The organism is Maritimibacter alkaliphilus HTCC2654 (assembly GCF_000152805.1).
GTDB lineage: Bacteria > Pseudomonadota > Alphaproteobacteria > Rhodobacterales > Rhodobacteraceae > Maritimibacter > Maritimibacter alkaliphilus.
On record NZ_CH902578.1, the window covers coordinates 3,022,302 to 3,075,801 of the forward strand.

Below are 53,500 nucleotides of genomic sequence, written 5' to 3' on the forward strand. Positions count from 1 at the left end.
ACGCGACGAACACCGTGCCCGCGGAGGTGGCGGGCGGCGACCTTGGCCTGCCGCCCGAAGACATGGCACGCCATATCGCGTATGATCCCGGCGCGGCGGGGGTGAGCCTTGCGCTGGCGGAACTTCTGGACAGCCCCTGCATCTGCTCGAATTTTTCCCGCCTTGTGATCGACCCGAACCGGGGCGAGGACGACCCGACGCTTCTGATGAAGCTTTATGACGGCTCGATCATCCCGGCCAATCGTCACGCGGGGCAGGCCGAGAAAGAGCGTCGGCTCAACTTGTGCTACCGCCCGTATCATCAGGAGGTCGCGCGGCTGGCCGCGCGGCAGGACGATACGATCTATGTCGCGATCCATTCCTTCACGCGCCAGCTTCGCGGCCGCGATCCGCGCCCGTGGCACATCGGCGTGCTCTATGCCGCGGACGAACGCTTTTCGGCCCCTCTGATCGAGCGATTGCACCGGGAAACCGATCTCGTCGTCGGCGCGAACGAGCCCTATGGCGGCCATCTGGACGGTGACAGCGTGGACCGGCACGCGACCCTTCATGGCCGTGCGAATGTGCTGATCGAAGTGCGCAACGACCTGATCGGGACCGACCAGCAGCAATACGACTGGGCCGCGCGCCTTGCCCCGATCCTTGAAGAGGTGCGGGCGAAGGCCGATCTTTGAGACATGATGGAGGACCGAATGGACGACCAGACCCGTATCGAACTTGAAGCCGCCGCGTTCCGCCGCCTGCGCCAGCACCTGATGGAGGATCGGCCGGATGTGCAGAACATCGACCTGATGAACCTTGCCGGGTTCTGCCGCAACTGCCTGTCGCGCTGGTATCAGGAAGCCGCGAACGAACGCGGGATCGACATGTCGAAAGACGAGGGGCGCGAGATTTTCTACGGAATGCCCTATGACGACTGGAAGGCCGGGAACCAGACCGAGGCGGGGCCGGACAAGCAGGCCGCCTTCGAGAAGGCTTTCAAAGAGAACGTCACCGACAAGTCCTGATCCTTTTTGCACAGAAACTGTGAGAACATCACGGGTTCTGTGCGCAATCGGGTGGGCTTATCTAGGTCGAAACGATCGGAGTTATCGCCATGGCACGTATGCCCACCTATTTCATCTCACACGGCGGCGGCCCCTGGCCGTGGATCGAAGACATGCGCCGCAACTTCGCGGTGCTTGAGAAAAGCCTCGCCGCCATGCCGGACGAGCTGCCGGAAACGCCGAAAGCGGTTCTGATGATCTCGGGCCACTGGGAAGCGGGCGAAGTGCGCGTCATGCACTCTGACAAACCCGGCATGGAATACGACTATTTCGGGTTTCCGCCGCACACATATGACGTGGTCTACCCCGCGCCCGGTGCGCCGGAGATCGCAGAGAAGGTCAAGTCTCTGCTGGATGAGGCGGGGATCGACGCCGTGCTCGACGACACGCAAGGGTTCGACCACGGCACATTCGTTCCGGCCTATATCATGTATCCCGAAGCCAAGGTGCCGGTGTTTCAGGTCTCGATGCTGAAGGGATACGACCCCGAAGCGCATTTCAGGATCGGCCGGGCGCTCGCCCCGTTGCGTGACGAGGGGGTGCTGATCGTCGGATCGGGCCTGAGCTATCACAACCTGCGCCGGTTCGGCCCGCAGGCCGAGGTGCCGTCCAAGGCCTTCGACGATTGGCTGGCGGACGCGTTGGGGCAAGCGCCCGAAAAGCGGACCGAGGCGTTGATCCACTGGGAAGATGCGCCCTACGCCCGGATCTGTCATGCGCAGGAAGATCACCTTGTGCCGCTCTTCTCCGCGCTGGGTGCGGCCGAGGACGGGACGGCCACGCGCGTCTACCACGAAGACGGGATCTTTGGCGGTGTCACGGCGTCGAGTTGGCGTTTCGACTGACCGATCCTTTGATTAAGACGAAAACGCCCGGCCGATGACCGGGCGTTTTTCTTGAAGCAGGTGGGTTCAGTAGACGTCGCCGTCTTTCACCTTTTTGGAAAAAGCCGTGGCGCCACCGTCGGCCAGAACGCGAGCCTGTTCGACCCAGCCGTCGCGGGTCACGCGGCCCTTGAACCCTTCGAGGTTGTCGTCGACCCATGACACTTCCGCCGGTGTCCACGCGGCGATCTGGTCGAAATGATAAAAGCCGAGCTTGTTCACCAGCGTTTCGAGCTTCGGCCCGATGCCCTTGATCTGCTTCAGGTCGTCCGCCCCGCCTTCGCGCGGCCCGTCGATGGTCGCTGGCTTGACGGCGGCAATCGGTGCCTGCGGCTGGTCCGGTTCGCGGGTGGGCACGACGGTCGGACCGCTGGTGCCGGACTCACTCCGCTCGAGCGACGCGACCTTGTCTTGCAAGCGCGCGATCTCGGCGGCCTGATCGGTGCCCGCCTCGCGGCAGGTGGCGAGTTCGGCACGCAAAACCTCGACCTCGCCGACCGCCGCAGTCGGCGCCTTGCGGCGACCCCACACGATCCATCCGACGATCAGGCCCAGAATGGCGGCGAGCACCAAGAGCACGACCATTTCGGTGATGAGAAAACCCCAGTTCTCGAACATTCGCCCCTCCTACTTGGGCCATTCGAAGGTCGTGCGCCGATTGGCCGCGCGCCCTTCTTCCGTATCGTTGTCGGCGATCGGCTCGGTCTCGCCGAACCCCAGCGCCTGCATTCGTCCAGCGGGCACGCCACGCGCGACAAGGGCATCGCGCACGGCATTCGCCCGCGCGACCGACAGCCGGTAATTTTCGTTGTCGTCGCCCTGGCTGTCGGTGTGCCCGCCAATCGTGACCCGCATTCCGATCTTGTCGGTGCAATGCAGGAGCAGCCCCGCCATGTCGTTGATGATGCTCATGGACGCGGTGTCGAGCTCGGCCGATCCCGTGACGAACTGGATCTGACGCCCCGCCTGCACCTGCGCCGCGGCATCGTTGCAGGCCTGCTTGGAAATCTCGAAGTCGTAGACCGGAAGCCAGTATCCTGCCGAGGCCACCTGATCCGCCCCGGTCGCACGGTTGGTGCGCGTCACCCAGTCGTCCGGCGCGTCGCCGGCGGTGATCTCTATTCTGGCGTCGTCCCCAAGGGTGGCGCGAAGCTCCGACGTGACATAGCCGGGGTCAAGACCCGGCGAGGCGACGCCGGTCGCGATGATCTGGCCCCCTTCGTCGCGCAACGACAGACGTTCAAGGTCGGGCAGAAGGCCGGGAAGGTCGGACAGCCTTTCGGGAAGCGCGGCATCCATGCCGAAGGTGGTGGTGGTGTCGCCCGCGATATCGGTGAAACCGAGCGCCTCGGCCATTGCGGGCGCATCGAAGTTTTCGGGCACGGTTCCAAAGGCCGAAAGACCTTCGCCTGCGTCGTAGATCAGTTCGAACGACACGACGCCGGTGTCGAGCACGTCGACCGAGACGACCCGGTCGATCCCTTCGGGCAGGGCGTTCAACGCGGTGGTGGCGGCCTTCGCCTCGCGCGGGGTGGCGGCGGTGCCCGACAGGATCGCGGTCATGCCGGTCAGCGCGAAACTGCCCTCGTCCAGCGGCCCCAGCGCGTCGACGCCCGCGCCCACGATCTCGGTCCAGCCTTCGGGCGCTCCTGAGGCGAGGGGCAGGTCCATCGCACCTGTCGCGCCATGTCCAGCCGCGACTTCGGCCTGCGCCGCGCTGGGCGCCGAGCCGGTCAGGGAGAGCGACCCGTCGATCCCCTTGGCCAGGGCGGTTTCATAGGGGTCGGCCACGGGTAGGACATCGACATCGTCCGAGCGCACCACACGCCGCCCTTCGACCGCGTCGAGCGAGGCGACGATGTCGATCAACTCGTCCTCGGTGTCGGCCGTTCCGGTCAGCGTGATGTCGCGGCCCGACACCTCGACCCGCATCGGGTGTATCGCACCCGTGACGACACCTTTCGCGGCGACTTCGACCTCGTCTTCGATGGTCCGTGCCTGATGGCTGCTGCCCCACCATGCCAACCCGGCGATACCGGCCACGAACAGGACCAGACCCAGCAATATCCGCATTTCATTCCCCCGTTCGGGTGTTTTCCCCCGGTGTGGCACCACAAGGCCGCATGCGGCCCAATGGTTCAAGGAAAAACAGGGTCAGATCGCGGCGTTGCGGCTTTCTTCAAGGTAGATTTCGCGCAGGCGGGCGGCCACGGGGCCGGGTCTGCCGGTGCCCACGGTCGCGCCGTCCACTTCCACCACGGGCATGACGAAGGTCGAAGCCGAGGTGATGAACGCCTCGTCCGCGTTCTGCGCTTCTTCGATGGTGAAGGGCCGTTCTTCGACCTTCATCTGCGCTTCGGCGGCAAAGCGCAGCACGGCGGCGCGGGTGATCCCGTGCAGGATGTCCGTGGACAACTGCCGCGTGATGATCGTGCCGTTCTTGACGATATAGGCGTTGTTCGACGTGCCTTCGGTCACCGCGCCGTCTTCGACCATCCAGGCATCATCCACGCCCGCCTTCTTCGCCATCATCTTGCCCATCGACGGGTACAAAAGCTGCACCGTCTTGATGTCGCGGCGGCCCCAGCGGATGTCTTCGATCGAGATCACCTTGATGCCCTGTTTGGCCACCGGGCTGTCCGCCAGCCCCGGCTTGTTATGAGTGAACAGCACGACGGTCAGCGGCGTGTCTTCGGGCGGAAAGGCGAAGTCGCGGTCGCCCGGCGCGCCGCGCGTGACCTGCAAGTAGATCATCCCTTCGTCGATACCGTTCTTGGCGACCAGTTCGCGGTGAATGGCGAGCAGATCGTCGGCACTCATCGGCATGGCCATATCGAGTTCGGTCAACGACCGCTCCAGCCGCTTGGCGTGGCCGTCGAAGTCGATCAGCTTGCCGCCCAGAACGCTCGTCACCTCGTAGACGCCATCGGCCATCAGGAACCCACGGTCGAAGATCGAAACCTTGGCCTCATCTTCCGGCACGTAGTCCCCGTTCACGTAAACGATGCGGCTCATGGCTGTCTCCTAACCCCAGAGGCCGGGGGTGGGCGGGTGCACACCGGCCTCGTCGAATTTCAACGGTTCGTCGCGGTCTTGGGCGAGAAGCAGCGGGCCGTCAAGGTCCGTCACCATCGCGCCCTGCGCCACGACCGTCGCGGGGGCCATGGCGAGCGAGGTGCCGACCATGCATCCGACCATGATCCGGTAGCCATCGGCGAGAGCGGCCTCGCGCAGGCGCAGCGCCTCGGTCAGCCCGCCGGTCTTGTCGAGCTTGATGTTGATGACGTCGTATTTTCCCTTGAGCGCGGCCAGCGTCGAACTGTCGTGGCAGGACTCGTCGGCGCAGACGGGCAGGGGGCGCGCGATCTCGGCCAGCATGTCGTCCTCGCCCGCGGGGAGGGGCTGTTCCACCAGCGCGACGCCAAGGCGCACCATGTGGGGCGCAAGATCGGAATAGACCTCGGTGCTCCAGCCCTCGTTCGCATCCACGATGATCCGCGACTTGGGTGCGCCGCGCCGCACGGCTTCGAGTCGCGCCATGTCGTCGGCAGTGCCGAGCTTGATTTTCAGGAGCGGCCGATGCGCGTGCTTGCGCGCTGCCGCTTCCATCGCGTCCGGCTCGCCCAGCGACAAGGTATAGGCGGTGATCTCCGGTCCCGGCCTGGGCAGGCCCGCCAAGTCCCACACCCGCTTGCCAGCGCGCTTGGCCTCCAGATCCCACAACGCGCAGTCCACGGCGTTGCGGGCGGCCCCGGCAGGCAGAAGCGACTGCAACACTCTGCGGTCGAAATCCTCCGGCAACCCCTCGACCTCGGCGCTGACGCTCGCGATGGTCTCATTGTAGCGCGCATAGGGCACGCATTCGCCCCAGCCCTCGGCGCGGCCATCCGACACGCGCACCGTCACGACCTCGGCCGCCGTCTTGGAGCCGCGCGAGATGGTGAACACCTCGGCCAGTGGGAAACTTTCGGACGTCACCGACAGGCGCATCGCGTCCTCCTTCTCTGTTTCCGGAAACCTCGGGGGTGCGGGGGCAGCGCCCCCGCCTTGGTCCGGGGCTTCAGCCCCGGAAACTACCCCATCGCCGCCAGCGCATCCACCAGCTTGGCCGATCCGAAGCGGTAGGGGTCGGTCGCAGGCAGGCCCAGACGCTCTTCTACCTCGGCAAGGTATGCCTTGGCCTCGTCCTCGCCCATGTGCTGCGTGTTGACCGAGATGCCGACGACCTCGCAGGCCGGGTTGCCCACGCGGGCCAGCGGCAGGGCGGTGTCGCGCAGGGTTTCCAGCGACGGGGGCTGATAGCCGGGCAGGCCGCGCATGTGATCGCGCGTCGGCTCATGGCACAGGATCAGCGCATCGGGTTGTCCCCCGTGAATCAGCGCCATGGTCACGCCGGAGTAACTGACGTGGAACAACGACCCCTGACCTTCGATCAGGTCCCAGTGGTCGTCATCGTTGTCGGGCGTCAGCCATTCGATCGACCCGGCCATGAAATCCGCGATCACGGCGTCGAGCGGCACGCCGTCGCCGGTGATGAGGATGCCCGTCTGGCCCGTGGCGCGGAAGGTCGATTTCATGCCGCGCTCGCGCATCTCGGCGTCCATCGCCATGGCGGTGTACATCTTGCCGACCGAGCAATCCGTTCCGACGGCGAGGCAGCGTTTGCCACTGCGCTTCTCGCCGTTCGCGATGGGGTATTTGACCGACGGAACGCGCACGTCGTGCAGGGTCTGCCCGGTCGCCTTCGCCACGGCCACGAGGTCTTCCTCATCGCGCAGCAGGTTGTGAAGCCCGCTCGCCAGATCGAAGCCTTCTTCGAGCGCGGCGATCAGGACCTTTTTCCAAGCCTGACTGATGACGCCACCCCGGTTCGCGACGCCGATGACGAGTGTCTTGGCGCCAGCTTCCTTGGCTTCGGCAAGTGTCATGTCGGGCAGTTTCATGTCGGCCTTGCATCCGTCCATGCGGAATTGACCGACGGCGTTCTCGGGGCGCCAGTCCTTGATGCCCTGCGCCACTTTCGCGGCAAGGGGGTCGGGCGCATCGCCGAGGAATAGAAGATATGGTGTCTGGATCATGTGTCACTAACTCACGAGTGTCGCGTTTGATCCCAGATTTGCATGCTGCGTCTGCGAAATGCTCCCGATTCTTGCGTCAGTCGTCTCGTGATTGGGAGAAAACATGGATATGGCGCAAATCTTGCGCAGAATATCCCGCGGATCGCCCGATCAATCGTCAAAGGGACGCACAATGGCAATGAAACGCCCAAGTTCGATTCTGTGGTCTTTGGCACTCAATTGGTTCCCAGTTCCCGCCTGCCTCTGCCTGACCGAGCGAAAACTGCCCAAGACCGAACTTCGGATGGTTCGAAAATGCTGCGGGTGCGAAAAACATGGTTGAAGGCCGCCGCGCAATAATCTAACCGGAAAGGCGACAAAAACGAAACGACGTTGCGAGGCCTCATGTCCTTCCGTATCCAACCCGCCGCTCCCGCCCGCCCGAACCGCTGTCAGCTCTTCGGCCCCGGCTCGAACACCAAGCTGTTTGCGAAAATGGCCGCGTCGGACGCGGATGTCATCAACCTCGACCTCGAGGATTCGGTGTCGCCGTCCGACAAGGACACCGCGCGCGCCAATGTGATCGAGGCGATCAACACGGTGGACTGGGGCAAGAAAACCCTGTCGGTGCGGATCAACGGGCTCGACACCCCGTATTGGTACCGCGACGTGGTCGATGTGCTGGAACAGGCGGGCGACCGTCTTGACCAGATCATGATCCCCAAGGTGGGCTGCGCGGGCGACATCTACGCGGTCGATGCGCTCGTCACGGCAATCGAACGTGCGAAGGGTCGCGAAAAGCCCATCGACTTCGAGGTCATCATCGAAAGCGCCGCCGGCATCGCCCATGTGGAAGAAATCGCTGCGGCCTCCCCCCGCCTCGTCGCGATGTCGCTGGGGGCAGCGGATTTCGCCGCCTCGATGGGTATGGCCACGACCGGGATCGGCGGCACGCAAGAGAACTACTACATGCTGCATGAGGGCCAGAAGCACTGGTCCGATCCGTGGCATTGGGCACAGGCGGCCATTGTCGCGGCCTGCCGGACGCACGGGCTTTTGCCGGTCGATGGACCGTTCGGCGACTTCTCGGATGACGACGGTTACATCGCGCAGGCCCTGCGGTCCGCGACCCTCGGCATGGTCGGCAAATGGGCGATCCACCCCAAGCAGATCGCGTTGGCGAACAAGGTTTTCACCCCGTCCGAGGCGGCGGTGGCGGAAGCGCGCGAAATCCTCGCCGCGATGGAAGAGGCCAAGCGCACCGGCGCCGGGGCGACCGTCTACAAAGGGCGCCTTGTCGATATCGCTTCGATCAAGCAGGCCGAAGTGATCGTCAAACAGTCGGAGCTGATTGCCGGGTCGTAACATGCAGGCACCCGCGATAGGGTGCTCACATGCGGATCCTGATCCTCACTTACGGCTCGCGCGGTGACGTCCAGCCCTTTGTGGCGCTCGGGCGGGCACTCGTCGCACGCGGGCACGAGGTCACGCTTGGCACCGCGCGTAGGTTCGAGACGTTCGTGCGCGAGGCCGGACTGGGATTCGCCCCGATGTCCGACGCCATGCTGAACCTTCTGGATACCGAAGCCGGGCGCGACATGATGGAATCGACCCAAGGCGTGCTCCAGTCGCTGAAATGGACGGTGATGCTGACCCGCACGGTCGGACCGGCCCAAGCCGAACTGATCGGCGACAGCTGGGCGGCGGCCGAGGCGGTGGACCCGGACCTGATCGTTTTCCATCCCAAGACCTACGCCGGGCCTCACATCGCGGAAAAGCGCGGCATCCCAGCGGTCCTTGCGATGCTGGTGCCGATGATGGTGCCGACGGGCGAGCGGCCGAACGTCGGCTTTCCCGATACCGGCTGGCAGTGGTGGAACCGGTTCTCCTATCGCTTCGTCAACCGGACCATGGCGTTTTCCGCCGGGCGGCACGTGCGCGAGATGCGGGCCGAGCGCGGATTGCCGAAGCAGCGGCGTTTCGATCTGTTGCGCGACAGTCGGGGGCGGATGCTGCCGGTGTTGAACGCGGTCAGCCCGTCGGTTCTGCCAGCCCCGCGCGACTGGCCGGACGAGGCGGTGATGACGGGCTACTGGTTCACGGACCACGGCGACTGGACACCGCCCGACGAACTCGCCGCATTTCTGGAGGCCGGGCCGCCGCCGGTCTACGTCGGGTTCGGGTCGATGGCGGGCCGCTCGCCCGGGCGGCTGGCAAAGGCGGTGATCGAGGCGCTGACCCGGACCGGAATGCGTGGGATCATCGCGACTGGCTGGGGCGGGCTGAAACCGGCGGACCTGCCGGACACCATTCACAAGATCGAAGGTGCGCCGCACGACTGGCTGTTTCCCCGCATGGCGGCGATCGTGCACCACGGCGGCGCGGGCACGACGGCGGCAGCGATCCGGGCGGGCAAACCTCAGGTTGTCGTCCCGTTCTTCGGGGATCAGCCGTTCTGGGGCAAGATCATGGCCCAACACGGCGTCGCACCCGACCCCATCGCGCAAAAATCACTGACGGCGGACAATCTGGCCGAGGCCCTGCGCCGCGTGACAGGCGACCCTGCCATGGCGCAGGCCGCCGAGGCGCTTGGCGCGGCGGTGCGGCAGGAGGACGGTCTGAAACGTGCGGTCGAGGTGATCGAGGCCGCCTAGGCCGGTTTCACCGGCTGGCGCAGGATGGTCTTGAGCTTCTCCGGCGCGGTGCGCCCCGGGTTCGACAGGTAGACCTCGTGATGCGGCCCGGCGAAGGTGACGCCAGCTTCCGGCATCAGTTCGTCGTGCAGTTCCGCAAGCTTCGGGGCCTCGTCGGCGTAGGGGCCGATGTGGAGCATCTGAAAGCAATCGCCCTCATCGATGATCTCGAGCCGGACCTCGTTACGGCGCGGGCCGGGTTTCGCAGACTTGCGGGCGGCGTCGAGAAAGGTCGCGTCGATGAAGTCCGGCATCCGTATCATGGCCTGCCATTCCCATTCATCCCGCCGACCTTGCACGAAAGCGGTCGGGTCCGCGGCCCACCACTGGGTCGACAGCGGTGGAATGGTGAAATCGCGCCCTTCGGCCTTGGCGGCGAATTTCATGGCATAGGCCAGCGGATAGAGCGCGGACATGGCTTCGGCATAGGCCGGGCCTTCGGGCGCGCCCTTGCCGGTGATCGCGAGGTAGGGAATGGGCGGCAGGGTCAGCCTTTGCCAAACACCGGGCTTGCCGCCGTAATAGGCTTTGTCCGACTTGCGGATTTCGAGTTTCGCGGTCATGCCGCCCTCCTGTGCCATGTGAGTGCCCGCGCGATGAGCGGGGCGAGCGCGTCGTTGTCGATGTCGGCGTCCTGCGCGAACAGGACGGCCCGGTTACCCTCGGTTTCGAACCGCCCGCCGGTCATGGCGCGAAAATCCGAAATCAGCGAGGTGCGGCAATGCGCATAAAGCGCGAAGCCGCCGGTCGCGGGGGTGCCGAGCCGCAGGGTCGAGCCATGCGGGGCGAGATAGGCGGGCTGACCCCACCGCAGCGCCTCGGTCACGGGGCCGGCGCTGGTGGTTTCGGCCACCGCGAAGATCAGACCGCGCAGATGCAGAATGCCCCGCCTCGCGCCCGCCGGGGCCGCATCGAACGCGGCCCGCACGTCGTCGGGCATCGGTGTCATAGGAGCGGCACGCCGATGAGCGTCACCAGATCGTCCGGGGCCGTGTTCATGGGGGTGTTGACGTATAGCTCGAACGGAGGCGCCTCGCGCGGCATTTCACCCGCAGTCGCGAGCCACTCGCCGAACAGGTATTTATAGGCCTGCGCGAGACCCGTGTAGGGCCCGGTATGGGTCAGGATGGCGTGCTTGCCGCCCTCCAGCCGGACTTCCCTGAGCGGCGGTGTGATCTCGGCGGCCTCGTCCATCTCGAACCCGGCGGCGGATCTCAGATCTTCGGCGGCCCCGTTTTCCGGGTCGTCGAAATAGATGCCGAGCATTGCGCCAAGATGCGGGCCAAGGCCGCGCGCCATGACCGTCGATCCGGCCTTTTCGAAGGCTTCGCCGATCTGGATATAGGGGCCACGGTGGTCGATCACGCCAAGCCTGCGAGCCGGCTGATCTTCGATCTTTACGTCATACATCTGCGTCTCTCCCGATGTGCCAAGTCGCAGGGGAGGGACCGGCTGGGCATGCGCGCGAAACTCGGACGGGGTGCGCCCGAATGCGTCGCGGAAACTGCGCGAAAAGCTGCGCGCGTTGTCGTAACCCATCTTCGCCGCCACTTCCGCCACCGGGGCATCCGACGACAACAGTTCCAGCCCGGCGCGGTGCAGGCGTACACGGCGGATGAAATGGGCCACGGGTTCCCCGGTGACGGCGGTGAAGACCCGGTGGAAATGGAAACGCGACAGCGCGGCCACATCCGCGAGCGTATCGAGCGACAGGTCGCCGTCGAGATTGTCGTAGACGTAATCCAGAACCCGGAGCAGTCGTTTCTCGTAATCGTTCGCCATTCCGGTCGATCTCCCTTGCCCCGTCTTTCTGCCATCGGGCGAGGTCACAAATCTTGCCGAGTTGCAATTCGCCCCCGTGAAACCTTATATCGGCCCAAACTGTCCGGCGAGGCGCGCGTATGACCAAGAACTATCTCGACTTCGAAAAACCGCTCGCGGAAATCGAGGGGAAAGCCGAAGAGTTGCGCGCGATGGCGCGGGCCAACGAAGAGATGGATGTGAAGGGCGAGGCCGAGGCGCTCGACAAGAAGGCCGAGCAGATGCTCGTGGACCTCTACAAGAACCTCTCGCCCTGGCGGAAATGTCAGGTCGCGCGCCACCCGGAGCGGCCCCACTGCAAGGACTACATCGACGCGCTGTTCACCGAATACACGCCGCTGGCCGGCGACCGGAACTTTGCCGACGACCACGCCGTCATGGGCGGTCTGGCGCGGATGGGCGACATTCCGGTGATGGTGATCGGGCACGAAAAGGGCCACGACACCAAGTCGCGGATCGAGCGTAACTTCGGGATGGCCCGGCCCGAAGGGTACCGCAAGGCGATCCGGCTCATGGATCTTGCCGACCGTTTCGGCCTGCCGGTGGTGTCGCTCGTCGACACGCCCGGTGCCTATCCGGGCAAGGGCGCCGAAGAACGCGGGCAGTCCGAGGCGATTGCACGCTCGACCGAAAAATGCCTGTCGCTGAACGTGCCGCTGGTGTCGGTCATCATCGGCGAGGGCGGTTCCGGCGGGGCCGTGGCCTTTGCCACAGGCAACACGGTGATGATGCTGGAACACTCGGTCTATTCGGTCATTTCGCCCGAGGGCTGCGCGTCGATCCTGTGGAAAGACGCCGAGAAGATGCGCGAGGCCGCCGAGGCGCTGCGCCTGACCGCCCAGGACCTCAAGAACCTCGGTGTGATCGACCGGATCATTTCCGAGCCGGTGGGCGGTGCGCATCGCGGTGTGGGTCAGACCATCGCCGCTGTGGGCCATGCCATCGAGGCGGAGCTGAAGGCGCTGGGCAAGAAAAAGCCGGGCGAGCTCAAGACCTCGCGGCGTGAGAAGTACCTCAAGATGGGGTCGCAGGGTCTGGCGGCCTGACGCCAGGCTCATCCGAGCCGCTGGCCCGTCTTCGCCCATGCCTGCCCGCGATGAGCCGCTGTCAGGCGCGCGAAGAGCGTGTCACCACAGCGTGTCCTTCGCGCGCTCACCCCATTCAAGGTCATAGGTCGCCCCGTCGAACGCGCCGCCGGTCACGTCGCGCAGCATGTCGCCCACGCTCGGCAGGCCCTCGGCATCGTTCCGGTCCCACAGCCCCGCCCGCAGAACGGCGCGTGCGCATTGGGAATAGACCTCGCGAATCGTCACCACGATCACCGACTTGGGATTGCGCCCGTTGTGCTCGAACCGCCCGGTCAGTGCCGGGTCGTCCGTCAGCACCGCCGTGCCGTTCACGCGCATCACGTTCATCGACCCCGGCACCATGAACATGAGCGACACCCGCCCGTCGCGCACGATGTTGCGGAGCGTGTCGAGCCGGTTGTTACCCTTCCAGTCGGGGATGGCGAGCGTGCGCGCATCCAGTTCCAGCGCCACCGGCCCATCCTCGCCGCGCGGGCTGGCATCGGTGCCTTCCGGCCCGACCGTCGAGACGATGCAGAACCGCGACGCGGCAATCCATGCGCGGTAGCTGGGCGTGAGCCGGTCGGTGACCTTGATCGTCGCGGGTTCGGAGGGCTTCGCGGGATAGAGCGCCTCGAGCGCCGCGATGGTTTCAATCACCTTCATAGCTGTCCGGGTCGAACCCCGCCTCGCGCATCAGCCGGTCGGAGTTCTTTTCGACCGTCTCCTCCAGCACCGCCTGAAACGTCTCGATCGGCAGCCCCGGTTCGATCGCGGGCAGAAATTCGAGCACTGCCGTGCCCGGGTATTTGGTGATCCCGTTCTTTTTCCAGAACACGCCCACGTTCGTCGCCGCCGGAATGCAGCGTTGTCCGCTTTCGGTGTAGATAACGCCGGAGCCGATCTTGTAGGGCTTCTTCGCCCCCGCCGCGACGCGGGTGCCTTGCGGAAAGATGATGAGCTGACCGGGGCGGGACGCGCCGCTGGCGACATCGGCCATCATCTGCTTCACCGCTGCACCACGTTTGCCGCGATCCACGGGGATGCAGCCGATGGCCTTGGCGAAGTAGCCGAGCACGGGGGCGTAGACCAACTGCTTCTTCATGATGAACTTCGGGCGCGGCACGGCCGACACGATCAGGATGATGTCGAAAAAGCTTTGGTGTTTCGAGCAGATCAGAACCTCGTCCGTCGGCACCTCGCCGCGGATTTCGGATTTCAGCCCGATGACCCATCGCGCGAGGAACCGGACCACAGCGGTGTAGTGGCTTACGGCCGTATAGGCGTAGTCGCGGTCGATGAGCGTGAGGAAAAAGTAGATGACCCCCATCACCCCCATCGCGCCATACATCAGCCCGGCGAAGAGGATCGAGCGGATGAACTGGATGGCCTGCATCAGGTCAACTCCCGCAGCGTGCTGTTGGCGGCGGCGCGCGTGGCGGCAAAGGCCACGATGGCCGCGAGCAGCGGAATAGCGAAGGGCAGGGCCCAATGCCAGCCCTGGAAGCCGAGACCGGTCAGGAACTGGCCCCCGATGTCGGCGGACGGCAAGAGCAGGATGGCGATCATGCCGACGATCATGCCGACGCTCGCCCCGATCAGCGCACGCAGGGTGAACCGGCGCACGAAGGCCCCCGCGATGTAGCTGTCGCGCGCCCCGACGAGCCGAAGGACGTGGATCACCTGTGCGTTGGCCGCCAGTGCCGCGTTGGCGGCAAGCGTAATCATTGCCGCCGTCGTCAGCGTGATGAGCAGGATCGAGATCGCGCCCAGCCCGCGCAGGCGTTTGGCCGCGCGCACCAGCGGGTCGCGCCAGCGGGTGTGATCGTCGAGCACGGCCCCCGGCGCTTCACCGGCAAGGCGTTGGCGCAGCCCCTCGGCGTCGTAGCCGTCGCCTTCTTCGATCACTTCGATCAGCCGGGGGATCGGCAGCGTGTCGAGCGGAAGGTCCGGGCCGAACCACGGTTCGAGCAGCGCGCGCTGTTCCTCGTCGGTGAGAACACGCGCATCCGCGATGCCCGGTGTCGTGCGAAGCACGTCCATGACGGCGATCACCTGCTGGTCCACCTGACCCTCGGGCGCCGACACGCGGATGGTCGACGATTGGGCCAGCGCATCGCCCCATTGCTCGGCCAGACGCCCGGTGGCGAGCGACAGGGCCAGCGCGAATACGGCGAGAAAGGCCATGGCACCGGACGCGAACAGGGTCAGGCGCGCCGTGAAGCCGGTCGGCGGCACCACCCGGTCGGCCTGCGCATCGCCCGTGAGAAGCGTCAGGAAGCTGGCGAAACGCGAGATCACAGGTCCGCCCCCGCCAATTGCAGCCGCCGGTCGGAAATCCGCAGCACCCGCGCCTGAACCTGTGCTTTCGCTTGCCGGATGAGGTTCATGTCATGGGTCGCGATCATCACGGTCTTGCCCATCCGGTTCAGTTCAATGAGCAGGCGCAACAGGCGCAGCGACATCTCCCAGTCCACGTTGCCCGTGGGTTCGTCCGCCAGAATGACCTCGGGCGACATGATGACGGCGCGGGCGAGGGCCGCGCGCTGGCGTTCGCCCCCCGACAACTCGGGCGGCAGCGCCTCCATCTGATCCTGAAGCCCGACCCAGCCCATCAGGTCCGACAGGTCCTGAAGCTCGGTATCGCGACCCGACACCATCAGGGGCAGGGCCACGTTCTCGATCACCGTCATGTGGTCGAGGAACTGAACGTCCTGATGCACGACGCCGATCCTCCGCCGGGCCTCGGCCACGTCGTCGCGTGTCATCGTGCGCACGTCATGGCCGAAGAGCGCCGCGCGGCCCTGCGTCGGCACAAGCGCCCCGTAGCACAGCTTCATCAGCGTGGTTTTGCCCGCGCCCGATGGTCCGGTCAGGAAGTGGAACGACCCCGGCGCCAGCTTGAGCGACACGTCGGACAGAAGCGGCCCGCCCCCGCTGTAGCCGTAGGAGACTTCCTCGAATTCGATCACCGCCCCGCCTCTCTTTCTTCGGAACCGTTTTGCCCCACGGTGTGAATTGTTTCAATCTCGGGATTGCAAAGGTTTGATTTTCCGGGCTTTGCTTCGCATAGTGGCGCAAACGGGTGGACCGGGCGACCGGGGAATACGAAGGACAGGGCGAGGTTACAGGTCATATGCGGCTGGTATGCCCGAATTGCGGTGCGCAGTACGAGGTCGACGATCGCGTGATCCCCGAGGGTGGACGCGACGTTCAATGCTCGAATTGCGGTCACGCATGGTTCCAGCGCAGCGCGAACTGGCAGGAGCGTGCGCCGGATCACGACCCCGACGCCGCACTGGCCGCGCCCGAAAACACCCACGACAGCCAGACCGCCCCGGACGAAGACGACTGGGGTGACGAGCCGGAAACACCCGCTCCGGCCCGGCCTCGGCGCGAGCTCGACGACGGGGTCCGGGACATTCTCGCCGAAGAGGCGCAGCGCGAAATGGCCGCGCGCGCCCATGAGGGCGGGACGGTCGAGACGCAGGGCGAACTGGGTATCGAGGATTACGGCGACCCGGAAGAGGAACGTCGCCGCATCGCCCGTGAACGGATGGCCCGGATGCGCGGCATCGAAGAGGGCGAGACGCTTGAGCCCGAGGTCGCGCCACCGCCTCCCCCCGGCCCGCAGGCGCGTCGGGACATGTTCCCCGATATCGACGAGATCAACTCGACCCTCGATACACCGGACAGTGCCAAGCCGAAACCGAAGCGAACGCCGCGACCGGCTGCCGACAAGGACAAGGGCCGCGAACCGCGCGGGGGGTTCAGCCGTGGATTTTCGATTGTGGTCCTGCTGGTCGCCATCGCTTTTGGGCTTTACGTCTTCGCGCCCAGGATCGTGGAGCTTTTCCCCGGACTCACGGACACCATGGTCGCCTATGTCGATCTCGTGAACCGCCTGTTCGGCTGGATCGAAGGGCTGATGCAGGGTGTCGTCGACAAGCTCGAGGATGCGGCGGGCGAGGGCTGATCGTCACCACCTGAACAAGAAAAAGGGTGCCTTTTGGGCACCCTTCGTCGTTTCTCGGTTCGCTCATGTCAAACGGGGAGCAGGATGTCCGCGAAAAATGCCGACAATTCGTCGTAGCCATCCAGCGGCAGCACATGGGCGACATACTGGTCCGGGCGGACGACAATCATGCAGCCCTTGTCGCGGTCGATGCCACGCATCTCGTAGATGTCGCCCAACCCCTTGTGGTCGAGGCAGAAGACCTTTTCGTAATCCTGCAAGCCAAGCGGGCCCTTGATCGGTTTCAACAGCGACGGCATCTTCTCATACGCCATCTTGTCGAACGTGGTCTGAAAGATCGCGCGCAGGTCGATGACGGCGTCGATACCCTCGTCCTTGCGGGTGTGGCGCACAATTGGCGAGGCCGGGTCGCTCTCCAGCCAGTCGGCCAGCTTGTGCAGCGCCGAACCCGGCTCCGACGTGTCCTCCTTGCCGCCGAAGGCATAGATGCGCCAGCGCCCGTCCGCCTCGGCGGCATGGCCCAACTGCATCTGCATCGCATCCGACACCCGCACGACAAGGGCCGAGTGGAACCTGCGCCCGATCTCCTCCCCCGTGGCCAGCGCCTGATGGGTCGCCGCGCCCGTCACCCGCGACGGGTCGTACTTGACGGCGAGCCCCCCGGTGAACTCGAGGTTCTCGATGAAATGCTTCTGGATGCGCGGCATGTCGGTGCCGTCCAATTCGCTCTCCCCTGGAGGCGCCGACATGATGCGCGCCCATTTGTGGTCGGTCTCGACCAGCCGCTTGGCCTCGGTCAGCCGCTCGGCGCGGTAGGTGTGCAACAGGCTCGGATCGGACCGCCCCGTCAGCACATGCGCCAGCTTCCAGCCCAGATTGAACGTATCCTGCATCGACACGTTCATGCCCTGACCCGCCTTCGGGCTGTGGGTATGGCAGGCATCGCCCGCCGTGAAGACGCGCGGATTGCGCGTGGCACGGTCCTCGGGCGGCACGTCGTCGAAGGTCTCGGAAATCCGGTGCCCGATCTCGTAAACCGACCACCACACCACCTCTTTCACGTCGAGCGTGTAGGGGGTGAGGATGCGCTGGGCCGCCGCGATCATATGATCCTGCGTCAGGTTGCGCGCCGACACCCTTTCGTCGGGGTTCAGCTTGTCGAGTTCGACATACATGCGGAACAGGTAGCCGCCTTCGCGCGGCAGGATCAGGACGTTGCCTTCGGATTTCGACGCGATCAGGCACTTCTGGCGCACGTCCGGGAAATCGGTATTGGCGAGAATATCCATCACGCCCCAGGCCTGATGCGCCGCGTCCCCTTCCAGTTTGCCGCCGATGGCGGTGCGCACCGACGACCGCGCCCCGTCGCAGCCGACGACGTAGTTCGCCCGCACCACATGGGTTTCGCCCGCGTTGATCCCGGTGTTCTCAAGGATCACGGTCACCGGATGATCCTCGGTCGTGGTGTCGATGGTCAGGTCCTTCACCTGCCAGGAATAATCAGGCACGTTTCGGGCCGCCGACTTGCGCGCGACGTCGAGGAACAACTCGTGCACCCGCGCCTGATTGATGAGCGTGTGCGGCATTTCGGAGGAATCGTCGGCCACGTCCTGCACCCGCCCGATCCGCTTGATATGGCCGGGGTTCGCGGTGTCAGGCACCCAGAAATTCGTCTGGTTCACCCAATAGCTCTCGCGCTTGACCTTCTCGCCGAAGCCGAAGGCCTGAAACATCTCCATTGTCCGGGTGTTGATGCCGTCCGCCTGACCCTTCTCGATCGGGCCGGGTTTGCGCTCGACCAGCATGGTGTCGATCTCGGGAAACTGCGAAAGCTGCGCGAACAGGCAGGTGCCCGCGGGGCCGGAGCCTGCGATCAGCACGTCGACCTTGTCGGGCAGGGGGGCGAAGGGCGCGCGGTCGCGCCGTCCGGGCGCCGCCTTTTTCAGGTCCGGGTCACCGCCGCGAAAGCCGTCTTCGTAATACTGCATGGTCCATCCTCCTCTCGCGGCGCGGGTCGCACCGACCGTCTGGCAAATTAATATCTATACTTATCATTTTCCGTCAAGGAAAAATAAGTATACATATCATATCGGCCAAGCTACTGTCTTTGCGATGGTTTCGGGCGAGGAGGGCCGGGGATGGAAGCACAAGGCATGGCCGGGCACCTGATTCGACGCCTCAATCAGGTCTCGACGCAGGTCTTCACCAAGGGGATGCAAGCGGCGGGGTACGACCTCACCTCGGTGCAGTTCGCCGCGATGGACGCGATCCGCGAGGAACCGGGGATCGATCAGGCCACGGTCGCCGCGAAAATCGCCTATGACCGCGCCACCATCGGCGGCGTCATCGACCGCCTCGTCCAGAAAGGGCTGGTCGAACGCACGATCTCCAAACGCGACCGCCGCGCCCGCGAAGTGCGCCTGACGCTTGCGGGCGAAACGCTCTTCGCCGACATCCTGCCGCTCGTGCGCGCGCTTCAGGCCGACATTCTGCCGGGCCTAACCGAGGATCAGCGCGCCACCTTTCTGGCCCTGGCGCATCAGGCGGTCGCTACTGCCGAAAACGCCGCGCAATCCGGCGACTGACGCGTCCCTCTTCTCTGGTCCGAAAATACCTCGGGGGGTGCGGGGGGCTGGCCCCTCGCCTTGGTCGGGTCGCGCCAGGGCGCGATCCGAAACTCAGAACAGGTCCAGCAGTCGTTCGATGTAGTCGCGTTCGACCTGCGGGCGCTCTGTTTCACCCGACCGGCGACGCAACTCTTCCATCAGTTCCTCGGCCCGGCGATAGACGTCTTCGCCATCGGCGAGCGGGCTGTCCGACGACAGCGCCCCGCGCTCGCCCGCCTCGCGACCCAGCGGGTCACGCTCGTTGCCCTGCGGCCCACCGCGGTTCGCGCTTTGCTCGCCGCCCTGCTGGCCTTCCTGCTGTTGCTCGGCCTCGCGCCGCATCGCGTCTTCGAGGTTGCGCATCCCTTCGCGCATTTCCTCCATCGCATCCGCCTGACGGTCGAGCGCACCCGAGGTGTCGCCCCGTTCCAGCGCCTCGGCGGCTTCGTCCATCGCGCGGCCCGCGCGGTCCAGCGCGTCGCGTGCCGCTTCGCCCTCTTCCGTGCCGGCACCGGGCAGGTTGTTGCGCTGGCGTTCCAGTTCGCGCTCCAACTGCCGCTGGCGCTGCGACAGGCTGCCCTGAAGGTCGCTCTGACCTTCCTGCGTGCCCTGCTGGCCCTGTCCCGGCTGCCCCTCACCGGGCTGGTTCTGCCCCATCTGGTCGCCGTTCTGACCTTCCTGGCCCTGCTGTCCTTGCTGTTGCCCCTGCTGCTGGCCCTGTTGGCCCTGCTGTCCTTCCTGCTCCTGAAACGTCTCGTCGGACAGGTCGCGCTGGTTGCGCAGGGTCTCCTGCAAGCCGCGCATCGCCTGTTGTCCCGGCGACTGCTGGCCCTGACCCTGCTGTTGGGTCATCTGCATGTTTTCCATCATCTGCTGGAGCATCTGGAGCATCTGCGCCGCTTCCTCGGTCCGGCCCTCACGCATCAGTTCCTCGATGCGGTCCATCATCTCCTGCAAATCCTGCTGGGTCGTCTCCATCGTGTTGTCGCCCTGATCGGGCTGATCCAGCTGGTTCTCGGGCGGCTGCGCGTTCTGCGCCAACTGCTCCATGTAGTCGCGCATCGCCTCGCGCAACTCGTCCATCAGTTCCGACAACTCGTCCGGGGTCGCGCCCTGCCGCATGGCTTCCTGCAACCGTTCCTGCGCCCGGCGCAGCCGTTCGAGCGCGTCGTTCAGAGCGCCTTCCTCCAGTTCGATGGCGAGATCCCAAAGTGCCTGAGCCACCTCGTCCCGCACCGACGGGTTCAGGTCTTCTTCTTCCAACGGACCCAGCGAGGCGCGCAGCATCTCGGCCTGCTCGGCCTTGGGGAAGAAATCCTCCGGGCGGTTCGAAATCGCGCGCAGGATGCGGGCCGACGCCGCAGCGTTGTCCGTGGTCCAAAGGATGTCACGGCGCATCTCGATCACGGCCTGAGCGATGGGGTTCAGAAACCGGCGGCCCGGCAACACGATGTCGAACGGGGTGCTGGTCCCGGTCTGGCCCGCCGCGTCGGTCGCGGTGAACGTCACCGAAACCGGCAGTTCCGCCCAGGGGTGCTGCGCGAAGTTTTCGACCAGAAGCTCCTCGACTTCCGAGCGGTCGCCGCGGAAGGGCATCGGCAGATCGACCAGGATCGGCTCGCGCGGTTCGGGTTCTGCGGCTAGGCCGAAGGTGCGGTCGACGCTCGGCATGTCGATGGTGACCTGCGCCGTGCCGGTGGCCACACCGTAATCGTCGGTCGCGCGGAAGCCCTGACGCATCTCGCCCGCGAGGGTGCGGGACAACTCGCCCGACACCTCGATGGCCGGGTCCGCGTCGTCGATCGCGCTCACCTGCCATTCGTCATCGCCAATGGTGAGTGTGCCGTCGGTGTCGATGGTGAACAGGCGCGTCGGCACCGGCTCGGTCGGCGGTTCCTCCGACCATGTCTCGGTGATCTCGATTTCGTCGACCTTGCCGTAAAGGCGCAGGGTGACGCGCGAGCCTTCGGGCACTTGAAGCGTGCCGGGGGCCTGATCGCCAAGGTAAAGCGTGGGTTTCCCGGTGTAGGACGGCGGTTCGACCCAGCCCTCCCAGCTTGCCTGTGCGACCTGATCGCCACCCGCGCCGGGGATCATGGCGGTCAGCCCCGGACCCGCGGCGCGCACGCCGAAGAGCAGCGCGACCGCGAGGGCGGTGAGCGCGATGAGGCGGATGGCATAGGGATCGCGCGGGGCGAGGTCGGCCCGGGGTGCCTGACCCTTGGCGGCGTCCAGCTTGGTCGCCATGCGCGCAAGATGCGCCTCCCACACGGCGCGCGAGCCGAGGTCGGTTGCCCCGACGGCCTGTGCATCGGCCAGCGCCGCGATGGGCGCGCCGGGGAGAGAGGCGTCGAGACGCGCCATCGCGTCGATCTTGGTGGGGGCCCGGTATCGGGCGAAGCCCAGAACCAGCGTTGCGATCCCCGCGATCACCACAAGCCCCGCGACGACCTGCGTGACCAGCAGCGGCGCGATAGCGGCAAGGCCGGACAACGCCCATGCGAGGGCGAGGAACAAGACTGTGGCAAGGGGCCAGAACGCGCGTGTCAGCCGTTCGACGAACAGCCCCGCCCATGTCAGGCGGAGCGGGCGTTTCACGCGCGCGGCGGCGGCTTCGGGGAGATTGTCGTAACGCTCCATCGGGGCCTTTCGCTGTCTCGCGGCCCCGAATTTAGGTCAGAGCCACTCAGGTATCGTATCGCGGGCCAGCATCTCTTCATAGGTGGGACGCGCGCGTATGACCGCAAAGTGATCCCCGTCCACCAGCACCTCGGGGATGAGGGGGCGCGAGTTATACTCCGACGCCATCACCGCGCCGTACGCGCCCGCCGAACGGAAGGCGACCAGATCGCCCGCGCCCAAGGGCGGCAGATTGCGCTGCTTGGCGAAGGTGTCGCCCGTTTCGCAGACCGGGCCGACGATGTCGTGCGGAGCCTGTTCGACACCCGGCGCGGCCTCGATCACCGGCACGATGTCGTGGTGCGCGTCATACATCGACGGGCGCACGAGGTCGTTCATCGCACTGTCGAGAATAAGGAAATCACGGCCTTCGCCATGCTTCAGATAGATCACCGAACTGACCATGAGGCCCGCGTTGCCCGCGATCAGCCGCCCCGGTTCGATCTCGATCTCGCAGCCCAGATCGCCCACCGTCTCGCGGATCACCTGCCCGTATTCAAGCGGCAGGGGCGGGGCCTGATTGGAGGTCTCGTAGGGAATGCCGAGCCCGCCGCCGAGGTCCAGCCGAATGATCTCGTGCCCGTCCTCACGCAATCCGTGAGTGAGGTCCGCGACCTTCTCGTAGGCTGCGCGGAAAGGCGCCAGATCGGTCAGCTGTGATCCGATGTGGACGTCGATCCCCACGGCTTTCACACCGGGGAGGCCGCGAATCTCGGCATAGACCTCGCGCGCCCGCGCTATGGGAATGCCGAACTTGTTCTCGGACTTGCCGGTCGCGATCTTGGCGTGGGTCTTGGCGTCGACATCCGGGTTCACACGGATGGTCACCGGGGCCACCGTGTCCATCGACATGGCGACCTCGTTCAGCGCCAGAAGCTCCGGCTCGCTTTCCACGTTGAACTGGCGGATGCCGTTTTCCAGAGCGAGGCGCATCTCGTCGCGCGTCTTGCCGACGCCGGAAAACACGATCCGGTCGCCCGGAATGCCGGCGGCCAGCGCGCGGCGATACTCACCGCCCGACACCACGTCGGCACCGGCCCCCAGATCGCCCATCAGCTTGACGACGGCGAGGTTGGAGTTGGCCTTCATCGCATAGCAGATCAGGTGATCCATGCCCGCTAGCGCCTCGTCGAACACCTGATAATGGCGGCGCAGGGTCGCGGCGGAATAGACGTAGAAGGGCGTGCCGACACTGCGGGCGATATCGGTGATCGACACGTCCTCGGCGTGCAGAACGCCGTCCTTGTAGATGAAGTGGTCCATTCCGGCCCCCTGAGAAATGCCCGAACGCCCTACACCGCGCGAAACCCGCGATCAATGAGGATCGAAGGCGGTTTCCTTTGGAGAATCGACCGGGCCGGTGCTTTCATGGGCTTGGCAGCCGGACACATCGGAAGGGCCAAGCCATGGACACGCGCGAATTCGCAGACCTCGAGCGCCGGGAATGGGCCGATGCAGATGTCGCGCAGTCTTATGCCAATGCCTTTGCCAAAGCCTCGGACATGGTGGTGCCGCATCTGGTGGCGGCGGTGGACACTGGACCGGGGCGGACCGTGCTCGACCTTTGCTGCGGCCACGGCAACGTCGCGGCGGGGCTTGTCGCAACGGGCGCGGATGTGACCGGGCTGGATTTCTCGGCCGCCATGCTGGACCTCGCGCGGGCCAATGTCCCGGATGCACGCTTCGTCGAGGGCGACGCCATGACCCTCCCATTCGCAGGCGCGGACTTCGATGCGGTGACCATCGGTTTCGGAATGCCGCATCTGCCCGACCCACCCGCCGCCCTGCACGAGGCGCGGCGCGTTCTCAAACCCGGCGGCAGGATCGCCTTTTCCGTCTGGTGCGGGCCCGAGGTCGACACGGCGCTGGGCTATGTCTTCGACGCCATCGCCACGCATGGCGACCCGTCCATCGTTCTGCCACCGGGGCCGGGGGCGAACGATTACGCCGACCCCGACACGGCCTATCCCGCATTGGACGCCGCCGGTTTCACGGCGTTCAGCTGCGAAACGGTCCCGGCACGCTGGGACGTCACCGATCCCGGCGCGCCCTATGACTTTTTCCTCGAAGGCACGGCGCGGGGCGGGGCGCTTCTGCGCCCGCAGCCCGACGCACAGGCCCGCGCCATTCGCGCAGCGGTCGTCGCCCGCGTCCGCGCCAATCATGGCGATGGCCCCCGTTGGAACGTTCCCATACCGGCTGTCGTCACCTCGGCGCGCGCGATTTAGGGCAATCCCGCCTGTGGATAAGTGATTATCCGCGGTGAGCGAACGGAAAACCCGGTCTCGTTTCCACGCCAAACCCAATTCCCGAGAAAACCAACCTTTTGTCCGGAACGCATCACAGTCTTGCCCGATTTGGCGGCGATACAATTTCTTGTTGGGGCGATGACTGTAGAAAGATCAATTATGGACCGACTGACCGAAATGGAGGCCTTCGCCACTGTCGTGGACCAAGGCGGCTTCACGGACGCGGCGAAGAAAATGGGGATTTCCAAGTCTGCCGTCTCCAAGCACGTATCCTCGCTGGAGGCGCGCCTCGGTGCCCGCCTTCTCAATCGCACCACGCGCCGCGTCTCGCCGACCGAAATCGGTCTGGCCTACTATGATCGCGCCCGCCGCGTTCTGAACGACGCGGGGGAGGCCGACGCACTGGTGACCTCGATGCAAAGCGCGCCCTCGGGCCTTCTGCGCATCTCGGTGAACACCGACTTCGGCGTGAACCACCTGTCGCCGGTTCTGGGCCAGTTCCTTCAGGACTTCCCGGACGTAAACGTGAACATGGTTCTGAACAACCGCTACGTCGAGCTGATCTCGGAGGGCTTCGACATGGCCATCCGCGTGGGCGAGATGGAAGACAGCAGCCTGCGCGCCCGCAAGATCGCGGACACGACCCGGCGCATGGTCGGCAGCCCGAACTACTTCCAGAAATACGGTCGCCCGATGCGCATCGACGACCTGAACGAACACAAGCTTCTGCACTACAGCTCGCAATCCTCGGGCAACGTGTGGAAAGTGCCGGCCCCCTCGGGCGAAGTGCGTCAGGTGCGCACCGCCGGGTGGCTTTCGGTCAACGACGGTCAATCGCTTCTCAACGCCGCAATCGCCGGTCTCGGCATCGCTTACCTGCCCTCCTTCCTCTACGCCGACGCGCTGGAGCAGGGGCTGGTCGAGGACGCGATCCCCGAGCTTCCGATGGATGTGCAGGGCATTTACGCGGTCTACCCGCCGGGCCGTTTCACCCAGCCCAAGGTCCGTGCCTTCATCGACTTCCTTGTCGCGGCATTCAACGACAAGGGCCCCGACAACTGGTAATACGGACGGTCGGTCCAGACTTTCCCAGCCTGACATAAGGGCAACCTGAGCACCAGAAGGATGGCAGTCCTCTGGTGCTCGTTCTTTTTTGAAGGCGACGACCCTTCGGGTGCGAATGTCTTTTGCGCGACGTCTCGGGTAAGGTTAAACTGTTAAGTATGAGCGAATTACCCTGGATCGACATCGCGTCTTATGTCGCCTCGTCCCTGGTGTTCGTTGCCTTTTTCATGAAGGCGATCCTGCCGCTCAGATTGATGGCCATCGCATCGAATGTCGCCTTCATCGTCTATGCCTTGGGCGCGGGGCTTGTTCCGATCCTCGTCCTTCACCTTTGCCTCTTGCCCCTCAATGCCTGGCGTATTCTGCAACATATGGCGGTCGTGCGGCGTGTGCGCGATGCCGCCACCGGAGCGCCTGACATTCGCAAGATCCTGCCGCTGATGCAGATGCAGACCTATGGCGCGGGCGACGTGATCTTCCGCAAGGGCGATCCGGGCCGGTCGCTCAGGTATCTGGCGGAAGGTCGCGTTCGGTTCGACGAAGTGGGGGTCGAGATCGGCGAGGGAACCGTTTTCGGCGAGATCGCTCTGTTCCTCGATACCCAAAGCCGCACCGCGACCGCGACCTGCCTGACCGACTGCACGGTTTATCGGTTGTCGAAGGAAAAGGTGATCGAACTCACCGTGCTCGATCCGGGTTTCGGGCTGTTCCTGACGCGCATGGTGGCCGAGCGTCTTCAACAGAATGTCGAGGCGACGCGGTCTGCCTAGGTCGGGCGTCGCGCGGTCCACATGCTACCGGCCTGTCGCCCCGCATCGCAAGCGAGAGCGAGCGCCCCGCGCGGGGTGAAGGAGTAGATCCGAACCTTGGTCGCTTCGACCCCCTGATCCGTCCAAGTGCGTTTGAAGTCGTCGAGCCGCCCCTGAAAGTCGATCCTCGACACACCCTTCCCGGCCAACTCCCGCAACAGATAGAACTGTTTCAGGATACCGGGCGCATACTTGCGGTAGTCTTCGTCATAGGCGGTCTTGTGTGCCCAGTAGGTGCCGCCATAGAGCTCGCCGATGCTCATGGCGATGGATTTGCCGTCGAGATCGAGAAAGGTCAGATGCAGCCGCCCATGTTCGGCCAGCGTGCGGCAGTAGAAGCGGAAGAAGCTTTCCTGCTGCGGGTCGGTCGCAAGCGCGACCCCGGCGCGGGATTTCCACCCGCTTGCCTCGATCGCGAGTGCGGTGTCGAGCAGGGCGTCGACGTCCGACACGGACGGTGTCAGAAACGCCGTTTCTAGCTTTCCAAGCTCCGTCAGCCGTCGTTCGCGCCGGCGGATGGATTGCGCGGTCTTTTTCTTCAGGTGCTGCGACGGGTCCGTCCACGTCGTGTCGAGGTTCAGCCACGGCTTTGCCAGCCCCGGCAGCGGGCGTGTCAGCACCAGTGCGCGGCCACGGGCCTCGTCCCGAAGGGCGGGGATGAGGGGCGAATGCGCCGGATAGTCGCCAAGCGTGATCGGGGCCCCGAAACCGATGAGGGCACGGGCAATCGCGGGAATAGCCGCTTCCGAACGGCGCGGAATTTCGACCCCGCCGCCTTCGTTACCCAGCAGGCTATACCAGCCGATCGCGTCGCGCCGCCGCATCAGGGGGATGAGTGCCTCGGGCCGCTCCGCATCGCCGACAAGGATGATCTTGGACTTGTCGCGCACCCCGTAGGACTTGAGCGAAATGTCCGACCAGACGCGCAGGTTCATCGGCGTGCGCCGATCCTCGGGCACGACCGCATCCCATGTGGCGGCCGAAACTTCATCGAGATCGACCGTGCGTATCGGCTGAAGTGCGTCCAGCGTTTCGGACTCCTCGCGTCCCAGTGTGCCCGAAGGGGTCATGTCGTCGGCAGTCAGCATATGTTCGGTCAGGTCTCGATAACAGTCTGGGAGGCCAGTGGTTCGAAGTGATCGAAAGTCAATTTACGGAACAATCCGGCGATAACATGGCAATTGACCCGAAAATGCGCGCGCTATTAAGTGGACATAAGTGACCAGATAAGGGGGCCAAGATGAAACTCGAAGGTAAGGTGATCGTCGTCACGGGCGGCGGAAGCGGCATCGGTCAGGAGCTGGTGCTCGCACTTCTCAAGCGCGGCGCACGGGTGGCCGCCGTAGACCTGCGGATGGAGGGGCTCGACGAGACGGCGGCCAAGGCGAACGCCGGGGATCGGCTTTCGCTGCACGAGGGCAATATCGCGGATCGGGAGGCGGTCATGGCGCTGCCCGCTGCCGTCGAAGCGGCCCATGGCGCGGTGGATGGCCTTATCAACAACGCGGGCGTCATCCAGCCTTTCGTGGATTTCGCGGATCTCGACATGGCGGTGATCGACCGGATGGTGAACGTGAACCTCGTTGGTCCGATCAATGTGACCAAGGCGTTCCTGCCGTCGCTCTTGGCGCGGCCCGAGGCGCATCTGGTCAACGTGGCCTCGATGGGCGGGTTCATCCCCTTTCCGGGGCAGACCATGTATTCAGCGACCAAGGCGGGCGTGAAGCTGCTGACCGAAGGCATCTATGCCGAACTGATGGACACGAAGGTCGACGTGTCCTGCGTCATGCCGGGCGCCGTGAACACGCATATCGCCGAGAATTCGGGCATCGAGATGCGCGGCGGTGCCGATGCGTCGAGTGCGCGCATGACGTCGGCCCCCGATGCGGCCCAGATCATCCTCGACGGGATGGAGGCGGGCAAGCTCCACATTCTCGTCGGGTCCGATGCCAAGATGCTGTTCCGTCTCGTGCGGCTCGCCCCGGCTTGGGCCATCGGGTTCATCCAGAAGCAGATGGCGAAAATGGTGAAGTGACGCCTAGTCGGTCGTGACGAGGATCGCCTCGACGCGGCGATTGAAGGTGCGCCCCTCGTCCGACTGGTTCGAGGCGAGGGGGGAGAGATAGCCGATCCCTTCGGCTTCCAACTGGCTCGACGGCACACCGTGCGCGGTGACGAGCCGCTCGAGCACCGACGTCGCGCGACGTTTCGAGATCGCGATATTCGCCGAGAGCGGGCCTTCGGCATCGGTATGCCCGACAAGGGCCACGCGCCGGGTCGGGTGGCTTTTCAGATAGGCGGCGAGGTCGGTGAGGCTGTCATACGTGCCGTCACCCAGAGCCGATGATCCGGTTTCGAACCTGAGATCGGTCAGAACGTAGCGCCCGACGCTTTCCATCGCCTGACCCACGTCGCCAAGCGCCTCCTGCGGCACGGCGGTCTGGGTTTCGGGCGTTTCGGCTTTGGACGAGGTGACGGTGGGGTCAGGCAATTCACCACGAGGTCCGACCTCGATCACCTGAATGTATCCGGCGCTTGCGGATCGGCTGACCAATACCGACGCGAACATGCCGCTGTCGCCGGGGACGTGGGCCGACAGGAACATGAAGTCGCCAAGGTCGACATGCATTTCGGGTTCGTGGACGACATCGGTGTCGAAACGGAAGTCGTAGCCTCCGCAGCTATCCTCATCGCATTCGAACAGGATGTCGTAGCCGTCGTCGATCAACTGATGACGAAAACCCAACATGATCTGATAGCTGGATTGCCCGGTGCCGCCGATCCGGTAGGCCCGGGTCAGAACCGCGCCCTCGGTGCGGATGGTCGGCATGACGTCGCCATTGTGGGCGCCGATCGGCAGATCATAGGTTCCGCCCGTCTCGCGCTCCTCGAACCTGAGCGCGGCGCCGGACGGCAGCAGCACTTCGGCCGCGACCGGGGAGGCGAGCCAGAGGCACGCAAGAGCGAAGGGGGCGGGACGGATCATCGGGCCTGCGCGTGATACTCGTCGTTGGGTTGCATGTCCGTCGCGGCGGCGACCCGGTTCGACATATTGTAGAACCCGACGGTCGACGCGATGTCGAAGATGTCGCGATCCGAGAAACCCACGTCGCGCAGCGCCTGACGGTCGCTTTCCTCGATCTTCGCCGGTGTCTCGGTCAGTTTTTCGGCGAAATGCAGCATCGCGTCCTGCCGTGCGTCCAGATGGGCAGCGCGGAAGTTCATCACCATCGCCTCGCCCAGCTTGGGGTCGCCCGACAGCTGGCGCACGGCGGCACCGTGGGCGACGAGGCAATAGAAACATTTGTTCACGCTCGACACCACGACCGCGATCATCTCGCGTTCCAGTTTGGACAGGCCGGAGTCGCCCAGCATCAGGTCATTATACATCGCCGTGAAGGCGTTGAGCTTGGTGATGTCGAAAGAGTAGGCGCGCAGGACGTTCGGCACCATGCCGAGCTTTTCCATGCAGATGTCGAAGTATTTCTGCGTCGCCTCCGGCAGCGGATCGACGGGCGGCAGGTTCAATGCACCCAAGGGTTCGCTCATGTCAGGCCTCCTCCGATTTGATCCGGTAGTGATATTGCCCGCGCAACGTCATGCCAAGTGCGGCATAAAGCGGGTTCGCCGCGGTATTGCCCTGCGTCACGGCAAGACCGATCACGTCGGCCCCGTGATCCAGCGCCCAGACGGCGCAGCGTTTGACGATCTGCCGGGCCACGCCTTTGCGCCGCTCGTCGGGGAGGACGTGAAGCGCGTGGATCAGGGCGAGGTTGTCGCGGATCGCCACGAACGCCGCCCCGCCCGGATAGTCGCCCGACCGCATCAGCACCCCGGCTTTCGGGTCGCCCGCACGTTCCATCACCGCCTGACGTTCCGGCCCGATGCCGCCATCCTGCCAGATGTCGCGGATCAGGTTGAGCGGCGGCCACATGGCATAGCACATGCCCATCTTGAACGCGCCGTCACCGGCCAGTCGCCGCGCATCGGCAGCCCAGAGGTTCGTGGGGTCCTTCACCTCGTAACCATGCGCGGCGAGCAGGTTGTCGAGCGCCCCCTCACCGTCGCGCACCATGAATTGCGGCGTCTGGCCGAGCGCCCGCATGGCCGCTTCGGCCGTCGGCAGGTCGGCTTCGGTGACGGGCCAGTCCTCGGTGGCCGACGACACGCGGCTTCCGCCCCCCTTGCCTTCGCGGATGGTCCAAGCCCCTTCGCGATGGATCGAGGCGGGCGGCCAAGTGGCCAAGACAGCTTCGACAAGGGTTCGGCTGTCGGGGAGGGGGACGTGGCTCACGCGAGGTTTCCCGGAAAAAGTTCGGCCAGCTTGACCATGGCCGCATCGACCTCGGACCCGTCATGGCCCCGGATCACGATGTTCGAGCCGAAAGCGCCGTTGTGCTGGAACGGGTAGGAGCCGATGGAAAGAGTCGGATGCGCTTCGGCCAGCCCGCGCAGAGGGCCGGCGATCTCGCCCTCGGGCAGTTCGATCCGAAGGGTCTGGCTTAGAAGCGGTGCGCCCCCCTTTATGGTCGGCAGAACCGAGGCGACCATCGCTTCGAACACGCTGGGCACACCGGCCATGACGTGCACGTTTTCGATGGTGAAGCCGGGGGCGACGGACACGGGATTTTCGATCAGCGTCGCGCCGTCGGGTATCCGCGCCATACGCATCCGTCCTTCGGTCGCCTCGACCCCACGGCGCTCGAAGAACGCTGTGAGCAGCGCGCGCGCGTCATCGCGAATGTCGATATGGACACCAAAGGCTTCGGCCACGCAGTCCGCGGTGATGTCGTCATGGGTCGGGCCGATCCCGCCCGATGTGAACACCTGATCGTAGGCCTCGGACAGGGACTTCACCGCGTTCACGATGGCGTCGCGGTCGTCGGAGACCACGCGCGCCTCTTTCAGATCGATCCCGTGCTGCGTCAGCGCCTGCGCTAGGACATGCATGTTGATGTCGCGGGTGCGGCCCGAAAGGATCTCGTCTCCGATGACGAGCATCGCGGCGGTGGGGTTTGTCATGTCTCGCTCCCGGTATGGCGTGGCGCGAATCTAGTCGCTTTTGCCGGGGGCCAAAAGGCCGAGTTGACCGGGGATGGGCGAAGGTTGGCCGGGCGGGGCGGGCCGCCCGGCCAGATGGATCAAAGCCGTTCGATGGCGATGGCGATGCCCTGACCGCCGCCGATGCACATGGTGATGAGGCCGATCTTGCCGCCGGTGCGCTCAAGCTCGTACATCGTCTTGACCGTGATGATCGCGCCGGTGGCGCCGACCGGGTGGCCCAGTGCGATGGCGCCGCCGTTCGGGTTCACCTTGGCTGGGTCGAATTTCAACTCGTTCGACACGGCCAGTGCCTGCGCCGCGAACGCTTCGTTCGACTCGATTACGTCGAAATCGCCGACCGAAAGGCCCGTGCGCTGCATGAGGTTCTGCACCGCCGGGATCGGGCCAATGCCCATGACCTCGGGCCGCACGCCCGCATGGGCGTAGCCCAGAATGCGGAACTTCGGCGTCAGGCCCGCCTTTTCGGCTGCCTCGGCGCGGGCGAGCACGATGGCCGCTGCCCCGTCGTTGATGCCGCTCGCGTTGCCTGCGGTGACGCTGCCGTCCTTCTTGAACGCAGGGCGCAGTCCGGCGAGAGCTTCGGCGGATGTCTGTTTCGGGTGCTCGTCGGTATCGAAGGCAACGGTGTCGCGCTTCACCTTCACCTCGACCGGAACGATCTGGTCCTTGAAGTAGCCCGCCTCGATGGCTTTGGCCGCGCGGGTTTGGCTTTCCAGCGCGAAGGCGTCCTGATCCTCACGGCTGATCCCGCATTCGCCCGCCACGTTTTCGGCGGTGACGCCCATGTGGCCGGTGCCGAACGGGCAGTTCAGCGCGCCCAGCATCATGTCCTGCGCGCCTGCGTCGCCCATTTTCTGACCCCAGCGGGCCTGCGGCAGGATGTAGGGCGAACGGCTCATGCATTCCGCACCACCCGCAAGGCCGAAGTCGGCGTCGCCCAGCATCAGGTTCTGGGTCACCGAGACGATGGCCTGCGCGCCGGACCCGCACAGGCGGTTCACGTTCATGGCGGGGGTGGTGTCGGGCACGCCCGCCTCCATCGCCGCAACGCGGGACAGATACATATCGCGGGGTTCGGTGTTGATGACGTTGCCGAAAGCGACGTGCCCGATCTGGCCGCCCTCGACGCCGGCGCGGGCGAGCGCCTCTTTCGCCGCCGTCGCGCCGAGTGTGATGGGGGGCGTCCCGGCCAGCGATCCGCCAAAGGTGCCGATGGCGGTGCGTGCGCCGCCGAGAATTACGATGTCAGTCATGAAGTCCTCCGTGTATACGCCGACCATCTACAAAATATGCAAATAGTCCATCAGAACGTTCCGTCAGCCGGATCTCTTTCCCGCGTCCGGGTGGTCAACAGGACCACCGCATCGCGGAAGGCGTCGTACTTGTCACCCAGAACGTCACGTAGTTCGGCGTCGTAGCCCTGCGCGATCGGGGCGAGCGTCTCGATCATTTCGCGCCCCTTGTCGGTCAGGGTAAGCTGGACGAGACGTCTGTCGGTTTCGTTCACAACCTTCTTGACGTATCCGCCCGCCTCGAGCCGCGTGGCCGCCCGGCTGACCTTGGGTTTGTCCATTCCGACCCGGCGCGTGATCTCGCGCACCGAAACGGCGTCTTCCTGGCTGAGATGCGCGACGACGCGCCATTCGGCAACCGTGATCCCGTAGCGTTCGCGATAATGGTAGGAAAACCCGGCGCTGACGGCCCGCGACAGTTCGTTCAACTGGTACGGCAGAAAGGTTTCGAGGTCGAATTTCGTCACGGGCATCCCCCTTTTGGCGGACATATGACGTGAAGGATCGCTAGGGCGCAAGGCTCGCACCCTTGTCATTCCCCGCGCTTTCGGTCCATCTGGCCGGACGCGGAACGGGAGGAGGACCACATGCGCGCCGGGATCGTCACACTCGTGGTGGCTTACGTGTTGAGCCAGTTCTATCGCGCCTTCCTTGCCGTCATGGCGCCGGTGCTGAACGCCGACATCGGCGCGACGCCCGAGGATCTGAGCCGTGCCTCCGGCCTTTGGTTCCTCGTCTTCGCCGCGATGCAGATTCCCGTAGGCTGGCTTCTGGACAACGTGGGGCCGAAAAAGACCTCGTCGATCCTTTTCGGGATCGGCGCTGCCGGGGGCGCGGCCCTTTTCGCCGTGGCGCAGGGGCCGGGCACCGTGAACATGGCGATGGCGCTGATCGGTATCGGGTGTTCCCCGGTCCTTATGGCCAACTACTTCACCTTCGCCCGCGTGTTCGAGCCGCGAGTCTTTGGCACGCTCGCGGGCGTCGTTCTGGGCACGGGCACGTTCGGAAACGTGGTCGCGTCCTATCCGATGGCCTGGGCGGTCGAGACGATGGGGTGGCGCGAAACCATGTGGGGACTTGCTGCGATCAGCCTGCTCATCGCGCTGGTCATGGCGGTGCTGGTCAAAGACCCGCCGCCGTTCGAGCATGAGCCGGGGGCCAAGAAGGGCTCGGTCCTCACGCTGCTCGCCATTCCGGCGCTGTGGTTCATCATCCCGATCCAGATCGTCAACTATGCCCCCGCCGCAGGTCTGCGCGGGCTTTGGGCGGGACCGTATCTTGAGGATGTCTTCGGCCTGACCTCGAACGGGATCGGGATCGTCACGCTGGTCATGGCGCTGGCGATGATCGCGGGCAACTTCCTTTACGGTCCGGCGGACCGCCTGTTCGGCACGCGCAAATGGGTGATCTTCTTCGGCAACGGGCTGGCGGCTTTGAGCCTGTTCGGCCTCTGGCTCTTCCCCGACAACAGCGTGGTGACGACGACGCTCCTCCTGTCCGCCGTGGGGCTGTTCGGGGCGTCCTTCCCGCTCATCATGGCGCACGCGCGGGCGTTCTTCCCGCCGCATCTGGCAGGGGCCGGGGTCACGCTCATCAACCTGATGGGGATCGGGGGCGTGTCGCTGTTCCAGTTCGCGTCGGGAGGCATCTTCGCGGCAACGAAAGAGGGCGCAGCCTCGGCGGCCGCGCCCTATCAATCGTTGTTCCTGTTCTTCGGCATACCGCTTCTAGTCGGGCTGGCGATCTACCTCTTCAGCACCGACCGCACGGATTAAGCGGCGCTCCGGCTCCGCGAACGGCGGCGGCGCTGGCCGCTGCGGGCCGGCTTCTTGGCGCCCTGACCCTCGGACTTCGGTTTGGCTGCCGCTTTGGGCTTGCCGCCACCGCGCCGCGGGCCACGCCCGCGACCGCCGCCACCGCCATTGCCGCTGCGACCCTGTTTCGGGGGTGCGAGTTCTTCGGGCCGGTTGCCGCCCAGAACCGGAATGTCGATCTTCATCAGCTTCTGGATGTCGCGCAGGTAGCCAAGCTCATCGCCCGTGACGAGCGAGATCGCGTCGCCATCGGCGCCCGCACGCGCGGTGCGGCCGATCCGGTGAACGTAGTTCTCGGCCACGTTCGGCAGGTCGAAGTTGAACACGTGGCTCACGCCCGGAATGTCGATGCCGCGTGCGGCCACGTCGGTCGCCACGAGAACGCGGGCCTTGCCGTCACGAAACGCGGCAAGCGCCCGGTCGCGCTGACCTTGGCTCTTGTTGCCGTGAATCGACACCGCGTCGAAGCCAGAAGCGCAAAGCTGCTTCATCAGCCGCTCGGCCCCGTGCTTGGTGCGCGCGAAGACCAGCGACAAACCGTCCGGTTCGTCCGAAAGGTAGGCTTTCAGGATGTCGATCTTGTCGCCCTTGTCCTGCGCCCAATGCACGCCTTGGGTGATCTTGTCGGCGGCCTTGCCCGGCGCGGCGACCTGCACCTTGACCGGATCGGTCAGGTAGGCGCGGCTGAGTTCCTCCATCTGTTTCGGCATGGTGGCGGAGAACAGCATGGTCTGGCGCGGCGTGCCAAGTTCCGGCGCGATCCGGCGCAGGGCGTGGATGAAGCCCATGTCGAGCATCTGGTCGGCCTCGTCGAGCACCAAGAACGTCGCCGTGTCGAGGCGCACGGCCTTGCGGTCCATCAGGTCGATCAGGCGGCCGGGGGTGGCCACCAGAATGTCGGTGCCTTTGGCGAGGATCTGAACCTGCTTGTTGATCGACTTGCCGCCGACCACGGTGTTCACCTTGATATGCGTGCCTTTGACATAGGCGATCAGGTTGTCGGCGATCTGGTTCACCAGTTCGCGCGTCGGGGCGAGGACGAGGGCGCGCACGCCCTTGGGCTCGCGCTTGTCATGGCCGCCGAGAAGCTGTTGCACGAGCGGCAGGCCAAAGGCCGCCGTCTTGCCGGTGCCGGTCTGGGCCAGACCCAGAACGTCGGTGCCCGCAAGGGCGTGGGGAATGGCCTGCACCTGAATGGGCGAGGGGGTCTGGTATCCCGCAGCCTTCACGGCGGCGAGGAGTTTCGGGTCGAGCCCGAGATCGTTGAAGGTCGTCATGTTGTCTTTCCGCGAAGCGCAAAGGCTCCGCCTGTCCGGCGCATCGGCGCCGTCATCGCTGGGACGCGCACGGGCCTCATGACAAAGCGATTGCCTGCCACCGTCCGGCGCGAAGCCCCCCGCGTGAAATGGGAACCTGTATCGGGGCGCTTCGCCCCTGCATCCTGACCCTGCCGCCCATGTTTTTGGTCATTGTCGTGGCGACGGCGGCTCACGCGGCCGCGGTCAGGATGAGCGGCATATCGGGCGTGCCGTCACAAAAGTCAATGGAGCCTGTCACGAATGGTGAGCGATGAAACTCTTTCACCTCTCTCTGCATTCCTGTATCAGCGCCCGAAACCTGAGACACCGAAAAGGAGAGCCAGATGGGCTACAAGGTCGTCGTCTGCGGCGCCACGGGGAACGTGGGTCGCGAAATGCTCAACATCCTGGCCGAGCGCCAGTTCCCGGTCGACGAGATCGCCGCGCTCGCGTCGCGCCGGTCACTGGGAACCGAGGTGAGCTTCGGCGACAAGACCCTGAAGACCCAGGACCTCGACCAGTTCGATTTCTCGGGCTGGGACATGGCGCTGTTCGCCATCGGGTCGGACGCCACCAAGAAATACGCGCCGATCGCCGCCAAGGCCGGTTGCGTCGTGATCGATAACTCGTCGCTCTACCGCTACGACCCGGACGTGCCGCTGATCGTGCCGGAGTGCAACCCCGAGGCCGTGCACGGCTATTCCAAAAAGAACATCATCGCGAACCCGAACTGCTCGACCGCGCAGATGGTCGTGGCGCTGAAGCCGCTGCATGACCGTGCCAAGATCAAGCGCGTCGTTGTCTCGACCTATCAGTCGGTCTCCGGCTCGGGCAAAGACGCGATGGACGAGCTGTGGAACCAGACCAAGGGCATGTTCGTGCCGGGGCAGGAGGTCGAGCCGTCGGTCTATCCGAAGCAGATCGCGTTCAACTGCATCCCGCAGATCGACGTGTTCATGGATTCGGGCGACACCAAGGAAGAGTGGAAGATGGTCACGGAGACGAAAAAGATCGTTGATCCGTCGATCAAGGTCACCGCGACCTGCGTGCGCGTCCCGGTCTTCGTCAGCCACTCGGAGTCGGTCAACGTCGAGTTCGAGGAATTCCTCGACGAGGACGAAGCCCGCGAAATCCTGCGTCAGGCGCCGGGCCTGCTTGTCGTCGACAAGCGCGAGCCGGGCGGCTACGTCACCCCGGTCGAGGCTGTGGGCGACTTCGCCACTTTCATTTCGCGCATCCGTCAGGACGTCACGATCGAGAACGGCCTGAACTTCTGGTGCGTGTCGGACAACCTGCGCAAGGGCGCGGCGCTGAACGCGGTTCAGATCGCCGAGCTTCTGGGCCGCGAGGTTCTGAAAAAGGGCTAATCGTCCTCGATCAGAATGAGATCATCGTCGCCGTCGGGGGAAACTCCGGCGGCGATGTCGTTCAGGATTTGCTGCATCCGGTGCGGATGGCCCGGCATCGGGCAACGGAATTTGCGCACCAAGCGCGCATAGGCAAAGCCAAGCTCAGACGATTTGCACAGCCGCGCGCCGGTCACCCGGTCATGGATGGTCAGGCCCCCGCCTGCGGGCCGGACCTCATACCCCTTCAGCGATAATCTCCCGGCAAGGTCCGCCCATCCATGCGCACTGGCCATCTCTGCTGCGAGGAGCCGCTGAAGGCGGGCGACGAGCGGCTCATCCGCCCGGTTGGGCGTCTTCGCCCCGATGTTGCGTTTCAATTCCTTCTCGACCAGCCCGCGCACGATCTGGCCCGGCGTCAGGTCTCGCGCTTCGGCAATACGCTCAAGCCCACGTATCATTTCGGGCGGCATGGACAGGGTGACGGGTTCAAGGGTCATACCCCACCCTCCCGCATCGTCCTTAACGATCGGTGAATTCGCGCCGACGAAAATCCCGGCGCTATGCCCGCGCCCCGCCCCGCGTTAGCGTGCCTTCACCTCAATTCAGGAGAGCACCCAGTCATGCGCGCCACCGTTTCCCTCATCGCTCTGATCGCCGCCGTTCCCGCTAAGGCCGATACCTTCTTCGCGCAGGCCCCAGTGGCCGAAGCGATCATCTATCCCGACGGGGCGACACTGACCCTGCGCGCCGAACTCGATCTGCCCGCGGGCGAGCACGTCGTCATGGTGCCTTACCCCGAGGCCGACGGCATGGGCAGCCTGCCACGTATCGCGGTGAGCGAGGGCGTGGTGGTCGGCGCCCTGGGTTTCCGGCGCGACGTGGTTTCAGACGCGCGCGACCTTTATACCGATGCGCAGGAGGAAGCAGCCGCCCAGATCGACCGGGCCGAAGAGGCGCTCGAAGCCAAGATGGACGAAATCGAGGTGGCTCGGGTGGACCTTGCGGCCTTGCAGGCCAAGGCCGACTATCTTGTGGCGATCACACCGCCGGCCGAGGCGACGGCGGAGGAAATCCTCGCCATCGCAGACCTCGTCGCCACGCAGACAGCCGAAACCCGCGCCGCGCTTCTCGTCGCCAAGGCTGCCCTGCGGCCATTGGAGGAAGAGCTTTCCGATCTGAAGGGTGACCTTGCCGCGGCCCAAGCCGCGCTCACCCGCCTGTCCCCGCCGACGACCGAGAACGACATGCTGACCGTCGAGGTCGTCGTCGCCGAAGCGGGGCCGGTTGCGCTTGAGATGACCGAGCAGAGCTGGGCCGCTGGCTGGCGCGTGGATTACGACATGAACCTCGACCGCGAGGCGGGCGAGATCACGATGGACCGCAAGCTGATCGTCACGCAGGACGACCGGCGGGCTTGGACCGATGTGGCGCTGACCCTGTCGACAGCACGGCCCAACGACCGCATCGCGCCAAGCGAGGTTTACCCGGACATGGCCGACATCTTCGACCCCGACGAGCGTCGCCCGATCCCGATGGCCCCGCGCGCGGAAATGGAGATGGCGGACGAGGATATGGCCGTCGCGGGAATCGTGGCCGAACCCGCGCCGATGAAGACGGCCGGTTTGCAGATCGACGGGCTTGCGGTGTCCTATGTCTATCCCGACCCGGTGACCATCGCGCCGGGCGAGGCGGCCGAACTTGCGCTCGACACGCTGACCATACCGGCCGATGTCACCATCGAGGCCGCGCCGCGTTGGGACGAGACCGCGTTCCTCATGGCCGAGTTCACGAACGAGACCGGCGAGCCGATCCTGCCGGGCGAGGCGAGCCTGATGCGCGACGGTCATTTCGTCGGGCGCATGGCGATCCCGATGATCCCGGCGGGCGGCGACGAGGAACTGGCGTTCGGCCCGATGGAAGCGATCCGGCTCGACACGATCCTCAAGCGCAATGCGGAAGGGGACGCGGGGATCATCAACCGATCCTCCACGCGCGTTCAGGAGATCACCTTCACCGTCGAGAACCTATCGGACGAACCGCAGGAGGTTCGCGCGCTCTTTCCGCTGACCTTCTCGGAAAAGGAGGATCTGGAGGTCGAAATCGTCGCGTTGCCTGCGCCGGACGAAACCGACGTCGATGACCGCCGGGGCGTGTCGGCCTGGGATCTGACGCTTGCGCCGGGCGAGACGCGGGAGGTCGAGATCAAGATCACCCTCGACTGGCCCGAGGGGCAGGTGCTCAGTTGGAACCCGTGACGACCGGTCGATTTTAACTCAACTAAAATCGTTTCCTTGAGGCACCGTTTCGCCGCAAGTCAGCGCGATTTGTGACCGAATTCTTAGCGAGAACGTAGGGGTCGGCGGACAAGCCGACCCTGCGGCAAAGCCCGCTCGGCCCGAGAGGCCCCAGCCGGAAACCGGTTTCCCCTTCTTCAGAACAGCGGGCCAACAGCGGCCCCGAGCAAGGACCGGATCGTCATGAACAGCATCGTCATCGCCTTTCCCAAGACACGCGCCGCCAATTCCAATGCGCCGCGTCTGCCTATGGCTGCCGCGAACATCGTGTCGCTCGAACGGTGGAAAGGCCGCACGCGCCCGCACCGCACCGCGAACGGCGTGTTCTTCATGACCCGTGTCCTCGCCACCTCCGGCGATTTCGCCTGATCCAACATTCCGGGAGAATTACCATGACCGCTTTTAACGCCACCACGACCACCGTCCTTGAAAGCGAAGGGTGTGAGGATCTGCCGATCGTCGAAAGGGTTCGCCGGGGCCGTCTGGCCGCGCTTGCCGCACTGCGGGCCGTGACCGCCGACTCAGGCAACGTCGTGTCCATTTTCGACGGCAGCCTGCCCAAGCGCGCGGACCGTCCGGTTTTCCATACCTGCCGAAAAGCCAGTAAAAACAAGCTCCCGCCGCTGATGCTTACGAATCCCATTGCGGCGTGAATGCGACTCACTTGTGTCGGGGGTCATGGCAGGGCCGCATTTGAACCGGCTGGTTACCGCGAACTAGGGCGAAGGTGGGTCTGAAAGGGGCAAAAACCGGTATTTTTAGGTGTCGAAAGGGTGAAATGCCCCAGTCTTGCCCCATTTGAGCACATTTCCCGCCCGAATCGGGGCGCAGCTTTGTCCTCATCGGAACAGAAAAGTGCCAACGAGGTTTAGAATGGCTGCCACCGCTCAGAACCAGAAAGACGAAAAGGTCGTTCGCTTCCCGAAGCCGTTCAAAGGCATCGCGAACCGCGACCGGAAAAAACGTCTGCCCGAGCTGTCGAGCACCGACATCGAGGATTTCTTCTCGAATGCCGACAGCAAGGGCACCATCAAACGACTAGCGGCCTGACCACCGCGCTCTCCTGACCACCTGACCAAACCTGACCACACGGCCACACAAAAACAAAACGGCCACAAAATCCTGGGGAAACCAAAATGACCAACGTTATCGACTTCACCGCCTACGCCGCCAAAGCTCCGAAAGCTGCCGCTGGCAATGTCTACCAGAACAACGTCGTGTCGATGGCCGACTGGAAAGCCGCCGCGAATGCCCGCCGCTGCAACCACGTCACCACCGACGTCCTCGCCTCCGGCGGTTCCGTCGCCTGAGCGACTGACCCCGACGCCCCCCAACGACACCCCTGAATTCTGGAGACACCCCAATGACCCTCATCGAAAAAGCCCGCGCCGGACGCCTTGCCGCTCTCGCTTCGCTGGATGCCGCCAACGACCACGCCCACAATGTGGTTTCCATCTTCGACTTCGAACCTGTGAAAAAGGCCCAGCCGATCCCGGCCTTCAGCTCGATCCGTTCGCAAGGCTCCGTGGTGCGCCTCGCCGCCTGATCGGCCCCGACAGTCGGAAAGACGGATGCGGACGCCCTCGCCGCATCCGTTTTTCATTTTCGGGACAACGCTTCGCGAAAACGGACCGCCCGCCTGACGAGGGTCAGGACCGTCCCGATCAAAACCACCCAAAGCGCAAGTTCCAAGGTCGCATGACCGGCGATCCGGGGCAGCGCAATGGCCAGAAGCGCCGCGACGGTCATAGCCGCCATGCGGTGCGGTTTCGCCATCGGGCCTGAGAAATCCGCTTCCAGCCCCTGCGCGACACGTGCTTCACGGACATAGGCCGTGCCGACGGCGACCGATCCGACCGCCCAACCGAGCGCGGGGTTGTCGACGGCAAGACCCGCACCGACGAGTATGGCGACATCCGCGATCCGGTCGGGAAACTCGTTCCAGAACGCGCCGTCCGCGGACGCTTTCCCCCCTTCGACCGCCACCATGCCGTCGAGCAGATTGCACAGTAGGCGCAACTGGATCGCTGCGGCCGCAACCACCAGCCACCCATCGGCGACACCGCGCGATGCCCAGAACGCCACACAGGCGAGGCCGGCGAACAGCACGGAAGCCTTCGAGATCGCGTTCGGCGTGACCCGCGTCCGGGCCAGCCCGCGTGCCAGTGCTTTGGCCCAGCCCGCGCTGCGTGTCGCAAGCGGGCGGCGGGTCACTGTGCCCGGCTCGGTGCGAAGGACCGCCGAAGGGTGAAAGTGTATGTCGCGCCATAGATCGTGGCGACCGTGAAGGGCACGATAACCGTGGCCCAGAAGGCGGGCGTGCCTGCGAGCGTGTGGATCACGGTGAGCATGGTGGCCGAAATCGTGCTTGCCGCAAGCGTCGGCGGCAGCACGCCCGTCGTGCGTTGGGCCACCCATTCCAGCGCTTTCTTGATGAAGAACGTCATCGTGCCCGTGATCGCCCCCTGCACCAGCCCGGCGATCAGGGCGGCCGGCCAAGGATGACCGAGGTTCGCGATGAAGGCCCAGCCCCCCATCAGGAGAACGCCCGCAAGGACGTGAGCGATATTCGAATGCAGAACTGCCATTAGACCGACCAGAAATACCTTACGACGTGGAAAAATACGGGCGCGGAAAACACAACGGAATCAAGACGATCGGTAAAGCCTCCGTGGCCTGCGATCAAGTGCCCCCAGTCCTTTACGCCCTTATCCCTTTTGATAGCCGACATTACCAATCCGCCGAAGAATCCCATGAGAGTGACGAGAATGGCAAGTAAGGCTGCCTGCCATATGGCGAAGGGCGTGAGCCATGCGAGGAGCGCCCCGAGGGCCGAGGCCGAAAGGACGCCGCCTGCGAACCCCTCCCACGTTTTCGACGGTGACAGGGACGGGGCCACCGGGTGACGCCCGATCAGCTTGCCCCAGACGTATTGCAGCACGTCCGAGCCCTGAACGACGACGACGAGCCATGCGATCAGCAGCACTTCGCGGCCTTCGAAGCCCGGAATGTCCAGCGTCAGAAGCGCCGGAACGTGGGAGGCGGCGAAAACCGCGACCATCAGGCCCCATTGGGTTTCGGCCACGCGGCTCAGAAAACGCGAGGTGTCGCCGCGCAGGGCGACGAGGATCGGCATGAAAAGGAAGGCGTAGACCGGGATGAAGATCGAATAGAGGCCATACCAGTCGATGTAGATCAGCCAGTATTGCACCGGGATGACGACGAAGAACGATACCAGAAGCGCCCAGTGGTCGGCGCGGGCCTTGACGGTGAGGGTCAGGAACTCGCGCAGTGCCGCAAAGGACATCAGTGCGAACAGAACGACGACGCCGATACGACCGAACAGAAGCGCGAGCGCCAGAAGGATCACCATCGCCCACCACGAATTGATTCGGGCGTTCAGGTTTTCGATGACCGTGTTCGTGCCGTCCGCGTCGAAGCGACGGCGCAGCACCTCACCAAGGCCTGACGCCAGCGACAGAACCACCACGACGGCGAGCAGGAGGCGAAAGAACTCTTCGGGGGCGTTCATGCGTCACGCTCCGGCTTGAGGGCGACCAACGCCTGTTCGGCTCGCTTCAGGAACGCCTCTTTCGTTTCCCCGTCGCCCAGATGGATCGGCGTGCCATAGGTGACCGTGCACAGCAGCGGCACCGGAACGATCTCGCCCTTGGGCAGGATGGCATTCAGGTTTTCGATCCACGTCGGCACGAGATCCACCTTGGGCCGTTTCGAGGCGACGTGGAACAGCCCCGTCTTGAACGGCAGGAGCGGTTCGGGCCCCATGTTGCGCCCGCCTTCGGGAAACAGGATCAGACTGGAGCCTTCGTCCAGCGCGCCGACCATGAGCTCGACAGGGTCTTCCGCCCGGTTTTCGGGGTTCCGGTCGATGAGCACGGCGCGAAACACGTCGCGACCGGCGAACGCGCGAAGCGGCGACTTGAGCCAGTAGTCGGCGGCGGCCACGGGCCGGGTGCGGTCACGTAAAGCAGGGGGCAGGACGGCCCATGCGAGCACGAAATCCCCGTTCGACGTGTGGTTGGCGTAATAGATGCGTTGGGCGGGAACCGGGTCGATCCCCGCCCAGATCGCCCTAGGGGCCGTGACCAGCCGGGCGAATAGAACGATGGCATGTCCTGCGACGAGCGCCGCGAAGGCTTTCAGTCCTCGCAGCGCCCGGTGCATCAGACCGGCTGGAAGGAGTCGGTTTCGGTTTCGTAGAACAACAGCCCGCCTTCCCCGATGTCGTGCCACAGGCCATGCAGCGAAAGCTCTTCCTTCTTCACGGCGTCCGCCACGAAGGGGAAGGTCATCAGGTTGTCGAGCGACACCTTCACGGCTTCTTTTTCAAGGTGATCGACGCAATCCTGCCCGGAGTGGTGATCCTTGATCCGGTCGTAACCCGGTTGCAGCACGTCCATCCAGCGACCGACGAAACTTTCGGGCGCCTTCAGTTCGGGCGCGGCGCCGGTGGCCATGTCGTAGAAGCCTTTGACGCCCCCGCAGGACGAATGGCCGATCACGATGACATGCGCGACCTTGAGTGCCGTGACGGCGTACTCGATGGTCGCCGAGGTGCCGTGCCGATTCCCGTCCGGTTCATAGGGCGGCACGAGGTTCGCGATGTTGCGGTGAATGAAGAATTCACCCTGATCGGCGCCGAAAATCGACGTCACGTGCACGCGGCTGTCGCAGCAGGAAATAATCATCGCGCGGGGATGCTGCCCCTCGCTCGCCAATCGGCGATACCATGATTTGTTCTCGGAATAGCTCGTCGCTTTCCAGCCTTGGTAACGCTGGACAAGATATTTCGGAAGCGGTCTCGCGTGGTCCATGCTTCTCCCCGTTGTTGCGCGCGGTCAAAGCTGTTTAGGCGGATTTTTCGGGAAATTCGAGTGATTTCAAGATCACGCGGAAACCTTTTCTTGAGGCTGAGGGTGCACGGTTCATGCGCTTTGAGGGGAAAGGGTGAAGGTGATGTCAGTTGCCGTTTTGAAATTGGCCGAAGCGGTCGCGCTCGACCGCGACCAGTTGGAGGTGCTTTACCGGCAATTGGGTCCGGTCGGGGCCGACAAGGTCGTGCAGCACGCGCTCGAGGAATTGTCGGCGCTGCTCGAAGCCCTGCCGGGGGATTATCGCGATGGACGCTTCGACGATCTCACGGCCGGGGCGCGCGCGCTTGCCGCCGTGGCGCAGCAGGTCGGCATGACAAAGCTTGCGCGCGTGTCGCGTGATTTGTCCGATCTCTCCTCCGGGCGCGACGCCCCGGCGCTGGGCGCTGTCATCGCGCGGCTGGAACGGATCGGGGATCGGTCACTGGTCGCTGTCTGGGATATGTCGGACGGGATCGGCTAAGGGGCGCAGGCCCCGCGCGGCCCCCGTTGCAGGTGCCCGCACATGGGATAGGGTGGCGCGGTCGACAATCTGACCGGAGCCAACATGAGCCTGACATTCGCCGCACCGACCGATGATGCCATTCCCCTGACGCTCGTGGCGAAGGAGTCGCTTGCGAAGGTCAAGGAAACCCTGCCGGACAGCCATGCGGCATGGCTCGACGCAAGCGGCTATTCCGCAGGTCTTGGGGCGGTGCTCGTCTTGCCGGGCAAAGACGGCAAGATCGACGGCGCTCTCGTCGGATTGGGCGATGCCAAGGCGCGCGCGCGAATGCGGTTCGGCACGGCAAAGGCCCGCGCGGCGCTGCCGGAGGGCACCTACCGGCTTGTCACGGACCTGACCGGCCACGCGCTTGACGAGGTCGCGTTGGGCTGGCTCCTCGCCGGTAACACGTTCGAGAAATACACCAAGCACCCCGCGCCCAAGGCCGAACTGATCGCGCCCGATGGGGTCGATGCGGCCCGGTTGCAGGCGATCGCGGCGGGTGAGGCATTGACCCGCGATCTCATCAACACGCCCGCGAGCGATATGGGGCCGGCGGACCTTGCCGATGCGGCCCGTGCGCTGGCGGACGAATTCGGCGCCGAGATCGACGTGATCGTCGGCGACGATCTGATCGAACAGAACTTTCCGATGATCCACGCGGTCGGCCGCGCCGCCGCCCGTGCGCCGCGCCTGATCGACATGCACTGGGGCGAAAGCGGGCCCACCCTGACGCTGGTGGGCAAAGGCGTGTGCTTCGACACCGGGGGGCTCAATCTGAAACCGGGCGCGTCGATGGGCCTTATGAAAAAGGACATGGGCGGCGCGGCGACCGTGCTTGGCCTCGCGCGGATGATTATGGCGCTGGGGCTGAAACTGCAATTGCGCGTTCTGATCCCCGCGGTCGAAAACGCCGTCTCGGGCGATGCTTTCCGACCGGGCGATATTCTGACCAGCCGCAAGGGGCTGACGGTCGAGATCAACAACACCGACGCCGAGGGGCGGCTGGTGCTAGCCGATGCGCTGGCGCTGGGGGACGAGGATATGCCGGACCTGATGGTTTCGATGGCGACGCTGACGGGGGCCGCGCGGGTGGCGGTCGGCCCGGACCTCGCCCCGTTCTATGCGACGGACGAGATGGATGCCGACGCGCTGCGCGTGGCCGCGCCGAAAGTGGCGGACCCGGTCTGGGAAATGCCGTTCTGGACGCCGTATGACGCGATGATCGAACCGGGGATCGCCGACCTCGACAACGCGCCGAAGGGCGGGTTCGCGGGGTCGATCACGGCGGCCCTGTTCCTGAAACGCTTCGTGACCGACACCGACAGATACGTGCATTTCGATATCTTCGGATGGCAGCCTTCGGCGGCCCCGGCACGGCCCGTCGGCGGTGTGGGACAGGGCGCGCGCGCGCTCCTCGAAGCCCTGCCCGGGATGCTGAAACTGTGACCGACCGACGGCTTCTGAAATCGAACGGTCGCGTCGCGCATGTGTCGTTGCGGGGTCAGGTCGACGCGGAAGCCTTTGTCCAAGGCGAGCGGCGGAGTGTGGCCGTTCCCGTCGCCACGCTCAGAGATGCCTTGGACCCCGCCAAACGTCTGCGGGAACTGGTGCTCCACGACACCTTCGTCGTGCTCGACGAGACGGATGGGCGCTGCTTCGGGTTTGCCGAGAAAGACGGCTATGTCGGCACCATCGCGTCCGACCTGCTCGCCGAACCCGGTTTTGAGCCGACCCACGTCGTCTCGGCGCGTCAGAGCTATCTGGTCGGTTCGCCCGAACTCAAGACCGGAGACGAGGCTTTGCCGATTTCGCACGGCTCCCGACTGACCGTCTTCGCAACGCATGAGGGCGGTCGTTGGGGCGAGGTGGACATGCGGCGGCGCCCGAGCGAGATCGACAGGCACAAGACCGGACGCACGCAATATGTGCCCATGGCGCACCTGCGGCCCATCGCCGAGGTCGAAAGCGATCCGGTCGCTGTCGCCGAGCGGTTTCTGGGAACGCCTTATCTGTGGGGCGGGAATTCCGGGTTCGGACTGGATTGTTCAGGGCTGGTTCAGGCCGCTTTTCTCGCCTGCGGTCTGACTTGTCCGGGTGACAGCGACATGCAGATGTCACTCGGTGAAGCTGCCGAAGGTCCGGCGCGGCGCGGCGATCTTCTGTTCTGGAAGGGTCATGTCGCGATGGTCGCGGACGAGACGCGGATCATCCATGCCAACGCCCGTGCGATGGGGGTCACATACGAGGACATGGAGGCGGCGATTGCAAGGATCGAAGCGCAGGGCGATGGCCCGGTGACGGCGCATCGGCGCCTGCCGTAATCACTCGACCGCGCGGATCAGCTTGCGTTCGAGCACGCGGAGCACCGTCTTGAGGTCCGCGCCACGTTTCAGGATCTGCCCGTCCATGCCGATGACCGAATACTGGCCCTGCTTTCCGCGCAGCTTCGGCCGTTTCTCGATCCGGTAAAGCGGGTTTTCGGCGGCTCTGCGGAACACCGAAAAGATCGCGACGTCTTTCAGGAAACTCATGCCGTAGTCGCGCCATTCGCCGGCGGCGACCATGCGTCCGTATAGGCCAAGAATGATGGAGAGCTCGTGGCGGTTGAATGCCACCTTCTCGTCTACGTTACGAGGGAACGGAGTGGGCGCGTTCATAGGGTAAGCCTGCGCCCAATTCGACGGTAAATCAATCCCCGGATGAGTGCGCCCGATTCACGACACAAAAAGACCGCTGGTTTACCGCGGGTCGCCCAAAATGGCGCCGCGATTGGTATGCAAACCTGACCCTCGAAGCGCAAGCTTCCCCGGTGCCGCGTCAACAGCCCCCACCCAGTTTGCGGCGCCGGGATCCAAAACCCCACCCCAAGCGGTGGGGTTTTGCATTTTTTCGCCTATGCGCCGGAAACAAGGGCGCTGGTTTTGCTTGATTGTGTTGGTGTTTTGCGCGGGGCGGGCTGCTCCGCCTTGCAACGCTGGGCCGCCTTGCGAAATTCAGAGGCTTCAGCCCACCAGCGCGATGACGCCCGCGACCGTGAAGATCGACACGGCGGTCGAGACGAGGATCGCCGCCGACACGCGCATCGGTGCCACCCCGTAATGCTGGGCGAGGATGAAGACGTTGCCTGCAACGGGCAGGGCCGCCGTCGCGATCATGACCTTGGCCGAGAAGGCGTCGAGCGTGAATACGAAGATCGCCATGACGGCCACCGCCGCGGGGTGCAGGACCAGTTTGGCGAAGGACAGCCAGACCGCGACCGACAGCCGTTCGGCCGATTTCGAGGCGAGCGAGGCGCCGATGGCGAAGAGCGCGCCGGGGGTGGCCGCCGCGCCCAGAAGCGTCAGCATTTCGGTGACGGGGCCGGGGAGCGGAATGCCCGTGGCCGACCACGAAAAACCGGCGACGATGGACACGATCATCGGGTTCTTCACCAGCCCCATCGCCACGGTGCCCAGAACCTTGGGGCTGACACGTCCGTCACGCGTTCCCGTGATGAGGATCACGATGAGCGACGAGAATACGACGAGGTCCACGGCAAGGCACAGCATGACCGGCCCGATCGCCTCTTCCCCGAACAGAAGCGCCAGCATGGGCACGCCAAGGAAGCCGGTGTTGCCGATCACGGCGCATTGCGCCTCGACCGCGGCCTGTTCCACGCCGATGCGGCGAACGAGGGCGATGATGGTCGCGACGATGTAGATGGCCGAGGTGCCGATCAGGTAGGCCCAGATGAACGGCCAGCTCACCACGTCGCCCAGATTGAGCGTGGCCGAGAACCTGAGCAACATCGCCGACAGGGCGAAGTAGAACACGAACTTGGTCAGTGCCGCCGTCGCCGCTTCCGAGAAAAAGCCCGTGCGCCCCGCGAGATAGCCAAGCGCGATCACGGCGAAGAAGGGAAGAACCTGGATAAGGACAGCGACCATGACCTGCCCCTAGCATGACCTGCGGGCGGCCACCATCCTCAAGCGAAGGCGCCGTGACAGAACCATCCGGCGCTCTGCGCGGCACCGTGGGCGAAGTAGAGCCACAGCCGTTCGCCCCGCGTCGTCGTCACCACCCAGTAGTCGCGCTGCCCGGTGCGCCAGGCGGGATCGTCCAGCCACCATTCCGGGGCGAGCCGTTCCGGGCCAAAGGCGCTGGCCACCCCGTGATCGCGTCCGCGCCAGCGAAAGGTTTCGGGTAGATGGGGCAGATCGGGGATCATCACCGGCTCCGGCGGCCACATCCTGAGCGGCCGTTCGCGGGCCGGGGCCTGCCAGTTCGTCGCGGGCTGGGAAAAGGCGGCGGCAAGCACGGTGGCGCCCTTTTCGGGGATATGGCTTTCGGCCGGGTGCAGGCGCACCATCGCCTCCAGCCCCAGCCGCGTGCCGATCCGCCCCAGAAGGTCGTCGAGCGCCGCGCCCGGACCACGGTTCGACACGGTCGCGCCCGCCTCCAGATGCCCGCGATGCTGGGTGGCGTGCACCGGCTCGTGACTGGTCACAACCAGCCGCACCGCGTCGATGCCGAAGCCCGCGTCGACGTCGGACAGCTTCATGCCCAACAGCGGACGCATCCGGTGCGGGTCGGCGGTGGGGCGGGCCAGCCCGATCTCGACCGCCTGCATGGTGTGGTCGGTCCGCGAGAATTCGACCCTGACCCGCCGTGCGCCCCGGCCCGCGCGGGTCAGGCGGTCGCACAGTTCCGGCAGCAGGCGGTCGAAACAGGCGAGCAGATCCTCCTCCAGCCCGATGGGGTCGGGCAGGCCCATGCGCACGGCGAAGCGCACCGGCGGACGGGCGGGCGAGACGGGTTCGGGTTCGACGCCCAGCGCCTGATCCAGCCGGCGCACCATGTGCCGTCCGAACCGGCGGGCCAGACCTGCGCGCGGCGTGCCGAACAGGTCGTCGATCCGGCGCAGCCCCAGCCGCGTCAGCCCCTCGACCGTCTCCGTTTCAAGCCGGAGCGCGGCGACGGGCAGGGGGCCGATGGCCTGTCTGGTCTGTCCCACGGGCGCGATGCGCGGGGCGACCGACTGCGTGGCGGGCTTGGGGGCCGTGCCGCCGCGCGTCCAGTGTTTGCGCTTCACGGCACGGGATCGTGTCGCGCGCGCCTCCTGATCGATGGCGTCGCCGGAGCGGTGGCCGCTGCCCGCCACATTCGCGAACCGCGCCAGCGCCCATGCCGCGCCCAGCGTGTCGGCCAGCCCCAGCCGAACGGTCAGCCCCAGCGTGGTGCATTCCCGGTCGATCTCGGCGGCAAGCTCGTCTTCGCCGCCGAACAGATGCGCGCAGCCGGTGATGTCGAGGATCAGGCCGTCGGGGGCCTCTTCCGAGACCCACGGGCTGAAACGCCCCGCCCAGCGGCGGAGCGTGGTGAGGAACGCGGCCTCGGCCACCGGATTGGCGGGCCGCGAGGTGAGGCCCGGACACATCGCCCGCCCGTCGCGCAGAGGCTGGCCAAGGCTCAGGCCCGCCGCCTGCGCTTCCGCGTTCATCGAGGCGATCACCTGCGCCCCGCGCTGATCCTCGACCACGACGAAAGGCCCCGCGGGCAGGCCGCGATCGAGGCGCAGCAGGCGCTCGGCGGCGAGGCGGGGGAACCACAGCGACAGATGGCGTTTGGCAGGCATGGCGGGCGGCAGCGCGGCTAATGTTCACTTAATGTTCTCATAGGCGAACCGCAGGGCCGGAGTCGAGTCCCGGCAGTCCCCCGCCTCCTGACGGGGATGTGACTATGCAATCATGCCGCACCCGCTAAGGTGACCCGAAGACGCGCAAAACATATTGATCGCAAAGGGAAATCCAGATGAACGTCAAGACACTCCTTGCTTCCGCCGCTCTGGCCACGGCCGCTTTCGGCTTCGCGGCCCATGCCGAGTCGGACAACCCGACCATTCAGGCGCGGCAGCAGGCGATGAAAACCATCGGCCAGAATTTCAAAATCGTCGGCGACACGGCCAAGGGCACGATGGAATTCGACGCGGCCGCCATTCAGGCCGCTCTCACCACGATCTCCGAAACGGCGGCCACGGTGCCGACGTTGTTCGAAGAAGAAGTGGTGGACGCCGAAAGCGATGCGTCGGACGACATCTGGGCCAATTGGGACGATTTCGTGAGCAAGGCCGAGGCGCTTCAGGCCGCGGCGGCAGATGCGTCCGGCATGGTGTCGAGCGCGGATGATCTTGGTGCGGTGATGGGCTCGGTCGGCGGGGCCTGCGGCGCCTGCCACAAGCCCTACAAGCTGTAAGTCTGGCAGGGCGTCCAACGGGCGCCCCGCACAGCCCTTAAGGGCAATGGATCACCCGCACCAGATGCGGGTGATGACCTCGTTCTCGTCCAGATCGACGTTAAGGCGGTTTTCCAGATAATCCCGTGTCACCGCATCGCCGGGCCGGATGATCCGAAGGTCCGGCCATTCGATCCGCGTGTTGGCATAGGGCTGGCCGACGAACTCCTGAAATGCCGGAGCCGGGCAGACGCCCAATTGCCCGCTCGGATCATAGGTCACCGTCGCCCCCTGCTCGCACGCGCCGAGCGCGAGGGCCGCGATGGCGAGCGCACCCCACTTCATCCGCAATAGACCTTGGTGATGATGCCCGCCTCGTCGGTGTCGATATTCAGCCGGTCCGCGCGATAATCCATGGTCACCATCGAACCGGGCTCGAGGATACGGAGATCCTTGGACCGCACGAGTTCGGGGTGGTTCGAGATGTCGTCACCGACCAGCGATTGCATCTGGTCGGCCGCGCAAAGCTGCGGTTCGGGCATGGGCGTCGATGCGACGGGAGCCTCGGTCTGGCAGGCGGTGAGCGCCAGAAGCGCGGCGGGGATAAGGGCGAATTTCCACATGCGTCCTAGATATCCGTCCTTGGCGCAGGCGCAAGGCCATGCCATTGAACGGACGCGAATATTCGCCCAAGGTAGACGAAAGCGATTAGGGAGAGTTCTTATGAAAACGCGCGCCGCCGTTGCCACGCAGGCCGGTAAACCCCTTGAAATCATGGACGTGAACCTGGCCGGGCCGAAAGCCGGCGAAGTGCTCGTCGAGATCAAGGCCACCGGCATCTGCCACACCGACGAATTCACCCTGTCCGGTGCGGACCCCGAAGGGCTTTTCCCGGCCATTCTGGGGCATGAGGGCGCGGGGGTCGTTGTCGAGGTCGGCGAGGGCGTGACGACGGTGAAGCCGGGCGATCACGTCATTCCGCTCTACACGCCCGAGTGTCGCGAATGCTATTCCTGCACCTCCGGCAAGACGAACCTGTGCACCTCGATCCGTGCGACGCAGGGACAGGGCGTCATGCCGGACGGGACCAGCCGTTTCACGACGCTCGATGGCGACCCGATCCTGCACTACATGGGCTGCTCGACGTTTTCGAACCACACGGTGTTGCCCGAAATCGCGCTCGCCAAGGTGCGTAAGGACGCGCCGTTCGACAAGATCTGTTACATCGGCTGCGGTGTGACCACGGGCATCGGCGCCGTCATCAATACCGCCAAGGTGGAGATCGGCGCGACCGCCGTGGTGTTCGGGCTGGGCGGGATCGGCCTGAACGTCATTCAGGGCCTGCGCCTTGCCGGGGCCGACATGATCGTCGGCGTCGACATCAACCCGTCGAAAAAGGAAATGGCCGAGAAATTCGGCATGACCCATTTCGTGAACCCGAAGGAGCTGGACGAGGATATCGTCCCCTATCTGGTGAACCTGACCAAGCGGCGCGGCGACCTGATCGGTGGGGCGGATTACACATTCGATTGCACCGGGAATACCACCGTCATGCGTCAGGCACTGGAAAGTGCACATCGCGGCTGGGGTGAATCGATCATCATCGGCGTCGCGGCGGCGGGGGCCGAGATTTCGACCCGTCCGTTCCAGCTGGTCACGGGCCGCGTCTGGAAGGGCACTGCCTTCGGGGGCGCCAAGGGCCGCACCGACGTGCCGAAGATCGTAGACTGGTACATGGACGGCAAGATCGAGATTGATCCGATGATTACGCACACCATGCCGCTCGACGAGATCAACACCGGCTTCGACCTGATGCACAAGGGCGAGTCGATCCGGTCGGTGGTGCTTTACTGACCCACGCCAGACGGCGTCGGAAAAAACGGCCGGAACCGCAGGGCGGTCTCCGGCCGTTGTCTTTCGGTGAGCAGCCACTATCGGAGGACATATGACCCCCTTGGACGTCATCGAACTGACCATAGGCGCGGTGATCGTCGTCTATGTTTTCGTCGATTTCATTTTCACCACCATCGGAACGAACGTCTATTTCTTCGTCTCCCATCGGCTTGCCCGTGGCGTGTTCGCGCTGCATCGAACGCTGCCTGACCTGCGCTGGAAATATCACGTCGTCGGTCCACTTTGCATGAGCGTCGTCGCGATCTGGTGGATCGCCGGGCTGGCAGTGGGCTGGACCATGATCCTGCATGCGCTCGAGCCCGGTATTCTGCGCCAAGGGCCGGAAACGCCGGCCTCGCTGATCGGGGCGCTGTCCCATGCCGGGCACATGCTGTCCACGGTCGGCGGCGGGATCACCAAGGCCGGGTCCATGGCGTCCGCGCTTTTGGGTGTCATGGCGGCGGTGACGGGTATGGTGGTTCTGACCCTGTCGGTCAGTTTCATCCTGTCGACGACACAGACCGTGCTGGCCGGTCGGTCGCTTTTGATGCTGACCCATGCCATTCCGCCGGAGGACGTGGATTTCAAAAGCACGATCCTGCCCGATGTGGCGAGCCTCGTGTCCAACATCAATTCCGCCCCTTTCGCGCTGTTCTACAGCCATCCCGAGCCGGAAATGCGCCTGCCCGGCGCTCTCGCCTCCCTCTATCGCCAGACCGAAGGGGATACGCGCGCGGCGTTGGATCGGATCCTGAGCCGCATCGCGCTGGTCGAACGGCTGGACGGTCCCGGTGATCTGGACGACTGGGCCAAACAATACGACATCGCAAGCGGGTGACGGCAGCGACCAAGTAGGATACCGAAGGCGCAGCCATACTAAGGACAGCCCGACATGCCCGAAACCAAGCCTCTTCTCGCCGTCCTGATCGACGCCGACAATATCCCCGCCCGCTTC

At 65.0% G+C, this 53,500-nt stretch carries 61 protein-coding genes (2 of these 61 only partly in view); 27 read left to right on the forward strand and 34 right to left on the reverse strand.

Going from position 1 to position 53,500, the window contains the following annotated elements; genetic code table 11:
- From RB2654_RS15780 to RB2654_RS15790, 3 genes are all read left to right on the forward strand, one after another.
- Positions 1-674: the 3' portion of an N-formylglutamate amidohydrolase gene (locus tag RB2654_RS15780; RefSeq protein ID WP_008333658.1), read on the forward strand. It extends 67 nt beyond the left edge of the window; the window shows 674 of its 741 coding nt (coding positions 68-741); its start codon lies off the left edge, out of view; it ends in the stop codon at positions 672-674.
- 18 nt (positions 675-692) lie between these two features.
- The gene (locus RB2654_RS15785; protein WP_040885100.1) at positions 693-1,007 is read left to right on the forward strand and encodes a DUF1244 domain-containing protein; all 315 of its coding nucleotides are present in this window, start codon (positions 693-695) and stop codon (positions 1,005-1,007) included.
- 89 nt (positions 1,008-1,096) lie between these two features.
- Complete coding sequence (locus RB2654_RS15790) at positions 1,097-1,891, forward strand: DODA-type extradiol aromatic ring-opening family dioxygenase (protein WP_040885102.1); 795 nt, start codon at positions 1,097-1,099, stop codon at positions 1,889-1,891.
- A 66-nt stretch (positions 1,892-1,957) separates the two neighbouring features.
- On the opposite strand, the gene RB2654_RS22960 is transcribed toward RB2654_RS15790, so the two are convergent.
- The 5 genes from RB2654_RS22960 to dgcN all read right to left on the reverse strand — a co-directional run bounded on the left by RB2654_RS22960 (position 1,958) and on the right by dgcN (position 7,008).
- Entirely contained in the window at positions 1,958-2,548 is a 591-nt protein-coding gene (locus RB2654_RS22960) for a helix-hairpin-helix domain-containing protein (protein WP_008333662.1), read from the reverse strand.
- A gap of 9 nt (positions 2,549-2,557) precedes the next feature.
- Positions 2,558-4,003 (reverse strand): OmpA family protein, encoded by a 1,446-nt coding sequence (locus RB2654_RS24035; protein ID WP_008333664.1) that lies wholly within the window; start codon positions 4,001-4,003, stop codon positions 2,558-2,560.
- An 81-nt stretch (positions 4,004-4,084) separates the two neighbouring features.
- Positions 4,085-4,945, reverse strand: coding sequence for a D-amino-acid transaminase (locus RB2654_RS15805; RefSeq protein ID WP_008333667.1), 861 nt, complete (start codon positions 4,943-4,945; stop codon positions 4,085-4,087).
- 9 nt (positions 4,946-4,954) lie between these two features.
- Complete coding sequence (dgcA, locus tag RB2654_RS15810) at positions 4,955-5,920, reverse strand: N-acetyl-D-Glu racemase DgcA (RefSeq protein ID WP_008333669.1); 966 nt, start codon at positions 5,918-5,920, stop codon at positions 4,955-4,957.
- 83 nt (positions 5,921-6,003) lie between these two features.
- A complete protein-coding gene (gene dgcN, locus RB2654_RS15815) occupies positions 6,004-7,008 on the reverse strand; it encodes an N-acetyltransferase DgcN (RefSeq protein ID WP_008333686.1) in 1,005 nt (334 codons plus the stop codon).
- A 384-nt stretch (positions 7,009-7,392) separates the two neighbouring features.
- On the opposite strand from dgcN, the gene RB2654_RS15820 reads away from it, so the two are divergent.
- Together RB2654_RS15820 and RB2654_RS15825 are read left to right on the forward strand one after the other, a co-directional pair.
- Positions 7,393-8,352 (forward strand): L-malyl-CoA/beta-methylmalyl-CoA lyase, encoded by a 960-nt coding sequence (locus RB2654_RS15820; RefSeq protein WP_008333688.1) that lies wholly within the window; start codon positions 7,393-7,395, stop codon positions 8,350-8,352.
- 29 nt (positions 8,353-8,381) lie between these two features.
- On the forward strand, positions 8,382-9,641 hold the full coding sequence (locus RB2654_RS15825; RefSeq protein WP_008333689.1) for a glycosyltransferase: 1,260 nt from the start codon (positions 8,382-8,384) through the stop codon (positions 9,639-9,641).
- Here RB2654_RS15825 and RB2654_RS15830 read toward each other — a convergent pair.
- Genes RB2654_RS15830 through RB2654_RS15840 form a run of 3 tightly spaced genes read right to left on the reverse strand, consistent with a single transcriptional unit; the run spans position 9,638 to position 11,462 of the window.
- A complete protein-coding gene (locus RB2654_RS15830; protein WP_040885103.1) occupies positions 9,638-10,243 on the reverse strand; it encodes a GyrI-like domain-containing protein in 606 nt (201 codons plus the stop codon). The genes RB2654_RS15825 and RB2654_RS15830 overlap by 4 nt on opposite strands.
- The gene (locus tag RB2654_RS15835; RefSeq protein WP_008333692.1) at positions 10,240-10,629 is read right to left on the reverse strand and encodes a DUF1801 domain-containing protein; all 390 of its coding nucleotides are present in this window, start codon (positions 10,627-10,629) and stop codon (positions 10,240-10,242) included. The genes RB2654_RS15830 and RB2654_RS15835 overlap by 4 nt, the downstream gene beginning before the upstream one ends.
- Positions 10,626-11,462 (reverse strand): AraC family transcriptional regulator, encoded by an 837-nt coding sequence (locus RB2654_RS15840; protein WP_008333693.1) that lies wholly within the window; start codon positions 11,460-11,462, stop codon positions 10,626-10,628. The genes RB2654_RS15835 and RB2654_RS15840 overlap by 4 nt, the downstream gene beginning before the upstream one ends.
- Before the next feature lie 119 nt (positions 11,463-11,581).
- Here RB2654_RS15840 and RB2654_RS15845 point away from each other — a divergent pair, with 119 nt between their 5' ends.
- On the forward strand, positions 11,582-12,547 hold the full coding sequence (locus RB2654_RS15845; protein WP_008333694.1) for an acetyl-CoA carboxylase carboxyltransferase subunit alpha: 966 nt from the start codon (positions 11,582-11,584) through the stop codon (positions 12,545-12,547).
- Positions 12,548-12,628: 81 nt separating this feature from the next.
- Here RB2654_RS15845 and RB2654_RS15850 read toward each other — a convergent pair whose 3' ends face one another.
- Genes RB2654_RS15850 through RB2654_RS15865 form a run of 4 tightly spaced genes read right to left on the reverse strand, consistent with a single transcriptional unit; the run spans position 12,629 to position 15,540 of the window.
- Positions 12,629-13,234, reverse strand: coding sequence for a pyridoxamine 5'-phosphate oxidase family protein (locus RB2654_RS15850; protein ID WP_008333695.1), 606 nt, complete (start codon positions 13,232-13,234; stop codon positions 12,629-12,631).
- A complete protein-coding gene (locus tag RB2654_RS15855) occupies positions 13,221-13,964 on the reverse strand; it encodes a lysophospholipid acyltransferase family protein (protein WP_008333696.1) in 744 nt (247 codons plus the stop codon). Before RB2654_RS15855 ends, RB2654_RS15850 begins: the two co-directional genes overlap by 14 nt.
- Positions 13,964-14,869: a cell division protein FtsX gene (locus RB2654_RS15860; protein WP_008333701.1), complete on the reverse strand. Its 906-nt coding sequence runs from the start codon at positions 14,867-14,869 to the stop codon at positions 13,964-13,966. The genes RB2654_RS15855 and RB2654_RS15860 overlap by 1 nt, the downstream gene beginning before the upstream one ends.
- Entirely contained in the window at positions 14,866-15,540 is a 675-nt protein-coding gene (locus tag RB2654_RS15865) for a cell division ATP-binding protein FtsE (protein WP_008333703.1), read from the reverse strand. The genes RB2654_RS15860 and RB2654_RS15865 overlap by 4 nt, the downstream gene beginning before the upstream one ends.
- A 113-nt stretch (positions 15,541-15,653) precedes the next feature.
- On the opposite strand from RB2654_RS15865, the gene RB2654_RS15870 reads away from it, so the two are divergent.
- Positions 15,654-16,544: a zinc-ribbon domain-containing protein gene (locus RB2654_RS15870; RefSeq protein WP_008333705.1), complete on the forward strand. Its 891-nt coding sequence runs from the start codon at positions 15,654-15,656 to the stop codon at positions 16,542-16,544.
- A 68-nt stretch (positions 16,545-16,612) separates the two neighbouring features.
- Here the strand turns inward: RB2654_RS15870 and RB2654_RS15875 are convergent, their stop codons facing one another.
- Positions 16,613-18,532: an FAD-dependent monooxygenase gene (locus RB2654_RS15875; protein WP_008333706.1), complete on the reverse strand. Its 1,920-nt coding sequence runs from the start codon at positions 18,530-18,532 to the stop codon at positions 16,613-16,615.
- A gap of 150 nt (positions 18,533-18,682) precedes the next feature.
- Between RB2654_RS15875 and RB2654_RS15880 the strand changes: the two genes are divergently transcribed.
- Positions 18,683-19,129, forward strand: coding sequence for a MarR family winged helix-turn-helix transcriptional regulator (locus RB2654_RS15880; RefSeq protein ID WP_008333707.1), 447 nt, complete (start codon positions 18,683-18,685; stop codon positions 19,127-19,129).
- Between the two features lie 93 nt (positions 19,130-19,222).
- Here the strand turns inward: RB2654_RS15880 and RB2654_RS15885 are convergent, their stop codons facing one another.
- Entirely contained in the window at positions 19,223-21,790 is a 2,568-nt protein-coding gene (locus RB2654_RS15885; RefSeq protein WP_008333708.1) for a TIGR02302 family protein, read from the reverse strand.
- Between the two features lie 36 nt (positions 21,791-21,826).
- Positions 21,827-23,092 (reverse strand): diaminopimelate decarboxylase, encoded by a 1,266-nt coding sequence (lysA, locus tag RB2654_RS15890; RefSeq protein WP_008333709.1) that lies wholly within the window; start codon positions 23,090-23,092, stop codon positions 21,827-21,829.
- A 143-nt stretch (positions 23,093-23,235) separates the two neighbouring features.
- On the opposite strand from lysA, the gene RB2654_RS15895 reads away from it, so the two are divergent.
- From RB2654_RS15895 to RB2654_RS15905, 3 genes are all read left to right on the forward strand, one after another.
- Positions 23,236-24,057 (forward strand): class I SAM-dependent methyltransferase, encoded by an 822-nt coding sequence (locus RB2654_RS15895; RefSeq protein ID WP_008333710.1) that lies wholly within the window; start codon positions 23,236-23,238, stop codon positions 24,055-24,057.
- A 180-nt stretch (positions 24,058-24,237) separates the two neighbouring features.
- Positions 24,238-25,143, forward strand: coding sequence for a LysR family transcriptional regulator (locus tag RB2654_RS15900; protein WP_008333711.1), 906 nt, complete (start codon positions 24,238-24,240; stop codon positions 25,141-25,143).
- Positions 25,144-25,301: 158 nt separating this feature from the next.
- Positions 25,302-25,913, forward strand: coding sequence for a Crp/Fnr family transcriptional regulator (locus RB2654_RS15905; RefSeq protein WP_008333712.1), 612 nt, complete (start codon positions 25,302-25,304; stop codon positions 25,911-25,913).
- Here RB2654_RS15905 and RB2654_RS22520 read toward each other — a convergent pair.
- Positions 25,910-27,040: a GNAT family N-acetyltransferase gene (locus RB2654_RS22520; RefSeq protein ID WP_008333715.1), complete on the reverse strand. Its 1,131-nt coding sequence runs from the start codon at positions 27,038-27,040 to the stop codon at positions 25,910-25,912. The two genes, RB2654_RS15905 and RB2654_RS22520, sit on opposite strands and share 4 nt — an antisense overlap.
- A gap of 152 nt (positions 27,041-27,192) precedes the next feature.
- Between RB2654_RS22520 and RB2654_RS15915 the strand changes: the two genes are divergently transcribed.
- On the forward strand, positions 27,193-27,987 hold the full coding sequence (locus RB2654_RS15915; protein WP_008333716.1) for an SDR family NAD(P)-dependent oxidoreductase: 795 nt from the start codon (positions 27,193-27,195) through the stop codon (positions 27,985-27,987).
- 3 nt (positions 27,988-27,990) lie between these two features.
- Here RB2654_RS15915 and RB2654_RS15920 read toward each other — a convergent pair whose 3' ends face one another.
- The 6 genes from RB2654_RS15920 to RB2654_RS15945 form a co-directional block, all read right to left on the reverse strand.
- Positions 27,991-28,938 (reverse strand): OmpA family protein, encoded by a 948-nt coding sequence (locus RB2654_RS15920; protein ID WP_008333718.1) that lies wholly within the window; start codon positions 28,936-28,938, stop codon positions 27,991-27,993.
- A complete protein-coding gene (locus RB2654_RS15925) occupies positions 28,935-29,501 on the reverse strand; it encodes a peroxidase-related enzyme (protein WP_008333720.1) in 567 nt (188 codons plus the stop codon). The genes RB2654_RS15920 and RB2654_RS15925 overlap by 4 nt, the downstream gene beginning before the upstream one ends.
- Position 29,502: 1 nt before the next feature.
- Positions 29,503-30,246, reverse strand: a complete 744-nt coding sequence (locus tag RB2654_RS15930) for a GNAT family N-acetyltransferase (protein WP_050771979.1) — start codon at positions 30,244-30,246, stop codon at positions 29,503-29,505.
- Complete coding sequence (locus RB2654_RS15935) at positions 30,243-30,974, reverse strand: competence/damage-inducible protein A (protein ID WP_008333724.1); 732 nt, start codon at positions 30,972-30,974, stop codon at positions 30,243-30,245. The genes RB2654_RS15930 and RB2654_RS15935 overlap by 4 nt, the downstream gene beginning before the upstream one ends.
- A gap of 119 nt (positions 30,975-31,093) precedes the next feature.
- Complete coding sequence (locus RB2654_RS15940; protein ID WP_040885769.1) at positions 31,094-32,269, reverse strand: acetyl-CoA C-acyltransferase family protein; 1,176 nt, start codon at positions 32,267-32,269, stop codon at positions 31,094-31,096.
- A 50-nt stretch (positions 32,270-32,319) separates the two neighbouring features.
- Complete coding sequence (locus RB2654_RS15945; RefSeq protein WP_008333729.1) at positions 32,320-32,781, reverse strand: MarR family winged helix-turn-helix transcriptional regulator; 462 nt, start codon at positions 32,779-32,781, stop codon at positions 32,320-32,322.
- A gap of 114 nt (positions 32,782-32,895) precedes the next feature.
- Between RB2654_RS15945 and RB2654_RS15950 the strand changes: the two genes are divergently transcribed.
- A complete protein-coding gene (locus RB2654_RS15950) occupies positions 32,896-34,083 on the forward strand; it encodes an MFS transporter (RefSeq protein WP_008333730.1) in 1,188 nt (395 codons plus the stop codon).
- Here RB2654_RS15950 and RB2654_RS15955 read toward each other — a convergent pair.
- Complete coding sequence (locus RB2654_RS15955) at positions 34,080-35,399, reverse strand: DEAD/DEAH box helicase (RefSeq protein ID WP_008333733.1); 1,320 nt, start codon at positions 35,397-35,399, stop codon at positions 34,080-34,082. The genes RB2654_RS15950 and RB2654_RS15955 overlap by 4 nt on opposite strands.
- A 365-nt stretch (positions 35,400-35,764) precedes the next feature.
- On the opposite strand from RB2654_RS15955, the gene RB2654_RS15960 reads away from it, so the two are divergent.
- Entirely contained in the window at positions 35,765-36,787 is a 1,023-nt protein-coding gene (locus tag RB2654_RS15960; protein ID WP_008333736.1) for an aspartate-semialdehyde dehydrogenase, read from the forward strand.
- Here the strand turns inward: RB2654_RS15960 and RB2654_RS15965 are convergent.
- Positions 36,784-37,266: a hypothetical protein gene (locus RB2654_RS15965; RefSeq protein ID WP_008333737.1), complete on the reverse strand. Its 483-nt coding sequence runs from the start codon at positions 37,264-37,266 to the stop codon at positions 36,784-36,786. The two genes, RB2654_RS15960 and RB2654_RS15965, sit on opposite strands and share 4 nt — an antisense overlap.
- 123 nt (positions 37,267-37,389) lie before the next feature.
- Here RB2654_RS15965 and RB2654_RS15970 point away from each other — a divergent pair, with 123 nt between their 5' ends.
- From RB2654_RS15970 to RB2654_RS15985, 6 genes are all read left to right on the forward strand, one after another.
- Positions 37,390-39,024, forward strand: a complete 1,635-nt coding sequence (locus RB2654_RS15970) for a mucoidy inhibitor MuiA family protein (RefSeq protein WP_008333738.1) — start codon at positions 37,390-37,392, stop codon at positions 39,022-39,024.
- Between the two features lie 222 nt (positions 39,025-39,246).
- On the forward strand, positions 39,247-39,432 hold the full coding sequence (locus tag RB2654_RS15975; RefSeq protein ID WP_008333739.1) for a hypothetical protein: 186 nt from the start codon (positions 39,247-39,249) through the stop codon (positions 39,430-39,432).
- A gap of 23 nt (positions 39,433-39,455) precedes the next feature.
- Complete coding sequence (locus RB2654_RS15980) at positions 39,456-39,716, forward strand: hypothetical protein (RefSeq protein WP_008333740.1); 261 nt, start codon at positions 39,456-39,458, stop codon at positions 39,714-39,716.
- 220 nt (positions 39,717-39,936) lie between these two features.
- Positions 39,937-40,113 (forward strand): hypothetical protein, encoded by a 177-nt coding sequence (locus tag RB2654_RS23440; protein ID WP_008333741.1) that lies wholly within the window; start codon positions 39,937-39,939, stop codon positions 40,111-40,113.
- Positions 40,114-40,199: 86 nt separating this feature from the next.
- On the forward strand, positions 40,200-40,373 hold the full coding sequence (locus tag RB2654_RS23445; RefSeq protein ID WP_008333744.1) for a hypothetical protein: 174 nt from the start codon (positions 40,200-40,202) through the stop codon (positions 40,371-40,373).
- Positions 40,374-40,426: 53 nt separating this feature from the next.
- Positions 40,427-40,609 carry a hypothetical protein gene (locus RB2654_RS15985; protein WP_008333746.1) on the forward strand — a complete coding sequence of 61 codons (183 nt, stop codon included), beginning with the start codon at positions 40,427-40,429 and terminating at the stop codon, positions 40,607-40,609.
- A gap of 53 nt (positions 40,610-40,662) precedes the next feature.
- Here RB2654_RS15985 and RB2654_RS15990 read toward each other — a convergent pair whose 3' ends face one another.
- From RB2654_RS15990 to RB2654_RS16010, 5 genes are read right to left on the reverse strand one after another with little or no spacing between them, the layout of a single operon-like run.
- Positions 40,663-41,277 carry a CDP-alcohol phosphatidyltransferase family protein gene (locus tag RB2654_RS15990; RefSeq protein ID WP_008333747.1) on the reverse strand — a complete coding sequence of 205 codons (615 nt, stop codon included), beginning with the start codon at positions 41,275-41,277 and terminating at the stop codon, positions 40,663-40,665.
- Complete coding sequence (locus RB2654_RS22965; RefSeq protein ID WP_008333749.1) at positions 41,274-41,651, reverse strand: hypothetical protein; 378 nt, start codon at positions 41,649-41,651, stop codon at positions 41,274-41,276. The genes RB2654_RS15990 and RB2654_RS22965 overlap by 4 nt, the downstream gene beginning before the upstream one ends.
- Entirely contained in the window at positions 41,651-42,595 is a 945-nt protein-coding gene (locus tag RB2654_RS16000) for a phosphatidate cytidylyltransferase (RefSeq protein ID WP_008333751.1), read from the reverse strand. Before RB2654_RS16000 ends, RB2654_RS22965 begins: the two co-directional genes overlap by 1 nt.
- Complete coding sequence (locus RB2654_RS16005) at positions 42,592-43,248, reverse strand: lysophospholipid acyltransferase family protein (RefSeq protein ID WP_008333753.1); 657 nt, start codon at positions 43,246-43,248, stop codon at positions 42,592-42,594. The genes RB2654_RS16000 and RB2654_RS16005 overlap by 4 nt, the downstream gene beginning before the upstream one ends.
- A complete protein-coding gene (locus RB2654_RS16010) occupies positions 43,248-43,898 on the reverse strand; it encodes a carbonic anhydrase (RefSeq protein ID WP_008333755.1) in 651 nt (216 codons plus the stop codon). The genes RB2654_RS16005 and RB2654_RS16010 overlap by 1 nt, the downstream gene beginning before the upstream one ends.
- Before the next feature lie 142 nt (positions 43,899-44,040).
- On the opposite strand from RB2654_RS16010, the gene RB2654_RS16015 reads away from it, so the two are divergent.
- The 3 genes from RB2654_RS16015 to RB2654_RS16025 all read left to right on the forward strand — a co-directional run bounded on the left by RB2654_RS16015 (position 44,041) and on the right by RB2654_RS16025 (position 46,763).
- Positions 44,041-44,418 (forward strand): hypothetical protein, encoded by a 378-nt coding sequence (locus RB2654_RS16015; RefSeq protein WP_040885106.1) that lies wholly within the window; start codon positions 44,041-44,043, stop codon positions 44,416-44,418.
- A gap of 84 nt (positions 44,419-44,502) precedes the next feature.
- Entirely contained in the window at positions 44,503-45,888 is a 1,386-nt protein-coding gene (locus tag RB2654_RS16020; RefSeq protein WP_008333758.1) for a leucyl aminopeptidase family protein, read from the forward strand.
- Complete coding sequence (locus tag RB2654_RS16025) at positions 45,885-46,763, forward strand: C40 family peptidase (RefSeq protein ID WP_008333761.1); 879 nt, start codon at positions 45,885-45,887, stop codon at positions 46,761-46,763. The genes RB2654_RS16020 and RB2654_RS16025 overlap by 4 nt, the downstream gene beginning before the upstream one ends.
- On the opposite strand, the gene RB2654_RS16030 is transcribed toward RB2654_RS16025, so the two are convergent.
- The 3 genes from RB2654_RS16030 to RB2654_RS16040 all read right to left on the reverse strand — a co-directional run bounded on the left by RB2654_RS16030 (position 46,764) and on the right by RB2654_RS16040 (position 50,056).
- Positions 46,764-47,099 (reverse strand): DUF2794 domain-containing protein, encoded by a 336-nt coding sequence (locus tag RB2654_RS16030; RefSeq protein WP_040885109.1) that lies wholly within the window; start codon positions 47,097-47,099, stop codon positions 46,764-46,766.
- A gap of 345 nt (positions 47,100-47,444) precedes the next feature.
- On the reverse strand, positions 47,445-48,368 hold the full coding sequence (locus RB2654_RS16035; RefSeq protein WP_008333764.1) for an AEC family transporter: 924 nt from the start codon (positions 48,366-48,368) through the stop codon (positions 47,445-47,447).
- A 38-nt stretch (positions 48,369-48,406) separates the two neighbouring features.
- Entirely contained in the window at positions 48,407-50,056 is a 1,650-nt protein-coding gene (locus RB2654_RS16040) for a Y-family DNA polymerase (RefSeq protein ID WP_008333765.1), read from the reverse strand.
- 176 nt (positions 50,057-50,232) lie between these two features.
- Here RB2654_RS16040 and RB2654_RS16045 point away from each other — a divergent pair, with 176 nt between their 5' ends.
- Positions 50,233-50,673: a c-type cytochrome gene (locus RB2654_RS16045; protein ID WP_008333766.1), complete on the forward strand. Its 441-nt coding sequence runs from the start codon at positions 50,233-50,235 to the stop codon at positions 50,671-50,673.
- Positions 50,674-50,724: 51 nt separating this feature from the next.
- On the opposite strand, the gene RB2654_RS16050 is transcribed toward RB2654_RS16045, so the two are convergent.
- The gene (locus RB2654_RS16050) at positions 50,725-50,997 is read right to left on the reverse strand and encodes an I78 family peptidase inhibitor (protein ID WP_008333767.1); all 273 of its coding nucleotides are present in this window, start codon (positions 50,995-50,997) and stop codon (positions 50,725-50,727) included.
- Positions 50,994-51,275 (reverse strand): I78 family peptidase inhibitor, encoded by a 282-nt coding sequence (locus RB2654_RS16055; RefSeq protein WP_008333768.1) that lies wholly within the window; start codon positions 51,273-51,275, stop codon positions 50,994-50,996. The genes RB2654_RS16050 and RB2654_RS16055 overlap by 4 nt, the downstream gene beginning before the upstream one ends.
- A gap of 100 nt (positions 51,276-51,375) precedes the next feature.
- Between RB2654_RS16055 and RB2654_RS16060 the strand changes: the two genes are divergently transcribed.
- The 3 genes from RB2654_RS16060 to RB2654_RS16070 all read left to right on the forward strand — a co-directional run.
- Positions 51,376-52,506, forward strand: a complete 1,131-nt coding sequence (locus RB2654_RS16060) for an S-(hydroxymethyl)glutathione dehydrogenase/class III alcohol dehydrogenase (protein WP_008333770.1) — start codon at positions 51,376-51,378, stop codon at positions 52,504-52,506.
- Between the two features lie 91 nt (positions 52,507-52,597).
- Positions 52,598-53,383: a hypothetical protein gene (locus RB2654_RS16065; RefSeq protein ID WP_008333772.1), complete on the forward strand. Its 786-nt coding sequence runs from the start codon at positions 52,598-52,600 to the stop codon at positions 53,381-53,383.
- A gap of 54 nt (positions 53,384-53,437) precedes the next feature.
- Positions 53,438-53,500 carry the beginning of an NYN domain-containing protein gene (locus RB2654_RS16070; protein ID WP_008333773.1) on the forward strand. It continues 642 nt past the right edge of the window, so the window shows 63 of its 705 coding nt (coding positions 1-63); it begins with the start codon at positions 53,438-53,440; its stop codon lies beyond the right edge, outside the window.

Excerpts from the sequence above, each read along its gene's own strand:
- RB2654_RS15805 (WP_008333667.1), bottom strand. The coding sequence starts at position 4,945 with ATGAGCCGCATCGTTTACGTGAACGGGGACTACGTGCCGGAAGATGAG.
- RB2654_RS15900 (WP_008333711.1), top strand. The coding sequence starts at position 24,238 with ATGGACCGACTGACCGAAATGGAGGCCTTCGCCACTGTCGTGGACCAA.
- RB2654_RS15965 (WP_008333737.1), bottom strand. The coding sequence starts at position 37,266 with ATGACCCTTGAACCCGTCACCCTGTCCATGCCGCCCGAAATGATACGT.
- RB2654_RS22960 (WP_008333662.1), bottom strand. The coding sequence starts at position 2,548 with ATGTTCGAGAACTGGGGTTTTCTCATCACCGAAATGGTCGTGCTCTTG.
- RB2654_RS16010 (WP_008333755.1), bottom strand. The coding sequence starts at position 43,898 with ATGGACCACGCGAGACCGCTTCCGAAATATCTTGTCCAGCGTTACCAA.
- RB2654_RS15950 (WP_008333730.1), top strand. The coding sequence starts at position 32,896 with ATGCGCGCCGGGATCGTCACACTCGTGGTGGCTTACGTGTTGAGCCAG.
- RB2654_RS15790 (WP_040885102.1), top strand. The coding sequence starts at position 1,097 with ATGGCACGTATGCCCACCTATTTCATCTCACACGGCGGCGGCCCCTGG.
- RB2654_RS22965 (WP_008333749.1), bottom strand. The coding sequence starts at position 41,651 with ATGGCAGTTCTGCATTCGAATATCGCTCACGTCCTTGCGGGCGTTCTC.
- RB2654_RS15970 (WP_008333738.1), top strand. The coding sequence starts at position 37,390 with ATGCGCGCCACCGTTTCCCTCATCGCTCTGATCGCCGCCGTTCCCGCT.
- RB2654_RS15830 (WP_040885103.1), bottom strand. The coding sequence starts at position 10,243 with ATGACCGCGAAACTCGAAATCCGCAAGTCGGACAAAGCCTATTACGGC.
- RB2654_RS15960 (WP_008333736.1), top strand. The coding sequence starts at position 35,765 with ATGGGCTACAAGGTCGTCGTCTGCGGCGCCACGGGGAACGTGGGTCGC.
- RB2654_RS16045 (WP_008333766.1), top strand. The coding sequence starts at position 50,233 with ATGAACGTCAAGACACTCCTTGCTTCCGCCGCTCTGGCCACGGCCGCT.
- dgcA (WP_008333669.1), bottom strand. The coding sequence starts at position 5,920 with ATGCGCCTGTCGGTGACGTCCGAAAGTTTCCCACTGGCCGAGGTGTTC.
- RB2654_RS15980 (WP_008333740.1), top strand. The coding sequence starts at position 39,456 with ATGACCGCTTTTAACGCCACCACGACCACCGTCCTTGAAAGCGAAGGG.
- RB2654_RS16030 (WP_040885109.1), bottom strand. The coding sequence starts at position 47,099 with ATGAACGCGCCCACTCCGTTCCCTCGTAACGTAGACGAGAAGGTGGCA.
- RB2654_RS23445 (WP_008333744.1), top strand. The coding sequence starts at position 40,200 with ATGACCAACGTTATCGACTTCACCGCCTACGCCGCCAAAGCTCCGAAA.
- RB2654_RS15875 (WP_008333706.1), bottom strand. The coding sequence starts at position 18,532 with ATGCAGTATTACGAAGACGGCTTTCGCGGCGGTGACCCGGACCTGAAA.
- RB2654_RS22520 (WP_008333715.1), bottom strand. The coding sequence starts at position 27,040 with ATGCTGACTGCCGACGACATGACCCCTTCGGGCACACTGGGACGCGAG.
- RB2654_RS15915 (WP_008333716.1), top strand. The coding sequence starts at position 27,193 with ATGAAACTCGAAGGTAAGGTGATCGTCGTCACGGGCGGCGGAAGCGGC.
- RB2654_RS23440 (WP_008333741.1), top strand. The coding sequence starts at position 39,937 with ATGGCTGCCACCGCTCAGAACCAGAAAGACGAAAAGGTCGTTCGCTTC.
- RB2654_RS16050 (WP_008333767.1), bottom strand. The coding sequence starts at position 50,997 with ATGAAGTGGGGTGCGCTCGCCATCGCGGCCCTCGCGCTCGGCGCGTGC.
- RB2654_RS15850 (WP_008333695.1), bottom strand. The coding sequence starts at position 13,234 with ATGAAGGTGATTGAAACCATCGCGGCGCTCGAGGCGCTCTATCCCGCG.
- RB2654_RS15880 (WP_008333707.1), top strand. The coding sequence starts at position 18,683 with ATGGAAGCACAAGGCATGGCCGGGCACCTGATTCGACGCCTCAATCAG.
- RB2654_RS16060 (WP_008333770.1), top strand. The coding sequence starts at position 51,376 with ATGAAAACGCGCGCCGCCGTTGCCACGCAGGCCGGTAAACCCCTTGAA.
- RB2654_RS16015 (WP_040885106.1), top strand. The coding sequence starts at position 44,041 with ATGTCAGTTGCCGTTTTGAAATTGGCCGAAGCGGTCGCGCTCGACCGC.
- RB2654_RS16065 (WP_008333772.1), top strand. The coding sequence starts at position 52,598 with ATGACCCCCTTGGACGTCATCGAACTGACCATAGGCGCGGTGATCGTC.
- RB2654_RS15920 (WP_008333718.1), bottom strand. The coding sequence starts at position 28,938 with ATGATCCGTCCCGCCCCCTTCGCTCTTGCGTGCCTCTGGCTCGCCTCC.
- RB2654_RS16040 (WP_008333765.1), bottom strand. The coding sequence starts at position 50,056 with ATGCCTGCCAAACGCCATCTGTCGCTGTGGTTCCCCCGCCTCGCCGCC.
- RB2654_RS15835 (WP_008333692.1), bottom strand. The coding sequence starts at position 10,629 with ATGACACCGATGCCCGACGACGTGCGGGCCGCGTTCGATGCGGCCCCG.
- RB2654_RS24035 (WP_008333664.1), bottom strand. The coding sequence starts at position 4,003 with ATGCGGATATTGCTGGGTCTGGTCCTGTTCGTGGCCGGTATCGCCGGG.
- RB2654_RS15885 (WP_008333708.1), bottom strand. The coding sequence starts at position 21,790 with ATGGAGCGTTACGACAATCTCCCCGAAGCCGCCGCCGCGCGCGTGAAA.
- RB2654_RS15855 (WP_008333696.1), bottom strand. The coding sequence starts at position 13,964 with ATGCAGGCCATCCAGTTCATCCGCTCGATCCTCTTCGCCGGGCTGATG.
- RB2654_RS15845 (WP_008333694.1), top strand. The coding sequence starts at position 11,582 with ATGACCAAGAACTATCTCGACTTCGAAAAACCGCTCGCGGAAATCGAG.
- RB2654_RS15955 (WP_008333733.1), bottom strand. The coding sequence starts at position 35,399 with ATGACGACCTTCAACGATCTCGGGCTCGACCCGAAACTCCTCGCCGCC.
- lysA (WP_008333709.1), bottom strand. The coding sequence starts at position 23,092 with ATGGACCACTTCATCTACAAGGACGGCGTTCTGCACGCCGAGGACGTG.
- RB2654_RS16035 (WP_008333764.1), bottom strand. The coding sequence starts at position 48,368 with ATGGTCGCTGTCCTTATCCAGGTTCTTCCCTTCTTCGCCGTGATCGCG.
- RB2654_RS16000 (WP_008333751.1), bottom strand. The coding sequence starts at position 42,595 with ATGAACGCCCCCGAAGAGTTCTTTCGCCTCCTGCTCGCCGTCGTGGTG.
- RB2654_RS15975 (WP_008333739.1), top strand. The coding sequence starts at position 39,247 with ATGAACAGCATCGTCATCGCCTTTCCCAAGACACGCGCCGCCAATTCC.
- RB2654_RS15940 (WP_040885769.1), bottom strand. The coding sequence starts at position 32,269 with ATGACTGACATCGTAATTCTCGGCGGCGCACGCACCGCCATCGGCACC.
- RB2654_RS15825 (WP_008333689.1), top strand. The coding sequence starts at position 8,382 with ATGCGGATCCTGATCCTCACTTACGGCTCGCGCGGTGACGTCCAGCCC.
- RB2654_RS15905 (WP_008333712.1), top strand. The coding sequence starts at position 25,302 with ATGAGCGAATTACCCTGGATCGACATCGCGTCTTATGTCGCCTCGTCC.
- RB2654_RS15925 (WP_008333720.1), bottom strand. The coding sequence starts at position 29,501 with ATGAGCGAACCCTTGGGTGCATTGAACCTGCCGCCCGTCGATCCGCTG.
- RB2654_RS15895 (WP_008333710.1), top strand. The coding sequence starts at position 23,236 with ATGGACACGCGCGAATTCGCAGACCTCGAGCGCCGGGAATGGGCCGAT.
- RB2654_RS16020 (WP_008333758.1), top strand. The coding sequence starts at position 44,503 with ATGAGCCTGACATTCGCCGCACCGACCGATGATGCCATTCCCCTGACG.
- RB2654_RS15985 (WP_008333746.1), top strand. The coding sequence starts at position 40,427 with ATGACCCTCATCGAAAAAGCCCGCGCCGGACGCCTTGCCGCTCTCGCT.
- RB2654_RS15840 (WP_008333693.1), bottom strand. The coding sequence starts at position 11,462 with ATGGCGAACGATTACGAGAAACGACTGCTCCGGGTTCTGGATTACGTC.
- RB2654_RS15945 (WP_008333729.1), bottom strand. The coding sequence starts at position 32,781 with ATGCCCGTGACGAAATTCGACCTCGAAACCTTTCTGCCGTACCAGTTG.
- RB2654_RS15785 (WP_040885100.1), top strand. The coding sequence starts at position 693 with ATGGACGACCAGACCCGTATCGAACTTGAAGCCGCCGCGTTCCGCCGC.
- dgcN (WP_008333686.1), bottom strand. The coding sequence starts at position 7,008 with ATGATCCAGACACCATATCTTCTATTCCTCGGCGATGCGCCCGACCCC.
- RB2654_RS15820 (WP_008333688.1), top strand. The coding sequence starts at position 7,393 with ATGTCCTTCCGTATCCAACCCGCCGCTCCCGCCCGCCCGAACCGCTGT.
- RB2654_RS16055 (WP_008333768.1), bottom strand. The coding sequence starts at position 51,275 with ATGTGGAAATTCGCCCTTATCCCCGCCGCGCTTCTGGCGCTCACCGCC.
- RB2654_RS16005 (WP_008333753.1), bottom strand. The coding sequence starts at position 43,248 with ATGCACCGGGCGCTGCGAGGACTGAAAGCCTTCGCGGCGCTCGTCGCA.
- RB2654_RS15935 (WP_008333724.1), bottom strand. The coding sequence starts at position 30,974 with ATGACAAACCCCACCGCCGCGATGCTCGTCATCGGAGACGAGATCCTT.